This is a genomic window from Gemmata obscuriglobus, assembly GCF_008065095.1.
Lineage (GTDB): Bacteria > Planctomycetota > Planctomycetia > Gemmatales > Gemmataceae > Gemmata > Gemmata obscuriglobus.
The window spans coordinates 57,102-111,611 of sequence record NZ_CP042911.1 but is presented as its reverse complement, the minus strand read 5'-3'; the positions used below and the strand labels follow the sequence as shown (position 1 = coordinate 111,611).

The window sequence follows — 54,510 nt, the reverse complement described above, 5'->3', positions numbered from 1 at the left end:
TCCTGAAGTTCGACGGGAAGTACGTCGTCGGCAGCACCGAGGCGCTGAACTTCAACCCGGTGCCCAAGCACCTCATCATCGTCGGCGGCGGGTACATCGGGCTGGAACTCGGCTCGGTCTGGAAAAGACTCGGGGCGAAGGTCACGGTCATCGAGTTCCTGCCGCGCATCCTCGCGATCAGCGACGGCGAGATCGCGAACGAGGTCCACAAACTGCTCGTGAAGCAGGGGTTCGAGTTCCACCTCGAAACGAAGGTGACCGGCGCGAAGGTCGAGGGCGACTCGGTCACCGTGACCGCGCAGGGCAAGGACGGCAAGGAGATCAAGGTCACCGGCGACCGGGTGCTGGTGTCCGTCGGGCGGCGGCCGTACACCGCGGGGCTCGGCCTGGACGAAGCCGGCGTGAAGTACGACCCCAAGAGCGGCCGCGTCGAGATCGACGCGCACTACCGCACCAACGTCCCCGGGGTGTACGCGATCGGCGACCTCGTCACCGGCCCGATGCTCGCCCACAAGGCGAGCGAGGAGGGCGTGGTGTTCGCCGAGACGCTCGCCGGGATGAAGCCGCACGTCAACTACGACGCGATCCCGAGCGTCATCTACACCTGGCCGGAAGTGGCCAGCGTGGGCCTCACCGAAGAGCAGTTGAAGGAAAAGGGCGTCGAGTACCGGGTGGGCAAGTTCAAGTTCGCCGCGACCGGGCGGGCGCAGGCGATGGACGAGCGCGACGGCTTCGTGAAGGTGCTCGCCGACGCGAAGACCGACCGCGTGCTCGGCGTTCACATCCTCGGCCCGCGGGCGTCCGACCTGATCGCCGAGTGCGTGACGATTATGGAGTACAAGGGCAGCGCGGAGGACATCGCCCGCTGCACGCACGCGCACCCGACCCTGAGCGAGGCCGTTGGAGAGGCCGCGCGGATGGCGTGGGCCGGCAAGCCGCTGAACTCGTGAGGCCGCGGCGATGACGGAAGAGGAGTGGTTGTCGGCACAAAACCCACTTAACCTCCTCATGTACGCACGTCGGAACGGTCCGACGCTGCAAACCAAAATGGGCCAGCGGAAATTCCGGCTGTTCGCGGTCGGTTGTGTGCGCAGGATTTGGCCGTCAATCGGTCAAATCGCCCAACAGCGAGCAGTCGAAGTTGCAGAGCAGTTTGCCGACGGTATTGGAACGACAGATGATTTTTTGTGGAACGCCTGGGTGATGGCCGGACAGTCACTCGCCAAATCGGACCCAAAGCCGCTGCACGACATCCTGTTCGGTGTTTGCAGCGGCAAGGTGTGGGAAGCAGTAAAAGTCTGGCGGTTAACGTCCACGGCACCGTTCAACTCCGCGCGGGGCAACAAGCCAACAGAAGAGAAACGGCAACTCGCGGCGCTCACACGTTGTGTTTTCGGCAACCCGTTCCGCCCGGTTGCATTCGCCCCCGCCTGGCGCACGTCAACCGCCGTTACGCTCGCACAGGGCATTTACGACGACCGCGCGTTCGACCGAATGCCGATCCTCGCCGACGCGCTTCAGGACGCGGGTTGCGACAACGACGACATCCTGAACCACTGCCGCGCCGACACGGTTCACGCTCGCGGGTGCTGGGTTGTGGATTTGGTGTTGGGGAAACGTTGAGGCGAACGGCGCGTGTGGCGAAGAACCCACCCCCAACCCCTCCCTGCAGGGAGGGGAGTTCTGCAAAACACGCCCAACGTGTCTGATCCGCAAATCATTTCTCAAGGGGTTTGCTCCCCTCCCTGCAGGGAGGGGTTGGGGGTGGGTTCTCCGCGATTCGATTCCCTCTCCCTATTCGAGAAAGGAACAGGGGAGGGATACGAATGCGCCCGGCCGAGATCTTTCGCTTCTGTCCGCGGTGCGGCCACCCGCGCCCGGACGCCAACGTCGGGCACACCCCGCTCCAGTGCCCGGGGTGCGGGTTCACGTTCTTCTTCAACCCCACCGTCGCGGGCGCGGCGTTCATCTTCCGGTCAGATGGCCAGATTTTGCTCATCCGCCGCGAGAAAGATCCCGCCGCCGGGAAGTTCGGCGTGCCCGGCGGGTTCCTCGATTTCGGCGAGTCGGCCGAAGAGGGCACCCGGCGCGAGGTCCGCGAGGAAGTCGGGCTCGAACTGCACAACCTGCGGTTCGTCACCTCGTTCCCCAACCTCTACCCCTACCGCGAGGTGCTCTACCCGGTCGTGGACCTATACTTTTCGGCGGAAGCGGTCGATCCCGAACGCGCCGCCGCCCTGGACGCGGTCCGCAGCATCGAATGGCGCCGCCTGGGTGACGTACCGGACGAGGAAATGGCCTTCGATTCCCTTCGCGTCGCGCTCCGCGCGCTGCGGGCCGCAAATCCCGATCTCCGGTAGCCGCTGGTTTCTACCGCCGCGATGAGTTAGGATGATCCTGCGCTGCCATTTCTCGCTCATGTATTGTTGTCGACGTCGTGCTGGTTCGCCGCGGGAGTGCCGAATGTCCGTGTCGTACACGTGTACCAACCCCGCGTGCGGGGTCGTGCTGAAAACCTCCAGCCGGATCGCGGTCGGCAAGTCCGTGAACTGCCCCAAGTGCGGCCAAGCGTTCGTCCCGGAACCCGGCGGCGCGGCCGCCGGCACGCTCAAGCTCGTGGACGAGCCGAAGAAGCCCGAGCCGCCGAAGCCCAAACCGTTCGTCGACGACGACGAGGACGCCGAATCGGTCAAAAAGGGGTACGGCGTCATCGCCGAGACCGAGGCGGAAAAGGAACAGGCAGAGCGGAACAAGCCGTCGTTCAACGAGATCCAGGACAAGCACAAGAAGAGCGCCCGCGGCCCGGCCATGTCGCTGCTGGTCATGCCCAGCAACCTGCTCACGCTCGCGGGGTTGGCCACCGGCATCATCGGGCTGTTCATCCTTGTTGCGGGCGCCTTCCCGCTCATTTTCAACGACGCCCCGCCGGGCGAAGAGGAAACCGAAGAGGCCATCATCCAGATGACCATCGGGGTCACCGCCTTCTTCTGGGGGGCGATGCTGTGCTTCTGCGCCAGTCAGATGCAAGAGCTGGCGTCGTACCCGTGGGCCATGGTCGGGGCGGTCATGGGCATCGTCCCGTTCCTGGTCGGCATCTACGCGATCGTGATGCTCCAGAACCCCGAAGTGAAAGCCGGCTTCGAAGAAGTCGAAGGGTCCACCGACGAGGAAGAGGCGGACGGCAAGAAAGACGATGATGACGACGAAGACGAGGACGAGGACGACGAGGACGACCGGAAAAAGAAGCGGGGCGGGCAAAAGTTCGCGAAGGGTGACAAGAGGATGCGTTCGTGAGCGGGACCGGGAACAGCGATCCGCAGGGGCACGAACGAATGGTCGCAGCAAGTGACACCGACACGGACCTCCTCCGCCGGTTTCAGGCGGGCGACTCCGGGGCGCTGGAAGCCCTGTTCGCCCGTTACGAGGAGCCGGTGTTCCGCTTCCTGATCGGCGTACTCAAGGACCACCACGCGGCCGAGGACGCGCTCCAGGAAACGTTCGTCCAGGCGCTCCGGAACCTCGACGCGGTCGCGGCCGACACGTTCCGCGGGTGGCTGTTCACGATCGCCTACCGGCAGGCCATGCTGCTCAAGCGCAAGGCCAAGCGCGTCCCGACGCAGGCCGACCCGCTGGTCCTGCTCGGGCTGGTCGGCGACGGGCCGGCCGATCAGCGGGCCGACACCGCGGACGACGCCCGTCGGGTCCGCGAATTGCTTACGCTGCTACCCGGACCCCAGCGCGAAGTGATTCTGGCACGGGTCCTGGATGGTAAGACGTTCCGCGAAGTGGCGGCCGCACTGGGCTGCCCGCTCAACACCGCACTGGCCCGGATGCACGACGGGCTGAAAAAGCTCCGTCAGCTTTGGGAGGCCCGATATGCCTGATCCGGCGCTCCAGTCCACCGCCCTGCGGTACGCGGCCGGCGACCTCGGGCCGGCGGAAGTGGCCACGTTCGAAGAGCGGCTCGCGTTCGACCAGGAGGCCCGCGACGCGGTGGCCGAGGCCGTCCGGCTGTCGGCGGCGGCCTTCGGGCAGTCCGCTCCCAAACCCGGTGCGGCGTTCCGCGCCGGCCTCCGCGAGCGGCTGACGTGGACCCCGTCACGAGGGCTGACGTGGGCTACGGGCGGTGCGGCGGTGGCCGCGGTCTGTGCGATGATCGGGCTGGCACTCGCCGACCACGCCGAACCGCCCTCGTTGCCCGCGACCCACACGCCAACAGCGTCCCAGACGGCCGCGCCGGCAGCCGGGGCCGAACCGGACGCGCTCACGGGCACCCAGGAGGCGGCCGTTCTGGTCGCGATCGAGTCGCCGGGCACAGCGTGCGGGGACGACCGGACCGTAGCCGAAATCTGGGCCGAACTGAGCAGCCACGAGCACGTCGAGAAGGCCCGCGACGACGAAGCCCGGTGGCGACAAAAGGTCCAAAACTTGGCGCACCCCTCACCCTTCTCGTCCGCACACAAGGCCGACGCTCCGTAAGGACTACCGGCCCGAAGTCGTCAGGTCAGCAAGTCATAAAGTCACGAGACCTCGCCCCTTCTGAATTTGTGACGTTACGACTTCCGACGAGCGGACTTGTGACCGGAAGTCCTCAGCCCACGCTCCCGTCCGCCCGCTGCCGAACTCGCAAGGGACTCGCTCATGTCCGGAACGGTGTTCGTCCGAGCCGCCGCGCTCGTTCTGGGCGTTTGTGCGTCGTGCGCCGCGCGCGCCGGCGATCCGCTCCCGCGTTTTACCGAGGAGCGCGAGGCCGCCGCGCTGCATTTCGTGCGCAAGCACTGCCCGGACCTGACCCCGCTGCTCGAAGAACTCAAACGAACGGCCCGCCCGAGCTACGAGCTGCAGATCCGGGAGACGTTCCACGTCTCAGAGCTGCTCGCGGAAATTCAGGACGACGACCCGAAGCGGTACGAACTCGAGTTGAAGTTGTGGACCGCGGAGAACAAGGCGCTGGTACTCGTGGCCCGGCACACGACGGCGAAGGAAGACGAGCGCAAGGCGGTTGAGGAACAGCTCCAAGCCCTGGCGAAGGAACTGGTGGCTCTTGAGGTGCGATCGCTCGAACACCGGGCGGAAATCTTGCAGTCCGAACTGACGCACGCGAAAAACGATCTGACCAAGTTCCGCGACAATCTCGATAGCAACGCAAAGCAACGGTACGAAGCGCTTCTGGAGCGAACGAAGAAGAAGAAGCCGTAGCACCGGATCGCGCCCATCGCCCCGCCCACCACGCGGTGGCTGAACAGCTTATCGACCACGGCCAGGTACATCCGTTCCTCGCGGATCGGGCAATGTCCGTCACATCCGCGCCACGACGTGTTCGGCTCGTCCGGGCCGACATCCCAATCAGAAACCGTTCGCCCCGCTCGCGCGGGCGCGGAAGGTTCGCGCCGTGCTCGCCGTAGCAGGTGACCGGCTCTTTTGTTCGGTCCGTTCGGGTGTGCCCTCTTTGGCGCACCCAAACGGGTCTGCGTGAGCGGCCGAACGGGCCGTCGTTGGCAGCGCGCTCGGAACCCGTCTTGCCCCACTTTCTCCCCTTCTAACCGACAGCTCACGCCCCCGCTTCCGTGCGTTGCCGCATCACATTCAGCTTCGCGCCGGCGGCCTCCTCACGTCGGGAATTCTCGTGAAATGGTACGGTTTTCGGGCCAACAGCCGTTGACCGGGGCGGGCGGCACGTTATCGTCCCGCGACTTTCCGCCACACAAGGGCGAGAGGGACCGCACACAGGGGATCGGCCCGCCGGTTTGCCAGCGGGTCAGGTCGGAGCGGGTTGGGGAGCCTGCACCGGCTGGTCGTTCACGCAGTCCGTCGAAGGGGGGAGCTGGGTTATGCGCATTCGGTACATCGGGGGAGCCGTACTGGCGGCCGTGGTCGCGGTCGCATGTCCGGAACGGGCCGTCGCCCAAGAATCGTTCCCGACACCAATTAATAACGGGGACTTTGCCGGCGGAGGGGCGTTCCCGATCCCGACCGGGCGTGCCGGGGACTCCGGGTTCTACACGTCCGCCGAGTTCACCATGCTCCGGCAGTCGAAAGCAATCGGCCCCCAGGACATCGGGTTCCGAGGCCTTTACGACACGATGGGAACCATCACCGGCATTCCCGGAACGTTCCTGGGCAGCGGCACGCCGGCCCTGAACACCAAGTCCGGTGGGGCCGGCACTTACCAGCCCGGGTTCGTCGCCGAGATCGGGTACAAGTTCGACACCGGCACCCGCGTTTACTTGAAGTACTTGCAGTTGTTCGACGCCCAGTACTCGTCCGGGGCGACCCAGTACCCGCTCGGGTTCCGGTCCAACGGGGACCTGACCGACACGTTCCTGTCGTCCCCGGTGTACAACTTCACCACGTTCTTCAACGGGCCGACCCAGGACACGAACTTCGACGTCGGCAACGCCGGGAACAACACCGCCGGCCTGTGGAACGCGGCCGACGTGATGGACAGCAAGTTCACCCAGCGGTACCAGCAGGCCGAACTGGGGATGCGGATGCCGATGTTCGCGACCGAGTACAGCAGCGTCTACGGCCTCGGCGGGGCGCGGTTCGCCTGGTTCTTCGAGCGGTTCACCTGGCGCACCGTGGACCTCGACCAGACCGGCAACTCGACCCCGCAGAGCGCCGCCGAGTATTCCAACACGCTCTCGCAGCGGATGTACGGTTTGTTCGTCGGGTGCGGGCACGAGATCTACCTGGGGAACATGTTCTCGCTCAGCTCCGACCTGACCGCCGCCGCGTACCTCGACGTGGTCAAGGGCCGGGCCAAGTACAAGCTGGGCGACGACACCACGCAGTCCAAGTACGGGCGCAACACGTGGTCGCTGGTGCCCAGCCTGACCGCCGACGTGAACCTGTGGATGTACCCGGTCGAAGGGGTGCAACTGCGGGTCGGGTACAGCGCGATGACGTTCTTCAACACGCGGTACATGAAGGACCCGGTCGGGTTCAACTTCGGGAACATCGACCCGAACTACGCGACCAAGTACTTCCGGTTGCTGCACGGGTTCAACATCGGCGTCGGGTTCTTCTTCTAACCTGTGCCGGGACGACCTCCCCATCCCCAGATGCGGTCGCCGCGTGCCCTCGCCAGGGCACGCGGCGCCCCGCGTTGTGGCGGTGACCGCGGTCGGGAGCAAAGACAACGGATCACAGGCGCGGCGGAGAGGCGAGCGCACGGGAGCGGGCTCGATGGCACCAGCTTCCTTCGCCCCAAGAATCCCGGCTCCGGCCTCTCGATTCCGGCTCTAACTCAGGGCAGATTGCCGCGTTCGCCGGGGCGGGTATAATCCCCCCCTGTCCCGCGGACGCCCGCCGGCGCCGCAACACGACTCGTATCTTTGCCCCGAGGAGCCTGTATGGCCGACGGACACGAACAATCCGCCGGGTTCAATTATCGCGCGGCTCTGCCGTGGACCAACATCTTCCGCTGCTTCCAGGTCGCCCTGGACCCGCGCAAGTTGCTCGTCGCCGCACTCGGCATCTTCGTGATGTCGCTCTCCTGGTGGCTGCTGTCGAACATTTTTTACTACAAGGCCCCGCTCCCGAACGACCCGGATTACAGCAACAACGCGATGGCCCAGGACCTCGCCGGCCAGACCAAGGCGAACGGGGAAAACTACAGTCAGGACGACTACAGCCGGATCGGCAAAGAGCGGTTCGAGCGCGACTACAAGCAGTGGCAGCAACTCGACGCGCTGGCCGGCCCCGGCGGGCGGCTCCGCACGCTCCCGTGGTACGAGTACCGCGGCCCGAACCCGTTCCTGCTCTTCACCGACCTGCTCGGCGGCAGCGCCGCGGACCGCGAGCACACGTCCCGCGAGTTCGTCAGCGGGTCCGTGCCGGTGCTCGTGGAGCCGCTGGTCAAGCTCCTGCTGCCGGTGGCGAAGCTGCTGTCGCCGGGGGTCAGCCTGCAAACCCGGTTCTACCTGTTCCTGGTGCTGCTGAGCAACGTGGCGGTGTGGGCGTTCTGCGGCGGCGTCATCACCCGGCTCGCGGCGGTGCAGCTCGCGAACAAGGGGCCGATCACGCTGAAGCAGGCCGTGCTGTTCGTGGCGAACCGGTACGTGAGCTACCTGGGCGCGCCGCTGGTGCCGCTGCTCATCATCGCCGTCGTGGTGCTCGGGCTGATCGGGTACGGGCTGCTGGCCCTGATCCCGTTCATCGGCGACATCGTGCTGCTCGGGTTCGGGCTGCCCGCGGTCATCATCGGCGGGGCCATCATGACGGTGTTCCTCATCGGGCTGGTCGGCTACCCGATGATGTACTGCACGCTGTCCGTCGAGGGCGACCAGAGCGACACGTTCGACGCGCTGAGCCGCTCGCTGAACTACGTCTACCAGGCGCCGTGGCACTACCTGTGGAACTGGCTGGTCGCGGTCGCCTACGGCGCGGCCGTGACGCTGTTCGTGCTGTTCTTCGCGTCCGTGGCGGTGTACGTCGGGAAGTGGGCCGTGGGCCTGACGGCCAGCGCCGTGTGGCAGGACCGCAAACCCGAGTACCTGTTCGTCTACGCGCCCGAGTCGTTCGGGTGGAAGGAGCTGCTCACCAAGGACAGCCCCTACGCCGTGCAGGGGCGGTGGGTACCCCTCGACCAAGACGGCAAGGAAACGGCCGACCCGGCCAAGCGGGTGCGCGAGGTGTACCAGTACGCCCCGGCGAACCCGGAAACGTACAAGGCCGCGAAGGAGGAGTTCTGGGCGTACAACCGCTGGGGCGCCGGGATCGTGTGCTTCTGGCTCACGCTCGCGTTCCTGATGATGCTCGGGTTCAGCTACAGCTTCTTCTGGTCGTCCGCCACGATGATCTACTTCCTGATGCGGAAGAAGGTGGACGAGGCGGAACTGGAAGAGGTGTACGAAGACGAGGAGCCGGCCCCCTTCGTTGAGGCGCCGAAATCGGCGCCCGCTCCCGGCCCGGCCCCCGCGGACGTTCCGGTTACGCTGGGCGGCCCGCTGAACAAGCCCGCTGCACCGGCACCTGCACCGGCGAACCCGGTTGCTCCCGAAACGTTGCCGTACAACCCGCCAGCGGTCGTCAGCCCGCCCCCGGCCCCAAAGATCGAGGAGCCGAAACCGGCGCCCAAGATCGAGGAGCCGAAACCGGCGCCCAAGATCGAAGAGGCGAAGCCGGCACCTACGATCGAAGAGCCGAAGAAGCCCGCGACCGACGACAATACCCCACTGGGGTAAGCGGACTTCCGAGAGCCGTGCCGATCGCTCAGAGCGGGAGGCCGGTGCGGCGCCCGCCGGACACTTGATGTCTGGCGGGCGCCGCACCGGCCTTCCGCTCCGTTATTGAGTGCCCTACCCGCCTTCAAAATTTGCTCTTACTCGCGTAAGCTGCGAGCACATCCCTCGCTCTTGGTCCCTTGTGAGCACGTCCATGGGACGACCGATCCTGCTGTTCAGCGGCCCGTGGGCCGACCTCCCGCTCGATTCGCTGGCGACCAAAGCGGCGGGGTGGGGTTACTCGGGGTTCGAGCTGTGCTGCTGGGGCGATCACCTCGAGGTGCAGCGCGGCTTGTCCGACGACGGCTACTCGCCGGCCCGCCTGGACCTCCTCGCGCGGCAGGACCTCCAAGTTCCGGTTATCGCAAACCACAAGATCGGTCAGGCCGTTTGCGATGTCATCGACAAGCGGCACCAGTCCCTGCTCCCGGACTACGTTTGGGGGGACGGTTCGCCCGAAGGGGTGCAGCAGCGCGCCGCCGAGGAGATGAAGGCCACGTTCCGCCTGGCCGAGCGGCTCGGGGCCGGCGTGGTCAGCGGGTTCACGGGGTCCCCCATTTGGGGATACGTCGCGGGTTACCCGGCCCCGCGCCCGGATGTCATTTCCGACGCGCTCAGGCAGTTCGCGCGCCAGTGGCACCCGATCCTCGACGCCGCGCGCGAGGCCGGGGTGCGGTTCGCGTGCGAGGTCCACCCCGGTCAACTCGCGTTCGACTTGTACTCGGCAGAACTGGTGCTCGACGCCCTCGACGGGCGCGAGGAGTTCGGGTTCACGTTCGACCCGAGCCACATGCACTGGCAGGGGTTCGACCCGGTCGAGTTCTTGCGTCGGTTCCCCGACCGCATTTATCATGTCCACATCAAAGACGCGCAGCTTACGCTGAACGGGCGGGCCGGCGTGCTGGCGGGCTACTGGCCCAGCGGCGACCCCCGCGCCGGGTGGCAGTTCCGCTCGCCGGGGCACGGCGGAATCGACTGGGTGAGCATCGTTCGCACGCTGAACGCGATCGGCTACGACGGGCCGCTGTCGGTGGACTGGCACGACCCGGGAATGGACCGCGAGTACGGCGCCGCGGACGCCTTGCGGTTCCTGAAATCCATCGACTTCGATCCGCCGAGCCACGGCCCGAAAGCGTTTCGCGGGTGAACGGAAAGGGAGCCGTAACGATGAACGGCAACCGAGACGCGGTAACCGCCCTGGGTCTAAGCACACGGCCGAGGCTGCTTGTAATGTTTGAAAACGAGCCGCGACCGCCAGGGAGCTGGATTCGTCACCCGCTCCCTGGCGGTCGCGGCTCGTCAAAAGCGCAGTGCAACCACGACCGCCTGCTTAGCGAGCGGGTCGCTCGGTGAGGACAGACGATGCGCTTCCCAACACCCGACGAAACCGAGGCCCTCCGGCAAATCTGGACGGACCGGTTCGTGCGCGTCAAACAGGGCCACGCGGAGTACACCCGGTTCGTCGGGAAGGTCGGGCGAGTCGTTACGGTTAACTTCGGTGGCCGCGCGCTCGTCGATTTTGCCGACGGCGCGTGGTACGACCTGCCCGCGAGCGATAGCTACCTGGAACTGGTACCGGCCGAAGAGGCGAAGGACAAATACGACGCCACGGCGAACAGCGCTCAGAAACTTCCGACTCGTCAGGGCTGACAAAACGTCATTTTAGTTTAGTTACCAATAACTTCATCCTTTGAGATCGCTTAAAATGTAGGCGGCATGTAATTTCCGTTGCCACCGAACGTAAAATTACCGATAACTACCTCTGCGGGATTATCCCGGTTGTCTTCTTCGCAAGAGTGGCGGTCCTCGCAACCGCTGCACGACAATCGCCTCCCATCCTCCCGCAAACCGCCCATTTGTATTTGTGACATCTTATTTCTTGTGGGTGAACACACCCAACAACAACTGGTGGCGCTGCGCGTTGATGACAGGATCTGTATTTCCCCTGCTTCACGCTGCTCCCCGGGTGGACTCGGAGGCTCGCCGATGTTCCGTACTCGCACTCCCCGCGCACTGCGCGGGGCCTTCACACTGATTGAATTGCTGGTGGTAATCGCGATCATCGCGATCTTGATCGGTCTCTTGCTCCCTGCGGTCCAGAAGGTCCGCGAAGCCGCGGCTCGGATGTCGTGCAGCAACAACCTTAAGCAGATCAGCCTCGCGGCGCACAACTACGCCAGCGCGAACGAGTGCCTGCCGCCCGGCTTCAACTCCGCCAGCTACGTCGGGTCGCTCGCGTACCTGTCGCCGTTCATTGAACAGGACAACATTTTCAAGCTGATCGAGCAAACGAAATTGACGATCCCGGCGACGGGTGGGTCGTGGTGGGGCGGGGCGAGCTGGACCGCAGCCAACAACCACGTCAAAACATTCCTATGCCCGTCAGATAACGCCCGCGACACACCGACAGCGGGAATCTTCGCGTACTACTACACCACCGGCACGACGCTCACCGGCGGGGTGTTCGGTCCAGGCTACCCGAACCTCGGACGGACCAACTATGTGGCCAGTGCGGGCGCACTGGGTGACACGAGCAACAATGGAACGGTGGCGCCCAACGCCTTCTATCAGCAGTACAAAGGGCCGTACTTCGTTAACTCCAAGACGAAGTTGACGGACATTACGGACGGTACGAGCAACACGATCGGGTTCGGTGAAACCTTGGGCGGCAACGGGCAAAGCGACTACCGGGCGAGTTGGATGGGGGCCGGGGCCCTGCCGACCGCGTGGGGCACCATCGACCCGCCGTCGTGGGTTTCGTTCGGAAGCAAGCACAGCGGTATCGTTCTGTTCAGCAACTGCGACGGATCGGTCGTCTCAATGAAGAAGATCAGCGGCGGCACCGATTGGTTCACCACCCGCTGGTATGACCAGCAGCGCCGGGCCGGCATGAGCGACGGACAAGTCATTGGTAACGATGTGTAAACCGATGTCTGATCTCTAACCACAAAGAAATACGACAGAACAATGAAAAGAATTTTTGGCATCTTGATTCTTACGGCGCAGCTTGTCGGTTGCGGCAGCTCAAGCAGCGGCCCCACGGCCCCTGTGTCGGCACCGCCCGATGGTAAACCGGGGGTCGTACAACCTCCTTCTCCGCCACCGCCGCCGCCAAAGAACTGATCCGTGTGACTCGCTCCCCGACCCCGTTTGGGTCGGGGAGCGAGCCCGATCCGCTGCGAGTTCGGCACCGTAACTAACGACCGGCCCTGACCGCCGGCGCGCCCATACAATGTCCCAATGATTCTTCTGATCGACAACTACGACTCGTTCACCTACAACCTCGTCCAGCGGTTCGGTGAAATCGACGCGCACCTCCCCATGAAGGTCGTGCGCAACGACCAGATCACGCTGGACGCGATCGCCGCCCTTGCGCCGACGCACATCGTCATTTCGCCGGGGCCGTGTACCCCCAAGGAAGCGGGCATCTCCAACGACGTGCTCACGCGGTTCGCGCCCACGACTCCGGTCTTCGGCGTGTGCCTCGGGCACCAGTGCATCGGGCACACGTTCGGCGGCGAGGTGATCCGCAACTCGCGCATCATGCACGGCAAGGTGTCGCCGATCCATCACGACGGGAAGGGCTTGTTCGCGGGCATGAGCAACCCGTTCGACGCCACCCGGTATCACTCGCTGGTCATCAAGAAAGAAACGTGGACCAATCCGGACTTCGAGGTGTCGGCCTGGACCGCGGAAGGCGAGATTATGGGCGTGCGGCACAAGGTGTGGCCGCTGCACGGGGTCCAGTTTCACCCCGAAAGCTTCCTCACCGTGGAAGGCCCTACCATTTTGCGCAACTTCCTGGCGCTCCGGGGCGTCAAGTCGGAACGAGCGGTTTAGCCGCCTAGTTCCTGGTACACTCGGATGTGTTGCTCGATGAACCGGGCGGAGCTGAACCGCTCCGCAACCCGCGCCCGCCCCGCTTCTCCGATGCGCACCGTCTCCTCGGGATCGGCAAGCAACTCCTGGGCTTTCGTTGCGAGAGCGGCACGATCGCCCGGCGCCACCAGTACGCCCGTTTCGCCGTCTTCGATGATCTCTTCCAGCTCCGGAGTGCGGAACGCCAGTACCGGGCGCCCCGCCGCCATCGCCCGCAGCGCGAGCCATTCACCCCCGCGGGCACACAGCACCCACACCTGTGCTGCCAACCGCGTGACGGCCGCCAGGTCCGAGCGGTCCCCGGTGAACCGTAACCGAAAGTCATCGAACGCCAGCGCCCGCCCGAGGTCCTCCGCGACAGCCCGGTCCGGGCCGTCCCCGGTGAACACCAGATTTAACGCGGGCGACACGTACCGCATCATGTCAAACGCGACCGTTGCGTCCTTCAGCCCGTAGGCAGCTTCGAGCCGCCCGCCGGTGAAGATCATGTGCGCGTCGGCGGGCGCACCGATCTCTCGACAGAACGCGGCCCGGTCCGGTGGTTCGACCGGCTGTCCCGCCGCAGGCGAAATGCGGGTGAGCCGCTCACCGAGTACGCCGGCCGCACGGTAGCGCTCGGCCTCGCCCCACCCGGTCGCGATGACACGGTCCGCACCGCGCACCTGGCGGGCCGTCAGCCAGCCGCCGAGCCCGCCCTCCAAGGCGGTCCCCACTGACGCAACGAACCGCGGGCGGTTGCCGTCCTCGGAGCGGGACAGGCACAGCCGGGCCGCGCGCACCGCGTCCGCTCCGACCGCGTGCAGCACCGCCGGGTTGAAGTCGCGGACCGCGTGCCGGAGCCGGCGCATTCCGCTGAAATCGATGGCGTTCCGCAGCGGCAACGCGAGCACCGGTACACGGGCGGCACGAAGGGCGTCGGGAGCGGCACCGGTCGCCGGACCGAGTACACCGACTGTTATCTCGAACCGATCGCGCGGTAAGCCACCCGCGAGGAGCGTCAGCCGTTCCGTCGCAGCGACATCCGAGACGTTTGAAAGCAAAAAGAAAAGCTTCACGTGTGGTGCGCGTCCTGGCAGTTTCTCGGTCCGAGCGAAAGCCCGACGCGCCCGCGAACCCGGGCGCCGGGCCGGCACCGGCCGACCTGTTAACGCTTCCTTGTGAAGTGGTGTAGCGACTGCCCCTCCAGGTGTCCCCGTGCGGCTCAACCGGTGACCAGTCCGGCTGGATCACGGGGCGGCAGTTTCCGACACCGGCCGCGGTCGCGGTCACTTGTCGAACTTGATCGTTTTCGTTCCCTTATCCGCACCGTACACTTTGATGCCTTTGATGTCGGCGGGCGGGTTCTCCCAGATGTGCGTCGCTTTCACCTTCGAAATGACCTGAGTAACAATCCCGTCCGGACGGACGGCGGTCAGGTCGAACTCGTAGATCCCGTCCTTTGGCGCCTCTTTGGTTGGGCGCGGGGTGAGCTTGGCGCCGCTCCAACCACCCGTCGGTACCTGTCCGACCGCGGTAACAGTGAGCTTCTTTTTGTCCTTATCGAACTCGTGAGTCACATCGATTACTGTCTTCAGCGTCTCACCCTTCTTCTCGTCGGCCGCAACTGCTTGCCCGAGAACGAAAGCGGCAAGCGTCAGCGCAGCGAGGTGTGCCCAGCGCAGCATTGGAATACCCCCAAGGGTTTCCCGGCAAACGCGCCGGGTCCAGGGCATCATAGGCACGAAGCCGCGTATGGCCCCGCGGGTGCATGCGAACGGGGAGCAGTCGTTCACTCGCTCACATCGTCCGTCGGTTCGTCCGAATCGGCTGCGGGCGGGAGACCGCGTTCTTGCATTTGCTTCTTGAACTTGATCGCGTCCTTTGCGGACGCCCCGCGGCGGTGCCGTCGATCGCCATCGGCGTGTCGGAACTCGCCGGTTTTGGGGTCCGCGTACTTGTTTTTGCGGGCTTTGGGCTTCTTGTCGTCGGCCATTTGTCCGCTCGCAAAACGTGGAAGCGACAGTCCCCGGACACGTAACAGGTGTGTGAGGTTCACACCTTCACCCGCCGAAATGTAAGGCTGATTCGCCCGTCGGTCACTCCCGTGTCAGCGAGAATCGCGTGGCGCCAGTCGGCCTGCATCTCGGGACACATCCATAGCAGCGTTCCGGGTGAAAGTGGATAGCTCTCGCGTACGGCCTTGTTGTCGATCCGATGAAACGTGATGACGCGCTCCGTGCCGAGTGAGAGAACCGCGATTCCGGTGTTCGGCTCAAGATCAACAATCGAGTCAGAGTGAAACCCCATTGAAGAGTTGCCGTTGGGGTAAAAGTTGGCGAGGCAGTTGTTGGGCTCGAACCCGATTACCGCTGCGATGGGAGCGAGCAGGGCTGCGACAGCTTGCGGAAACGGAGCAACGGGCCATTCGATGCCCGAGTAGTTGTAAGGCCGGCCGAAGCTTGCCGATTTGCGGGCCTTGATGCGAGTGTCCCAGGCGATTGAACCCGCGAGGTGTTCGTAAAGGGCGGCGTGGGCCGGAAAGAAATCGGCGCACAAACGAATGGCGCCGGAATCGATCAAGGTGCGGTGCATTTGGCGTCGCTCGTGGGAACACGAGCAGGACACCGATGTCGCGCCGGGAGTTCGCCCTCAACTCGCTTGAAGTTGGGCGGCGAACTCAGGAGGTTCAGCGATGCCGAACGCATCGAGCGCCATTCGAGTCGCGACGAGGTGGTGCGGGATAACGCGCTCTTGGCCGACCGGCAGCACAAGCAGAGCCCCCCCGGCGTGCTTATAAGCCCGCGTATTCTTATCAACGTTACGAACAGAAAAGCCAAGACCGCGAAGTATCGTGTCAAGCTGTGAGTAAGTCAGATCAGTCATCGAATGCGCCCTCTACAAGCTGGAAGAAAAAGGTGTTTTTGAGGGTTCGCATCCGGGCAACCGCACGACGGCTGACCGTTTGCTGCCGCGAAACGAGAACGCGTACCGTCTTTGCGCCCTTCCGTGGGCGCCGGGAAGCGGTTGCGAAATACTCCTGTACGTGTAACCAGTAGGCACGGCGCACGCTCGCATCGTACAGAACGAGAACGACTGGTTGTGTCTCGATCTTCCACAAATTATAATCGCGGATGTCGAGGTCGTATGCGAAGTTTTGGCCACTCGTGACCAGTGAATCCGACGCTTTCAATTGCAAAAACACGGCTCCAAGTTCCGCGTAACCGCTTTCGTCAAACGTCATCATTACCAAGTCGTATCCGTAATCGGTCGATACTCGGTGCAGGACATGTCCCTTCGCTCGACGTGGTTCGCGCTCAAGTCGGCAATCACGTGCTGTCGGGTGCGCCGCTTGCGCTCGCCGGCCGAAAACTTCGCCATGTGACCCTCACCAGTGCATGACGTACCCGCCGTCCACGTTGATCGTCTGTCCGGTGACGTTCGCCGCGCGATTGCTGGCGAGGAACATGGCCATCGCGGCCATGTCTTCTGGAGTCTGCCACCGGTTCAGCGGAACGAGTTTGCCGATCTTCTCCGTGGCCCATGTCTCGTAATCGACTTGCGCCTCGGGTGGCTGACGGTCGTGCCACGCCTGCCACACGGACCGGTTCAGCGGCGTCTTAATCATCCCGGGACACAACGTGTTCACGCGCACCCCGAACGGAGCGAGGTCTTTGGCGGCGCACTGCGCGAAGTTGATCAACCCGGCTTTCGAGGCGCTGTACGGCGGATCTGTCTGCGAACCGATCTGCCCCGCAACCGATGCCAGGAACAGCACCGTCCCCGCGCGCTGTTCGGCGAGTCTGGGCGCGAACGCGTGTGCCACGACCGCCGCCCCGACGAGGTTCACGCGCAACACCCGGTCCCAGTCCGCCGGGTCCAACTGCCAGAACGGGAACCCGAACTTCCCCGACCCGATTCCGACCGCAAACACGAGGTGACGAACCGCTCCGAAACGTGCCCAGGTTTCAGCCGCTGCAGTGCGAACCGCGTTCGCGTCGGTCACGTCGACCTGCCAACTGCTCGCACCAAATCCCGCGACTGACGCCGCGACATCCGGCGCCACGTCCCATACGCTGACACGGCACCCCTCATCAGCGAACGCCTTCGCGATGGCTAGTCCCAGCCCACGCGCCCCGCCGACCACCAGTGCGGCTTCGCCCGCTAAATCCAGGTTCACGTCGGATCCTCATTGCACTTCATCGGTGTAGCGTCTGGCGAACTCGGGGCGTTCGGCGCGCGGTCAATCTTGCGCGGAGATCCGTCACAGTACCAGCATCGCGTCGCCGTAGCTAAAGAACCGGTACTCGCACGTAACCGCTTCGGCGTACGCACGGGCCAGTAGTTCGTCGCCCGCCAGCGCGCCAACGAGGAGCAACAGAGTGGTACGTGGGAGGTGAAAATTCGTCACCAGAGCATCGACGGCGCGAAACTCGAACGGCTCGTGGATGAACAGCCCCGTTTCGCCGCAGAACGACCGCAACCCGTCGGGACGGGCGGCGCTTTCGAGTGTTCGCGTTGTGGTCGTGCCGATCGCAACCACGCGGCCCCCTCGTGCCTTCGTGTCGCGTATCGTGTCAACGGTCCCCTGTGGTACCGCGCACCACTCGTGGTGGATCGCGTGCTTCGTCGGATCGTCTTCTTTCACCGGGGCAAAGGTCCCCAACCCGACGTGCAAAGTAACGCGTGCGGTGCCAATTCCTCGCGCGGTCAGGCGGTCGAACACTGCCGGCGTGAAGTGTAAACCCGCGGTGGGGGCCGCCACCGACCCGGCCGCCGCCCCCGCGTACACGGTCTGGTAGCGTTCGCGGTCCCCGGCGTCCTCGCGCCCCTTCCGGATGTACGGCGGCAGCGGGATGTGCCCGTATGTTGACAGTATCTCCGGCGGGGTACCTTCGGCCTCGGGTTGCATCAGCCAGTGGCGGTCCGCGGTTCGTCCCCGCAGTACAAGTCTCAACCCCGTATCCGTGACGAACACGGTGCCAACTTCGGGGTAACCGCGGGTCTGTGCGAGCATCTCCCACAGCCCGGTTTCGGTGGCCCGAAGGAACAGCCCCTCCCATTTGCCGCCGGTCGCCTCGCGCCGCCCCACGACGCGGGCCGGAAGCACCCGCGTGTCGTTCAGAACGACCAAGTCGCCGGGGCTGAGCAGTTCGGGGAGGTCGCGAAAAATGTGGTGCTGAATACGCTGCGTGTCGCGCCGCACAACCAGCAGTCGCGCGGCGTCGCGCTCCGCCGCCGGGTGCTGTGCGATCAGGTGTTCGGGCAGGTGGTAATCGAAAAAGTGCATGAGTTGCGGACGGCGTAACGGTGTGCGGTGGGAAAGCACAACCCGTTGAGGTTGATGTCTCTACCCACCGCACGCGGGCACTTATTTGACGCGGGCACTTATTTGACGCGGGCACTTATTTGACGCGGGCACTTACTTGAAGTTCTTCACCCATTCGTCGAACTCTTTCTTGTGCTTCTCGACGGTCTTGGCCGGCCCTAGAAGGGTGAGCGAGTAGACCGCGTCCTTGCCTTCAAAGATGACATAGATCTGGCGGTAGTTCTCGACCTTCGTGACCTTGGCGTTCGGATCGAACGGCGGGAACTTTTTGAGCAGCGTGCCGGTGATGTCCTGGTACGTTGCTTCACTCGTGCCGACCTTGATCTTCGACACGGCCGGCTTGGCGTCCTTCGCCAGCTCGAACTTCTTCACCTGCCGCTCGAGATTCGCGTCCACGGTGCCGCCGCCGGGGGATTTGAACAGGGCTAGTTCGGCGTCCTCGGCGTCCCCCTTCTCCTTCGCCAGTTTGAACTGCGCCAGCCGCATCGCGTTCGACGGGGTCTCTTCCTTCCACCCGGCCGGGGTGGTGGACTTTAACCCGCCCCACTCGACCGCGACGCCCTTGTCCTCGGCGAGAGCGCTAACCGCAAACAGCGCGACCAGCGCGGAAGCGAACATCATACGCATGAGGGTGGCCCCTGTGCATGAAGGTGAACCGGTTCCGACACCGGGCCATTCTAGGGGCTACGGTTAGAAGAGGTATCCGGTCTCAACGACGGACGGGATCGGGTCAGGGCCTTTCCTAGGGCTCACGCACTATGAAGTGGTGGCCGTGTAAGGGTTTGTGCGTATCACGGGGTCAGGAGGACACCGATGGCTTTGCCCCTGACCAGCGTCTTTGCGGACCTGCCGGACCCGCGAACCGAGACGGCGAACAAGATCCACACGCTGACGGACATCCTGACCATCGCCACCTGTGCGGTGATCGCCGGGGCCGAGGGATGGGAGGACATCGCCGAGTACGGCCGTTCTAAGGAAGCCTTCTTCCGCCGGTTCCTCGAGCTCAAGAACGGCGTCCCGAGCCACGACACCTTCTACCGGGTGTTCACCAAGCTCGACCCCGACGCCTTCGCCGACCGGTTCGCCCGATGGACGGCCGAGGTGTGCGAGGCGACCGGGCTGACCCGACCCGACATCGACGGTCCGACCCACGTCGCGGTGGACGGGAAGAGCGCCCGCCGGTCCGCCAAGCCGACGTTCTCCGGGTGCCTGCACCTGGTCGAGGTGTGGGACATCGGGAGCAACCTGATCCTCGGCCAGCGGTCGGTGCCCGAGGGCGGGCACGAGATCACCACGTTCCGGGACGTGCTCGCCACCCTGGACCTGACGGGGGCGGTGGTGACGCTGGACGCCGCCGGGTGCCAGACCGAGACGCTGGAGGTGATCCGGGCGCGGGGCGGGGAGTACGTGGTGTGCGTGAAGGGGAACCAACCGACCCTGCGGGACGCCATCGCCGGGGTGTTCGACCGGGCCGGCGAAGCAGAATTCGCCGGGTGCGACGGGCACACGTCGGTGACCGACGCGCACGGCCGGCACGAGGAGCGGAATGTGACGGTGGTGCACGACCCAGACGGGCTGCCGGCCGGTTGGGCGGGTGTCGGCTCGGTCGCGTTGGTGTGCCGGGACCGGCAGGTGAAGGGGAAGGCGAACGAGAGCACCGCCCACTACTACCTGAGCAGCCTGCGGGTCGGCGCGGCCGAGCTGGCCGGGTACATCCGCGGGCACTGGCACATCGAGTCGATGCACTGGGTTCTGGACGTGGCGTTCCGGGAGGACGAGAGCCGGACGCGAGTCGGGCACGCGGGTGCCAACCTGGGGATGATCCGGCGGGTGGCCGTGTCCCTGCTCAAGCGCGCCGGGAAGAAGGGGAGTATCCACACCCGACGGCTCCGGGCCGGATGGGACGACCAGTACATGGCTCAAGTGCTCCAAGGACTCTCCACGCATAGTGCGTAAGCCCTAGGGTCTTTCCTGGGTGCCCCTCTGGATTTTGGCCCGTTATTGGTTTTCCCAAAACCCCTTCCACTCCGGCCCCGCTGCTAATGCCCCCAGTTCGACAAACGGTGCCACATGCCCCAGATTCCATCTCGCCCCAGTTTGTTTCATTCTGATGTTGAGCAATTGCTTAACCGTTCCCTCCACCAACCCGCTTCCAATCGACTGCCCCCGCCGCAAACGCACCGCATAATTCAACCGCCCCTGTTGGCCACAAAAGTAATTCAATACGCCGCCCAAGGCGGCTCCGTCGCCTCCGGCGGGCATCTGCCCGGTCAGTTCTCCGATCCAGTCCACCAACCCGGGATATCCGTCTTCCAGCAGCTTCGACTTGCCCCGGACAAACGCCGTCGCGGCTTGGACCCCGGGACCGAACACCGCCTTCGCCCCGCTGGCGAGGTACTCCGCCCCATGCCAGAAGTCGAGGACCTGGGTCGCGTCACGGAAGTGCTGCTCGGACACGTTCCACAACCACTCGGCCCCATCCCCCAGTACCGTCATTTGGCTCGAATCGGTCCACTCCAGTCGCGTGGCCTCGTCGTGACACCGCTTCCCGAACAGGCTCGCCTCCTCCACGGCCGCGATCACCGACCGCGCCAACGGGGTTGGCAGGTCGCGTCCCTCCCAGTCCATCGCCGTGGTCGGCGCACTTCGCTCGCGCCGGGCAAAAACGGCCATCTTGAGATCCCGCCAACCGTCCTCCACAGTGTTGACCTTGCCCGCGTCGATGTGCAACTCGCTGTCCACCGGCCGCTCGGTCCTGGCCGCGGCTTGGGCTCGGGTGAAGACTTCAGCGGTCGAGCGGTGTTGCCGGGTGGCGGTGGCCTGGGCCGCCGTGGCGTGGCAGAGTTGCCGGATGGTGTTGTCGTCCAATTCCCAGCCGACCACCTCGGCCAGAGTCACTTCGGCTTTGGCGAAGGACTGTTGGACGCCCAGCAAGACGGCCATCCGACAGGCGCCCGGGGTGACGTAGCCGCTGAGGCCCAGCCCGCGATCGGCTCCGAACTCGCCTTGCCCGCAAGTGGGGCAGTGGAAATACCTCCGCTCCAGCTCAATCGGACCAACGGCGGTCACAACCGTTCGGGTGTGCGGTCCTTTGGAGCGCCCGGGGTGCGTCTTCGCGCAGGTGCGGGCGCGCCCCCTTTTTGCTCGTCCTTCTCGATCCGTGAACCCAAGGCGGCACCGAGTGTGGTCCGCAACAGTTTGCGCCCTTGATCGAGTGCATGCTTCTCGCAGGCGGCCAGGACCGTGCCGTCGGGAGCTTCTTGGGCCAGACGATTCAGGTCCGTGAAATAGCCCAGCAGTTGTTCCAAGGCCAACCGTTCGGATTCGGTACTGTATTCTATAGTCAGCGTCGGCATCAGTATCCCTCCCAGATTGCCACGGCTTCCCCAGCCGGCTCCCATACCGTTCACAAATGCCAAAATCCAGAGGGGCACCCGCCTTTCCTTATTTCACCTTGCTTACACGAGGGAACGTGGCTATATGGGGCGCCTTCTCGCAGCCAGGAAGGTACCCATGTCTCCTTGCACCCTGGTCGATGCCCTGGCGGCGGTTCCCGATCCCCGCAGCAAGCACGGCCTTATCCACCCACTCGCCCCCTTCCTCGGACTCGTCGCCCTCGCCATGCTCATGGGGCGCACCAGCCTCAATGGCATCGCTCGCTTCGGGCGACAGCACGGACCCGCCCTCGCCCATGCCCTCGGCTTCCGACGCGGCAAGACCCCGGCCGTTTCCACGCTCTCCCGCACCCTGCGACGCTTCGACGCCGACCAACTGGAGCACGTCCTCTCGTACTGGATCGCCAGCCGCGTCGACCCGGCCGCCTTCACACACATCTCCATCGACGGCAAGACCCTTCGAGGCTCTCGCAACGGCGCGATCCCCGGTCAGCACCTGCTGGCCGCATACGCCCCCACCGTCGGTGCCGTACTCGCCCAGGTCAAGGTCGATGCGAGCACCAACGAGCACAAGGCCGCCTTGACGCTCCTCGGCATTCTGCCGCTGCGAGGGAAGGTCGTGGTCGGCGACGCCATGTTCTGCCAGCGAGACCTGGCCGAGGAGGTGGTCGGGGCCGGCGGCGACTACGTGCTCACGGTGAAGGACAACCAACCCGGATTGGGGATCGACATCCGAGCCGGGTTCGCCTTCGAGACCGCCGCCCGATCGATCGCGGCGGCCACTTCCCCCTGGGGATCGGCCTCCGCCCGCCCCGAGCCGCATCGCCACGACCGTCGATAAGGGTCACGGCCGCATCGAGAAGCGGACGCTGCAAACGACCTCGATTCTGACGTGCTCGCCGACGTGGGCGGGGGTGAAGCAGGGCTTCCAGTTGACGCGTGAGCGGACGGTCCGAGGCCAAACGACGGTCGAAGTGCATTTCGGCATCACGAGCCTGTCGGCCGAGAAGGCGGATGCGGCCACACTCCTGAACCATGTGCGGACGCACTGGCGCATCGAGAACGAACTGCATTACGTGCGTGACGTGACACTGGGCGAGGACGCGTGTCGTGTGCGCATGGGGCACGCACCACAGGTGCTGGCGGCGCTGCGGAACGCCGTGGTGCACCTGTGGCGTGAGGTCAAGGCGGTGAGTTGCCCGGAGGCGATCGAGCGGCTCCAGATGGACCCGGCAATGGCCAAGGGACTTATCGGAGTTACGTAGAGTGAATCAAGGAAAGGCCCTGGGGATCGGGTCACGAACGAACCCGGCCCGCGTGCGGCAGCGGTGCCACTTCGACCTCGACCGAGGCCCGCCTAGGTTCTTCGGTTTCATCGGCCGGCGGGATCGGCGGAACCTCTTTCGCAGGTGCCCCGAACGAGGCCGGTACGACTTGCGGATCGAAAGGCGTGCCCTCGGCCTCTGTCGCCCGAGCTTCGAGCAGTACGTCGGTATCCGTTACCTCGACGACATCAGCCAGGAGCACCGGTTCTGCGGCTGTTTCGGCAGCCGGCACCTCGGGAGCGACCGTCGGCTCGGGGGTGGCGAAAAAGGCGAAATGAACCGCCGCGTACCCGATCACGGCACTCGCCGCCGCGCTGATCAGTGCTGCTTTCCGCATGGTCCCGCTCCTCCGTGCGTTGAAAGTGGGCCGGATAGCGAGGGCCGCGAGGGGGAGCAAGGTCAACCGAGAACGGGCCGTCGCTCCGCAACGGCAAGCCGCACGAGCCACCCACGCAGGAACTCTGCCCGCTCCCTGGCCGCGTTCTCCGCCTCGGCGGACGAAACGCAAACGAATCGCACCCGGTCTCCGGGTCGGAGTTGCGCGAGGCGGTCGAGATCGGCACGGATCACGTGCGCCACCTTCGGGTACCCACCGATCGTCTGACCGTCCGCACCGAGCACAATGGGCAAACCGTCGTTGGTCACCTGCACGGCCCCGGGCGCGACCGCTTCCGAAACCAGTTCCCCCGACCTCCGCACAATTGGCGCCCCGTGGAACCGCACTCCCATGCGATTACTCGCGGGCAACACGTCGTAGGTTTGCGTAAAGAACCGGTCGTCAACAAACCAGTCGCGCTGCGGCCCATCGAGAGTACGAAGAGACTGGAAGCCCTCCCCGGCACTGAAGGGAGGTGAGAGATACGCTTCCTCTAACCACGCGAACGGCAGACCCCGCGGCTCACAGCGGCTCGCTGCGCACGTCAGGATGGTCCCGGCGCGAATAGGTTCCAGCGCGGAGCGGCTGCCGAGCACCTCGTTCGCTTCAAAACCGCCAGCCACGCATAAGTACGCCCGCGCGCCCGCCGCCGTTCCGCCGACCCGCAATACTTCTCCCGGATCGAGCTGGAAGGTCATCCCCGAGTTGAGTGGCCGACCGTTCACAGTGCTTTGAAACGGCGCCCCGAAGATTACGCACGCGGTCGGGTGAAGGGCTTCAAGGACCGGCCCCGCGAGCGCGACTTCCAGTGCCGCGACGTGCGAGGCGTTCCCGACGAGTGCGTTCCCGAGGGCAAGTGCGGCACGGTCGGCGGCGCCGCCGACGGGCACCCCCAGCGCGCGGCTCCGCTCGCGCCCGAAATCAACCAAAAGCGACTGCAGCCCGGGTTCACGAACCGACAAACTCATGCGAAGGCCTTCAGCGTGAACCCGCGCGCCAGAAGCGAGGCCCGCACCGCTCGTGTGAACGTCACCGCTTCCGGGTTGTCACCGTGAACACAGATCGTGCGCACGCCCTTCGCGCGAACCAGCCATTCGACCTGGGAAACGGCCTCGGCGGGGTCGTGAACGAACGCGTCGGGCTCCGTGCGTGGCACGAGCGAGCCGTCCGGCCGGTAGCGGCGGTCCGCAAAGCCCTCGGGTACGAACCGGCTGTTGAGTGTCTTCGTTGCGGCTTCGAGTTGCGATCCCGGCAGGCCCACCACGGCGAGGTCGTAACTCGCCGCGACCTCAACAACCGTGTGCGCCAGGGTTCGATCACGGCAGGCTTGGTTGTAAAGGGCGCCGTGCGGTTTCACATAGCGCACCTTGGGAGTCAGTGCGAGCAGCGCCCCGAGCTGGTAAAGACACAGTGCGGCCACGTCGTCCGGCAGAAGTGACTGCTCGATCCGTCCGAAATTGGCACGATCCGCGTACCCGGGGTGCGCCCCGACCGTCACGCCGTGCTGGCCCGCGAGTGCGAGCGTCGCGGCGATCTCGCTCGGCCCGCCCGCGTGCAGGCCACAGCACACGTTGGCGGACGTGATGAGCGGCATCAGTTCGGCATCACGGCCGCCCCCTTCGCCAAGGTCCGCGTTCAAGTCAATTTCCATGCCGGCCTCATTTCAGTACACCCACGGCAATGAGTCCGAGAATCCCGACCCCGAGTAAAAGCCGGTACACTACGAACGCACTCGTACTGTAACGTTTCAGAAAGCTGAGTAGAAACGCAATCGCGAAATAGCCCACCAAAGCCGACACCAGCAGCCCGACGACCAGGGCCCGGAGCTGTTCGCTGGCGAGTAGCGTTGCCCGCTCGTCGTACATTTCCTTTAGGCCGGCCCCGAGAATCGCTGGCAGCGACAACAGGAACGAGAACCGCGCCGCCGCGGAACGGCTCAGCCCCGCGAACAGCCCGGCGGTGATGGTCGTCCCGGATCGCGACCCGCCCGGCATCAGCGCGAGAGCTTGAAACGCTCCGATCCAAAGCGCATCAAACCAAGTGATTTCCGTCTCGGCGCGAGGCGGTTGCCCGCGTCCCGCCCGCCGCGCCGCCCACCACTCGGACAAGGCCATCAGGAGCGCGAACGCGATTGCCACGATCGCGATCGATGTCGGGTTGAAAAACGTCACTTTAAGCCACTTCTTCAGCGTGAATCCAGCTCCCACAACCGGCACGCTGCCGAGCACGATGAACCACCCGAGGCGCGACTCTGGTGTGCTGGCGAGCCGCCGCGCCCGAACGTCCGCAACAAGTCCCCGCAACATCTTTGCGATGTCCGAGCGGAAGTACACGAACACCGCGACCAGGGTTCCGAGCTGAATCACGACCGTAAATGCGTCTTCGGGCTTCTCGTGCCCCAACAGGTTCCGCGCGACGAGGAGGTGTGCGGTGCTGCTGATCGGCAGGAACTCTGTCAGTCCCTGAATGATGCCCAACAATACGGCTTCCCAAATGGGCATTCCCACTCCCGCTCTGGTAAAATGACCGAACCACCGTTCGGAGCCGCCGATGCGACTTTCTGGTTCGCGTTTCCACCCGATCGCCCTCGGCCTCTTAGGGGCGCTGCTCTGCCCGGGGACGGCCCACGCGCACGCGATGCGCGCGGACGTCGAGGTCCGGTCCGAGGTTGTTCGTGTAGTAGTGTATTTTGAAGACGACCTGCCGGCCGATCGTGCGACCGTAACCGTCACGAACGCGGCCGGCGCCGAGATCGTCTCCGGCACCGCCGACGAACACGGCGTGTACTCGTTCCCCCCGCCACCGCCGGGTGAGTACAAGCTCGTTGCCAATTCCACTGGGCATACCGCCAGATTAACGTTTGTAGTCGCCCAGACCGCCGAAGCGGGGGCGTCTGCGGAGTTCACCACTCCGTCCGTTAACAGGCCACTGGGGCTGGCCCTCGGGGTCGGCGGTTTGCTTAGCGCGTCCGCGCTGTTTTGGTTCTTCCGTCGCCGTTCGTGATTCCGCTCTCTCGTATAACGGAGCGCACCGTGCCGGCCGAAGCCCCTCAAAACCAGCCACAAGTGTCGGACGGACCACTTCCTTCGCACGGTGCCGAGTCAACGCCGCACGGCGGCAAGACGGAGCCCGAGGCCGAGTCACTGTTCCGCGCCCTTCATGGCGCGGTGCGTGCGGTCCCGGCTCTGCCCGCAAACGGCTTTCCGCACATCCCCGGGTACGAAATCGAGCGCGAACTCGGGCACGGCGGGATGGGCGTGGTGTACAAGGCGCGCGACACGAAGTTGAACCGCACTGTTGCGCTCAAAATGATCCGCACGGCCGACATCCCGTCCCCGGGGCAGGTCGCGCGGTTCCGGGCCGAGGCCGAGGCGGTCGCCGCGGTGCAGCACCCGAACGTGATCCAGGTTCATGAGCTGTGCCCGCCCGGTTCCCCGCTCCCGTACTTCACGATGGAGTACATCGCGGGCGGCAGCTTGGCACAACATCTTAACGAGCGGAAGACGATCGCCCCGGCCGAGGCTGCGCTACTGATTGCTGCTCTCGCTGACGGGCTCAAAGCGGCGCACGACGCGGACATCGTTCACCGCGACATCAAACCGGCCAACATTCTGCTGGCGCAAGTGACCAGTTCGAAGGGCGCCACCGGAGCGGGCGCGTCAGGTACGGCGGCGCCACCACTTTCTGACTTTTGCCCCAAGGTGACTGATTTCGGGCTGGCAAAGCGCCTCGCGTTCGACCTGACGCGGACCCAGGACCTCCGGGGAACGCCCGCGTACATGGCCCCGGAGCAGGCCGGCGGGGGTGCGTACGTCGGTCCGGCTGCCGACATCTACTCCCTCGGAGCGGTGCTGTTCGAGTGCCTGACCGGGCGCCTGTTGTTCCGCGGCGATGACGCGTTCGCGGTCGTTCAGCAGGTGGTCAGCACGCCCGTGCCGGCGCTTCGTGACTTGGCTCCCACGGTCCCCCGCGACCTCGAGTTGATCTGCCTCAAGTGCCTGGAAAAGGAACCGCAGCACCGCTACCCGACGGCGGCGGCGCTCGCGGCCGACCTGCGCCGCTTTGTCGCGGGGCTTCCGGTAAGCGTGCGCCCCATTGGTATCCCCGCACGCGCGTACCGGTGGGCGCGGCGCCGCCCGGCCGCAGCGGCGCTCGCCGCAATGCTGTTCGTGGTGCCATCGGCTGCGGCGTGGGCCATCGAACGAATTAACACGAGCGCGGCGCGCGAGGCCGAAGCCCGGGCGCGCGAGGCCGAAGCCCGGGCGCTCGCGGAAACCTCCAAGGCGCGTGAGGACGAGGCAACCGCACGCGAGGACCTTGCCCGAATCGCCCAGCAAAACAAGGAGGCCGAGGGCCGCGAGATGCAACGCGCGCGAGACATCGCCGCGGTGCGCGAGCTGGTCGCGCTGCAAACGGTCCGGGCCGCCAACCGGCCGCTGTCCTGGGCGCGTCAGAACCGCGCGGAGTTACTGAAGGGTGTCGCTCTTGCCGGCGGCGACACGCAAGTGCTCGGCGAGCTGCGCACCGTCGCGGCGGTCGCGCTGCTCGCTCCTGATCTTAAACCACTCGACGCCGTGCAGAAGGGCTTCGACGCATCGGCTGTCGCCACGGATCCCAAAAGCGGATTGGTCGCGGTCGGCGAGTACCTCACCCGGGCGCCCCTCAAAGCGCACGTCCGGCTCATTACTCCGGCGACCGGCACCTTGGTTCGTGAGCTGTCGTTCACGGCCGGAGCGGCGGTCGATTCCAACAACACTCCCGTACCCGATAGCATCCGCGCGCTGGTGTTCAGCCCGGACGGAACAAAATTGTTTGTGGGCACTCGCAACTCCGAGGTCATCCGGTTCGATCTCGATCGCCCCGGGAGCGAACCGCTGCGGTGGAAGGCGTCCGCGCGCACGGTTGAGCAACTCGAGGTGTCGCCGGACGGCAAAATTGTGTACGGGCTGTGCCGGCCCGAGAAGCCGGTGTTCGCGTGGGATGCGGTCACCGGTAAGTTGATCACCAAGCTGGAGCCGTCCGGAAACACTCCGATCAACTCGTTCGCGGTGATGAGCGGGGGAGGGCTGATCACCGGCGACGGGAACGAGTTGCGCCGCTGGAGCGCGGACCACAAATTGGTCCACACGGCCCCGAACGACGAGGTTTGGCGGCTCGCAGCCGCTAACTCCGGCGTGCTGCTTGTGGGCACCCGTCACAATCTGGACATGCACACGTCAGCCGATTTGACGGCGCTCGACCGGTTCGTCACCCCTGAGCTGCGCCGGGGCATCCACCAGGACTACGTCCGCACGATCGCGGTGCACCCGTCGGGCGCATTCGTCGCGACCTGTTCGGGCGACACGGATCGCACGCTGCGGGTGTGGGAGCTGGCGTCGGGCCGTTTGATCGGGACCGTGCTGGTGAAAGGTGCAGGGCCGATCGCAGTCACGTGGTCGGCCGACGGTAGCACGCTGCTTGCTACGGGCAACGAACACATCGCGCGGTGGGCGTTCCAGACCGGGGCGGCGCAGCAGTTCGCGTGCGTCAATTCGTCCCCGGTTGCGGCGGCGACGTTCGGCACGGGAGGGCAAATCGTCGCCCTGACGGAACCGGTCGGCGCACGCCGCGAACTGCTGCTCGGAGCGGCAGGCGCCCCGAGCAAAGCGTTCTGGTTCGCCTCGCGCGGTGGCAACGGCCGCGCCGGGGTGGCACTTGCGCCGGCAGGATGGGTGGCGGTGACCACGCAAACACCTGGAATAATCCGCTGGAAGCCTTCCGCAGCCGTCCCCGTACCGGGGTTCACCACCGACATTACGTGGTGCCCGCGGTTCGCCCCCAACAGTGGCGACACCTCGGCCCCGATGTGGGCGATCGTCGGGGGCAGTAGCGTTCATTCGTTCGATGCAAAGGGGCAGACGCGTACCACTTGGAGCAACTGGGTCGAGCGTCACACGAGTGGTCTGGCGAGTTTGGACGCGCTTGCTGTTGGCCGCCGGGTGGTGGCGGCGGGCGGGCGCAGCGGAACGGTTCACGTGCTCGACCCGGAAAAGGGTTCGTGGCTGTTCGGCGTGCCGAACCCGGGTGATCCGGTTCGCGCGCTGGCGGTTGCCCCGGACGACGGGCTGATCGTCGGGGGAACACAGAGCGGTAAGGTGCGGATGATTCGTCCGTCGGATCGCCAGGAACTGCCGGCCCTGTCGGCCCACGCGGATGAGGTGACGGCGGTGTGTTTGAACCACAGCAACGAGTTGCTCGCGACCAGCGGGCGCGACCGCACGGTGAAGTTGTGGAAGCGGACAGGCGAGCGGTTCGAGCTGCTGTTCGCGGTCCCCGATTTGGCCGGCCCGGTGAGCGGGCTTCAATTTCACCCCGTGGACAACCGATTGCTCGTCCAGATTACCCAGGAGCGAGCCGTGCGCGTGTGGGACATCGACAAGCTGCGAGGGCAACTCGGGCGCTACCGGCTCGCCTGGTGAGCTCAGCGGAGTGCCGCCGTGCGCCGGACGGCGGCCCGATCACTCCCCCGCGCCCGGGCGCGTAAGTCGGGCGGGCACCGTCGGCGGAGCAGCGCGTGGCACATCATCGCCGTACCCAAGTTTGTGTCGGGGTCCGCTTCACCGAGCGCGTACACTGCTTGACACTGCTCGGCGGTCAGTTCCTCGCGTTCCTCAGACCAGTCGCGAAAGGCGGCCCAGCGCCAAAACCGCACCGGCCGCTCGGGCGCGTGTCCCGCGCACCGGGCGAAGTATTCCGCGCTTTCGGCGCATGCCACGCCGGCCGCGAACCAGCTCTCCGGGAACAGCGGCACCATGTCTCAGCTCACGTGCGAGTCGCGCCCCGGTAGCGGGTAGACTTCCATCAGCCCGTAAGCAGTGTCGGCCATTCCGATGGCGCGGTACGTGGCCTGTGCGCGTGTGTTGTCGCGCTCGAAATACAGCCGCAGTCCGATCACCGTTGGGTCGGCCGCGGCTTGCCGCTCGATCGCGCGGTACAGCGCTCGAAACACGCCGCCGCGCCGCGCCGGTTCGCTCACGTAGACGCTCTGAATCCACCAGAACCAGCCGTTGCGCCAGTCGCTCCACTCGAACGTGATCATCATCTGGCCGACGACCTCGCCGTTCAGTTCGGCGACCGTGTAGAACCCGCGCGCCGGGTCCGCGAGCACCGCCCGCACCCCGGACGCAAGCACCGCCGAGTCGAGCCGCTTGTGCTCCGTTTCCCATGCGATCAGTGTGTTAAAGGCGACCAGCACCGCTTCGTCGTGAGCCGTCGCACGGCGGATCGTTACGCTCATGTCTCTGCCCCTGTGCCGGCAAGCGGTTCTTCCCGTTTCGGTGCGGTACACTAAGACAAGACGGAGTTCCCCCGCCCGCTCCGGGTGCCCGCACGAAGCCCGGACCGTGGAACGCACCGGAGTCCGCGATGGACCTGACCGCCTACATCCGCGACGTCCCGGACTTCCCGAAGCCCGGCATCTTGTTCAAGGATATCATGCCGCTGCTCGGCACCCCCGCGGCGTTCGCGCTCGCGATCGAGCGGCTGGCCGGGCACTACCCCGCCGACCGGATCGACGTGCTGGCTGCGGCCGAGGCCCGCGGGTTCCTGTTCGCGGCGCCGATGGCGCTGGCGCTGAAGAAACCGCTCGTGCCGCTTCGCAAGCCCGGTAAACTGCCCGGAGCCACCCACAGTTTCAGATACGACCTCGAGTACGGTTCGGCCGAGTTGCACGTCCACACGGATGCCATCTCCCCCGGCGCGCGCGTGCTGATCGTGGACGATGTGCTCGCGACCGGTGGCACGATGGCCGCGGCGTGCAAACTCGTGGAGCAGGCCGGCGGGGTTGTGGCCGGCTGTGCGTTCTTGATCGAGTTGTCGTTTCTGAACGGTCGCGCCCCGCTCACGGGGTACGAGGTGTTCAGCCTCATCTCTTACTGACCTTACAGCTTCAACACATGCCCACCGTAAGCTGTCCGTCGTGCAACCGCGCGTTAGAGGTAGACCCGAGCTATCGCGATTGGACCGTGCGGTGCCCACATTGCGCGACCGAGTTCGTGCCCGGTGAGGCCTCCCCGGCCGCATTTGAGGTGGACGAGCGGCGCCGGTACGACGACCGGAATGACCGCGATGAGGACCGCCCACGGCGGCGCCGGCGGCGCCGGGATGACCGGCAGGAAGCGAGGGAGGTGGTGTACTTCCCGGGTCTCTGGCTAGAACTGTGCGGGTGGATCGGCGCGCTGGTACTGATGGGCGGGGCAATGTTCTGGCTGCTGGTGAGTGCCGGCGCCAAAAACAATCCGAACGCTAACAATGACGACGAAATAACGGGAATCGTCCTCGCACTCATTTCTGGGCTGAGTGCGATCCCTTACGCGGTGGTGATGGTCGTTGGCGGGCGCAAGATGCGCGCGCTGTCCGGCTACGGCTGGGCCATGATCGCATCGATCGGTGGCATCTCGTCGGTGGTTTTGTTCCCCTTCGCGTGCGTGTTCGCGTTTGTTCCGGTCGTGTTCGGTGTTTGGGGCCTTGTGGCACTCGCCAACCCAGTGGTGTCGTTGGCGTTCGAAGAAAACGCACGCGGCTCGAACGGCCGAGAAGATTGAGTGCAAGCGGCTACGAGAACCCAAGTTGAAACGGCGCACTGGTACGAAGACGCCGCATTCGTTTTGGCCATCCGCTGTGGATCACTCCGGCGCAAAACGGAGGCGGCGGATCTGATACAACAGCTTCATGAATACCACACTGGACTTTGATAAGGCCGGCGGTCTGGTGCCCGCTGTGGCCCAGGACGCAGACACGGGCGAAGTGCTGATGCTCGCGTGGATGAACCGCGAAGCCTTCGAGGAGACCGTCCGCACAGGTCGGGCGGTCTATTTCAGCCGCAGCCGTAACAAATTGTGGCGCAAGGGTGAGGAGAGCGGGCACGTCCAAGAGGTGAAGGGGATCTTCGTCGATTGTGACGCCGACACCGTGCTGCTTAAAGTGACCCAGCTCGGCGGCGCGGCCTGTCATGAGGGCTACAAAAGCTGCTTTTTCCGCCAACTCGACGGTACAGAGTTGAAGGTGGTTGCGGAGCGGATCTTCGATCCGAAGGCTGTGTACAAGAAGTAAGCAGCGGGAAGGCTGGCGCCCGACGGGTCCGGGGTAAAATACCACAAGTGGGGAAAATCAGCGAAGCAGCTCTGACGGGTCAAGCTCGCAAACGAAATCAAACTGTGGCGTTTGCGGCCAAATTCTCCGGTGTTTCACTCTCTTCGGGCTCGTTCCGATCCGCTGTCACGGGTGTCGCTCGCCCTCACCTTGTCTCGTGACACTCGACCGCGGTATGGTGCCGGGTGAAGGTTGCTTGGCCCGCAGGATGCACCCATGATTCGCACGTTCGCGTTCTGTACGCTTGTGGCCCTGTTGGCGGGTTGCACGAAATATCACTCTCGTGCGCAAGGGCCGTTCGCACGCGAGAGCGACCGGCAACGACCGTTCTCGTCTAAACCACTCGCGAACCAGTCTGATCTTGTACTCGGGGCGCCGGCCCCGGTTACGACCTCCGGTGCCGATGACAGCCCTGTTGTGCCGCCGCGTGGCACGCTGTCAGAATCGGCGGCCAAAACCGATCCGCCGAGCGAACTTGACGACCCAAACGGCTTCCCGCCGCTGCGTAAGCGTCCGGAACCGAAGCCGGGAACGATGCCATCGCCGTTCGCGCCCAAACACGCCAACGCACCGAAATCACCTGATTCTAAAAAAGCGCCCTCGTCCGCGAAGGGGCTCTCGGAAGTGAAAGCCGTTCTCGCCACAGCAAACGCCGCGTGGAAAGCGGTGGACACGTTTGAGGGTATGCTGACCAAGCGGGAAGTGAGCCCGCAAGGCGCGCTGATCAACGAGGTGGTGCTGTTTCAGTACCGGCGTGAGCCGATGGCGGTTTTCACTCGCGTGCTCAGCGAAAAAGGCAAAGGTCGTGAGATCGTGTACAACCCGAGCAAACACGAGGACAAGATTTACGTCAAGGTTGGGAAAGATGACCACCCACTGTTAAAGGCGGGTCGGCTCGCCCCACCGGTCTCGCCCGACAGCCCCATGGTTAAGGATAAGTCGCGGTACAGTATTCGCGATGCCGGGTTCGGGCGCCACCTCGCGCGGTTGGGTGACACGGTTGCGAAAATTGACGACGGAAAATTGCCCGCAGACGCCCTCACATTCCACGGGCCAGTCAAACGCAACGAGTACGCACACCCGTTAACGGCGATCGCTCATAACGTGCAATCGGGCGACGATCCAATCTTAGGCAACGGCGGCACGCGAACGTACTTCTTCGACCTCCAGGAGAATTCGCCGTCTCGCGGGTTGCCCGTCCTCATTGTGGCGGCTGATGCAAGCGGGAAGGAAAACGAGTACTACCTGTTCGAGAAAATCAAGTCGCCGGCGAACCTGACAGACGCCGATTTCAGTCCTGAGCGGTTGAAGAAGTAGAGGAATCAGGGGGCTCGGTGGGGTTCACGGGCGTATCGTCGCGCAACGCACCGGTCCGAGGCTCCCACGAATAAGTGACGGCATTGGGGTCACGATGGGCGTCGGGTTCTGATCGAATGGTCGGGCCTTCTGGATGGTGAATTGACTGGAAGGCGGCGTCTGCGGGTGCTGCGGGATCGGGTTCTTTGGTCGTGACGGTGCCCGCCGTTTCGAGTGTGCGAAACGGCACCTCAATGAAATACCGCCGTGTAAACACTTTCTCGACGAGTGCGGGTAGAGTCACGGACGGGTCCTGGAACCCGAGCCAAACGGAATTGATGTTCTCGTAGAGCAAGGGGATGACTTCGCGCGAGATTGACGTCCACCCTCCCTCGACAGCCGTCATAATGTCGAGGTGCGGAAGAGCGAACACGACGTTTTCTGCTTCAGGAGCGCGAGCCGCCCAGCGCATTTGAGCGACGGCCGCCAGCATCACTCCACTTTCTGCTCCCGCCGCCTCTTTGTCTTTGACTCGTCCGTCGAGATATCCGATCCGAGTGTTGACGGCCTGTAAGCGCTGTTTGAGTCCGACGTACAGCGGTAATGTCCACCCCTTGTCACCCACCACCAAGCAACATGTCCCACGGCGGAGGTCGCTGGCCAAGTCGGCCAGGATTGTTGCGAACGGGGCAACGTCGGGCGAAGTGGACATCAATTCACTCGCTGAGGAGCGTTCGTGACTGTCGCCACAGTCGATTATGACGCGGTGGAGCGGCAAAGTACTGTGACGGTGATCAGGCTTGTCAGGTTCGCTCGGGCATTAATTAAACCGCGGACATAGTAACTGGTGCCCCCGGCCCGTGCAATGGGTGAACGACCGCGCTCGCGCGGATTCGATACCTTCACTTTGCGTCGCCTGTCGCGCCCTGTCATCGTGTCAGCAGGAGCGGAAGTCCTGGCAGTTTCTCGGACTTCATTTGCCCTCGTCTGGCTTGACTTCTCGTGCGCATCTGACGTATCTTTCAGCGGTTACTGCTGAGGCTGCTCTCTCCTGTATGCTTCGGCACCTCGTTTGCAGCTTTAGATCCCACTATTCCTTCCATGCGTCGTTGCCGTCAGCCCCGGTTGGTGCGCGTGCAGGGAGGTGCAAGCCATGCTGCCCGTACCCCGCCCCACTGAGGGCGAACCGACGAAAACCGAACCGCCGAAGGCTGAGTGCGCGCCGTGTGAAACCCGGTTTTCTATTCTGATCGCCGACGACGACCGCGGGACGCGCGAAGCACTCGCCGAGATGCTCGACCGTCGCGGGTTCCGCACGATGCTCGCGGCGGACGGCAGCCAGGCCGTCGAGTTGGTGCAGGTAGACCTCGTCCACCTTGTGCTGATCGACATGCACATGCCCCGGCTGACCGGCCTGGAGGCGTTCGCGGTGATCCGTCAGACGCTGGACCGGTTGCTGCCCGCGGTGCTGATGACGGCGGACGCGACCAACGACCTGATTCGTCAGGCGTTCGCGGCGCAAGTGTACAGCGTGATCCCGAAGCCGGTGAACGGCAACGTGGTGCTTCACACTCTGGAGCGAGCGCTGGTAAAGGTGTACGGCCCTCGGCCCGAACCGAAAGAGAAGCCCGAGGACAAGGCCAGCGCGCCCCCACCGGGCACCGTCCCCTGACTGTTTCTGTCTGTTGCCACGAGGAGAGCCGAACGATGGCCCTGAAGATTGTGCCCCTGAACGACAAGATCGTGGTCGAGCGCCTGGAAGCCGACGACAAGACGGCTGGCGGGATCATCCTGCCGGACAGCGCCAAAGAGAAGCCCAAGCAGGGTAAGGTGCTGGCGGTCGGCGAGGGGAAGCCGCTTGAAGGCGGGAGCCGCGCGCCGTTCCAGGTCAAAGTTGGCGACCGCGTCCTCTTCACCAGCTACGCGGGTAGCGAAGTCACCATCGACGGCAAAGAGTACCTCATCTGCACCGAAGACGACCTACTTGCGGTCGTTGATTAGTATCGCTCGGCTTTAGATTTCAGTCGGCCTGTCCTGAGTTTCCCGGGTGTTGTTGGGTTGGGCGTGCGGTCCACTGGCCACACGCAGCCTTCACTCTGATAGGGTGACGGTTCTCAGCCCGAACAATGCGCCGGGAAATCTGCTTCAACAACTGCCCGCGGTTCTTCGCTAGTCCCTCTCGTGTTAGCCGGCACTTTCACCTTTTCCTTCTTCTCTCAAAAAAATCCTTGCGGCGCCGTCCGCGCGGATTATAGTGTGACGATTATTCCGGCTTTCGTCGGGAGAATGCGTGCTTGGCACCTCGCGGTTTGTGCCTGCTCCGTGTTTGAGCAGGGCCGCATGGCGCAGCGTAAGCACGGGCGCATGGTGGCTTCGGTTTCGCATGGCTACGAACATCTACGTCGGTAACTTGCCTTGGGCAACGACGGACAGCGAACTGTCCGAAATGTTCCAGCAGTACGGCGCGGTGATCCGCGCACAGATCGTGATGGATCGCGAAACGGGCCGCAGTCGCGGGTTCGGATTCGTGGAAATGGCCAACGAGCAAGAAGCCCAGGCTGCCATCGACGCGCTCAATAATCAACTCATGAACGGTCGCCCGCTGACCGTCAACATCGCGAAGCCGCGCGAGGGCGGTGGTGGCGGTCGTGGTGGCGGCGGGGGTGGCGGCTACGGCGGGGGTGGCGGAGGCCGTCGCGGCGGTGGTGGTGGGGGCGGCTACGGCGGGGGTGGTGGCGGTTACGGCGGGGGTTACGGTGGTGGCGGCGATCGCGGTGATCGCTACTAGACCGAGCGGCCTGCGAACAACCGCAGGCCCGTGGTAGTTCGGACACAGCGTGTCCGCCTGTTGCGTTAGTAACCTTGAGACTAATTCAGTCTCAAGGATTCCATCATTTTCGCTTGCTCGTATCCTTGCCGTCTTGAATAATGTTGCGCTCGGGCTACGTGGTAAAGCCACGCCCCGGGCGTGTCTGCATTTCGCGAGGCGGTTTTTGATCCTCAAAGCCCGAGATGTACGGCCAAGCACAGAAGCGACGGGTAGATGCGCGGAGTGGGGTAAAGAACCCGTTGCAAATACCCAACTCCGCTTCAAGTGTCTCGTCGACGAATACATTATCACGCACGTCATATCGATCGCGCAAGAATTTTATTCGCCTTATTCCAGACGATGGCGTGAGGGTCGATGTGCCAGCGCGTTACCGCACCCGAGTGGGAATTGCCCCTCGCGAGCGCCCTCTAAAAGCAGTTACTTTTCTGGACCTCACAACGATTGTGCCCGCCGTCAGTTACGAGACGCGACTTGAGGTAATTTTTACCGATTGCCTGGTTTTTTCTTGACGCGAGGCCCCCGATCCGGCAATCTATTCCTCACGCCGCTGACGGATCAGCGACGCCCATCACACTCAGCCAGGGAGGGTTACACCATGCTCGTTACTACTGAATCCAAGGCTCAGGGCTGGCGCGCGGTTGCGGTGTTCGACGACCGCGGCGACGCTCTTCTCGTCGTCGGGCGATCGTCCACCCAGGTTCGACAGATGTACGCCGAGGCGTTCACGGAAGTTCTCGACGAAGAAGAGCGCGAACACGTGACCGCAATTCAGCTCCAACAATGGAGCGGTGCTCCCGACGCCGGGCGCTGGACGTTGAAGACGACCCTGAAAGTGCCGGCCCCGGTTTCGAAGGTCCGCGTTGCTGCGTAATCGAGTTCGAAGATTGAACCGCAAGCGTATGGGAGTGAGTGCTAAGCCCTCGAATGCTTCGAGCCTCACTCCCAGCGGTGAACTCCTACCGCCTGCGAACCCATCTCGTTTTCTGCCTCTCTAGTCTGATCTCGACTTCTTAGCCGCGAGCTGGTTGTCCGGCGTCTGTAATCCGGGCCGCTTACCGGCCTTGCATCCGGACAGCCTGCGCCGAACAATACTCCAGACCCGTTACGCCGGCCGCGCCTGTACCGTAAGCCTGGACGCCTCTCCGCGCGCCGGTCCGAGAGAAAGGACCTTCTGATGAACTCCTACGCCTCGTTGTGCGACGACTTCGGCGTTTCGACCTACGTTCACGGTAAGCTCGAAATGCCCAGCGCGCGCGAAACGGTGCTCCACTTCTTCGAGGCGCTCCAAAAGGTGTCGCCCAAGATGACGGAGTTCGAGAAGCGCAGTGATACCGAATACATGCTCGAAGAGGAACGGGACTCCGGCAGTTACCGGTGGGCCTCGCTCGACCACCGACGACTGAGTACCGGGTTCGTAAACCCGCCCGCTCTGGAAGATGCCGACGCGCACAACGAGCGCGTGTTGGAAATGGCGGCCGGCCACCTCGACCTCGGGCCGCTGCAAACCGAGTCGGTGGACGTTCTCTATTACTTTGACTTCCTGTACCAAGGGAACCACGACGAGGTCGTCGCCGAGGCGCTAACGACCGGTACGCCGCTTGAGTCGCTCGTCCAGGTGCCTGCGGCGCGGGTGCTGCACTACCAGCCCACCATGATGCTCGCGCTGGACGAGGGGTGTCAGTTGCAGGCCCGGCTCAGCATCGAGACCCGGACGAACGCGTACCAAGTGCGGACCAACAGTTTCCCAGAGTCGCCGGTAACTGTTTACTTCACCGTGCGGCAGTTCTGGGGAAAGCAACCGTTTAAGACGTTTGCCGAAAGTTACCACAACCAGCGCCGCGTTCTCGACGAGCTGGTGAGTACCTACGTGGTGCCCCAGGTCATCAACCCGCTGGCGAAGGCGATTAGCGCGAAGCAGTAACCTGACTTGGCAGCTCAGGACTCTGGCCATGAACAGGAGTCCTGGGCGTTTTTTGTGCGCTGCGAATGACGACGTTACTCGCTGCCCGATGCGTCTTTCACGAAGGCCACCAGGCCGATGACAAACAAGATCGGCGGGTAGATGAAAACGGTGTCGTTCACTATCCCGGCCATGAACCAAATCGCTGCAATCGTCATCGCAAGCATTCCGCCCCATTTCCCGCTGTTGAGCACCTTCCCTTCAAGACTGCTTGCCGGTTCCGACGGTTGCCCCTTCTTGCTTCGGTGTTCGCGACGCGACTCTGGTTCAACAGACTGCTGGGGCATGTATTTTGCGGTAGTCAGCACCATTTGACCGCCCGACGAGTTGCTCAGTTCCGTCTGCTCCGCGCGCGTGTCGTGTTGATCTCGGCCGGGCTTGGAGCGGTGTGGTGAGCGGCCGTCGAACGGAACGACTCGGGCTCGGATCTTCTTCTTAACTGGCGACGAAGCCACCTCGTCCTCGATCGGTTCACCGACTTCGAGTTCGTCTTCCCGCTCGCCGCCCTTCTCGCTCACCGCGTCGTTCATTGCGCACCTGATTTTCGGCGTCGGCTGGATCGGCGTCGTCCGGAATCTAGTTCACGGATTCGGCACTGCGCGAGTTTGCTGGCCGGAGGGAAGCAGCATCCGTTTGATGACAACACCCTCTCCCGACCATAATTCACGAGACCCCCAGATGGACCGCACCGTTCCCAGCTTGTCGTCGTTTGCTCGCGGGCTGACCACCGAGACCGCGTTCGACGTGCTTGCCGTCGCCCGGAAGCTGATGACCAGCGGGAAGGACGTGATTGCTCTGCAGATCGGTGATTCGCCGTTCCCGACGACCGCGAGCGCACTGAAAGCCGCGCACGCGGCTATCGACGCGGGTCTCACGCGCTACTGCCCTTCGGCGGGCCTGCCCGAGTTTCGCGAGACCATCGCGGCGACCGTGAAAAAGGAATTCGGGGTGCCGGCGACCGCGGATAACGTGGTGGTCGGTCCGGGCGCGAAAGTGTTTGAGACATACTTCTGCGAAGCGTTCCTCGAACCCGGCGACGCGGTCCTTGTGTTCCAGCCGGCGTTCCCGACGTTCGAGCCTAACATTATCCGTCGTGGTGCGAAGCCGGTCTACGTTCCCCTCAAGCAAGAGAATCAGTTTCGCCCGGACCTCGGCGCGATTGAGAAGTTCGTCAAGAGTGAGCCCCGCGCCCGTGCCCTCTTCCTCAACTTCCCACACAACCCGACCGGGGGCGTGGCGACCGCGGACGACCTGAAGGCCATCGCGAACATTGTTCGCGGTACCAACATCGCAGTCTTCTCCGACGAGCCGTACTGCCACATGGTGTGGAACGCGGCGGGTCCGTCGGTGCTGGGTAAGCACCACAGCATCCTTGCGGAACCCGGAATGCTGGAGCAGTGCGTGGGGGCGTACACATTTTCGAAGAGCTACAGCATGAGCGGGTGGCGGTGCGGGTACATGGTCACCTCGGCCGCCACGGCCCAAGTGGTCAGCAAGATGATCAACACGTCGCTCTCGTGTGTGCCGCCGATAGTGCAGATGGCCGGAAAGGCCGCGCTGGAACACGACGCCGCCGAGCGCGATGATGTGATGGTCAAGTTCCACGCGAAGGTGGTGCTACTGGTCAACGAGCTTCGCAAACTGCCCGACGTGACGGTGCTGATGCCCGAGGGGACGTTCTACGTGTTCCCGAACGTGAAGCCGATCTGCGACCGGCTCGGGATCACCTCGCACGGGTTGGCGATGTACCTGCTCGAAGGGGCGGACGACAAGCGCGGCGTCGCGTGTCTCGGCGGAGAGTGCTTCGGCGCGGCGGGCCAGGGGTTCTTGCGGTTTTCGTGCGCCGAGCCCGACGAGCGCCTTGTTCAGGCGGTGCAGTTCTTCGCCGACGCGATCACCCGCACCGAGCGCGTGAAGGCGTATCTGGAAGCAAACCCCAAGTACCGCGCCCGGTGAGTGACTCAGCTCTTACCGAGAGCCACATTCGCTTCGTGCTGGGCCGCAGAGGCAGCGGCGGTGTTCTTGGCCGGTTCGCCCGCCGGCACCGACCCCTCTGGCCCTTGAAGAATCGACACCGGTGCTTGCGGACCGTTCCGCAGTTCGCGCCGGCGCAGGAGCCGGTAGTACATGTAAAGCCCGTAACACATCACCGCAATGGCCCCGATCGTCAGCGCGGTGCTTTGATAGCGGTGGATCAGCGTGAGTAACCACGCGCCGAAGAAGAAGAACGCACCAACACCGACGACGGCGTACACCAAGTCCGCGATCAAGAACTTCACGAACGAGTACCGCGTCGCCCCTGCAATCAGGAACACGCCCGTGCGGACCGGGGGCAAGAAGCGCGCGAGGATGAGTAACTTCATCCCGTGCTGGGCGAAGTGCCCCTCGATTCGCTGCCGTCGCTCGCCACTCAGCACCTTTTGAACCCACCGGTACTCGAAGAGTCGCGGTCCCCATTTCCAGCCGACGCCGTACAGCACACAATCCGCCGCGAGAATGCCCAAGCCGCACGCGGCCCATGCGAACGGCCACCACACTTCCGAGTGAAGCGCGTTCACGCTGGCTGCGTATAGAATGCCGGCCTCTTCCGGTGCCGGCGGCAGTCCCACGCCGGTTAAAAACAGCCAAAGGAAAATCGAAGCGTACCAGTACAGCGCATCGCTCATCTGCCGGCTCCGCTGGAGGGGTCGGTTCGCACCCGTGAGGAATGCACTTACTGTTCCAACGGCTCCCGCAATCGCTCTGGACTTAGTTCGGGGAAGTTCGGTAATGTCCGCCGTCCGCACAACCCGCGAGGTGATTCATGAGACCCGACCGGACGCCGACACCCGACGCCATGCTCCGGGCCGAGTGGCGCATGAAACTCGTCGGGGAGCTGCGCGAACTGTTCGCCGGTCAACGGGTGTTCGTCGCCAGCGAACTGTTCTGGTACCCGACCGAAGACGATTTGGCCACGCACCGGGCGCCGGACGTGCTCATTGCGTTCGACCGTGCGCCGGTGTTCCGCGATGCGTACCGGCAGTGGGAAGAAGACGGGCTCGCGCCGCACGTCGTATTTGAGCTGCGCTCACCGAACGACACCCGCGCGGACATGGCAGCGAAGCAGCGCTTCTACGACCGGTACGGTGTGGAAGAATACTACCTGCTCGATCCGCACGGCGGTTCGGGTATCGGCTGGGTCCGGAACGAGGGCCGGTTCGAGTTGGTGTATCCGCTCGGCGGTTATTCCAGCCCGCGCCTGGGCGTGCGGTTCGAAGAGGACCACGGCGAGTTGAAGCTGTTCACACCGGACGGGCGCGAGTTCCGCACGCGCGAACAGCGGGTCGGCGAAATGCAGGAAGAGTTGCGTCAAACCACGCTCGCCTTCGAGAGCGAGCGGGAACGTGCGCTCAACGCCCTCCGCTGGCTGTCGGAAGAGCGCGGCCGCGCCGAAGAGGCCCGCGCGGCCCGTGACGCGCTCGCGGCGAAGTTGCGCGAGCTCGGGATCGATCCGGACGACTTGCTCCGACCAGCGGCCTAGCGATCCGTTCTCGCCCTTTCGGTCGTGATCATTCGGCGCAAATCAGCGAGAACTTCGCCCAACACTTCCATTGCAATTGCAAGTGTCGAGTACGCATAGCCGGTGCCCACGAATTTCAAATCTGCCCGCGTCTGAACCTGTCCCAGCACCGCGAAAAGCACCACCGGCAAGAGCGCCCGGGCTACATCTCGCTTCTTACCGGGGTGCTTCTCCGACGGGTCGGTGTACCACATAATCAGCGACTTGGTCACCCGCGGCCAGCGGTCGTGGGCGACGCACCAGCGCAAGGCGTACCCCGTATTCGGGTCACCGTTCTCCTCCAGGTAGTCGGCCAGCGCGAGTTTCAGCGTGTCGTCCGGGTTCGTGCGCAACTCGGCCCAGAGCGGATGCGATTCGGGCTTCGGTGTCACTTTCGACTCCCAGTGAGATCACTTCACGCCCTTCCGGCGGGCCAGCTCCTTCATCACGTCGTCCAGCCCGCGAGTGTTGAACACATCGTCTTTCGTAAGCCATCCGCGCCGAGCGACCTGAACCCCGAAGGTGTACAGTCCCAATTCCCACGGGCTGTGAGCGTCCGGGTTGATGACGATCGGGACGCCCATCGCTCGGGCCTGCTTCACGTACTTCCAGTCGAGGTCGAGGCGCGACGGCTGCGCGTTGATCTCGATCATCTTTCCGAACGTGGCCGCGGTCTTGATGACCTCGTCCAGGTTGATCTTGTACCCCTCGCGTTTCAGGAGCAGGCGCCCGGTCGCGTGCCCCAGCATCGTCACCGCCGGGTGCGAAAGGGCCTTGCACACGCGGGCGGTCATGTCAGCTTCGGGCATGTTGAACAGCGAGTGAACGCTGGCGACCACGTAATCGAACCCCGCGAGCAGTTCGTCGCTGTAGTCGAGCGACCCGTCTTCGAGGATGTCGACCTCGCTCCCTTTAATGATGCGCACGCCGCTGAGCTGTGCGTTAAGCCGGTCGATCTCGGCCCACTGCTTTCGCACCGCGCCCGGCGGTAGCCCGCGTGCAATCGTGAGCGACTGCGAGTGGTCCGCGACTCCGAAATACTCCCAGCCCAGCTTCTTACACGCGAGGGCCATGTCCTCGAGCGAAGCCACGCCGTCACTGTACGTGGTGTGGTTGTGGAACACGCCACGGATGTCGCGATCGGCGACGAGCGCCGGCAGCTTCTTGACCTCGCCGGCTTCGATCTCGCCCGTGTCCTCGCGCAGTTCGGGTTCGATGTAAGGGAGGCCCAGCGCCGCGAAGATGTCCTCTTCAGTTTTGCAGGGGACCGAGCGCGAGTCGTTCGCCAGCGCGTACTCGTTGAGCGTCAGGCCGCGATCGATGGCCCGCTGGCGCATCCGAATGTTGTGTTCCTTGCTCCCGGTGAAGTAGTGGAGCGCAAACGGAAACTGGTCGTCTTCGACCACGCGCAGGTCGGCCTGCATGGTCACCTTCGTGCCGTGAACGTGAAGCGCCGCGAGCACGCTCGATTTCGTCGGCCCCTGTCCGAGCACCTGAAGCACTTCGGGCAGCTTTACGAACCGGTCCATGATGGGCTGTGCGTCGGCGCTGCTCACGAGGATGTCGAGGTCCGCAACGGTTTCCTTCCGGCGCCTGAGGCTGCCGCACAGTTCGGAGCGGATGACGCCCGGGAACCCACGAATCTGCTCAAGGAGCGCGGTGCCGAGCGGCAACGCGTAATCGATGCGGACGCGGTGCCCGACCTGATCGCGGAACCGGATGCCTTCGAGAATCTTGTCCTGCGTCTTCGCGCCGAAGCCCTTCTGCTTCGCCACCTGGCCGCTCTCGCAAGCGGCCTTCAGCTTCTCGATGCTGTCGATTCCCAGGAGGTCGTGGAGCGCCTTCACCTTCTTCGGGCCGAGGCCCGGAAGCCGGAGTAGTTCAACCATCCCGGCGGGAATCGAAGCGCGGAGGTCTTCGAGGTACGGCAGCTTGCCGGTGGTTACCAGCGTGGTGATCTTGAGCGACAGCGCTTCACCGATCCCGCGAACCGCGCCGAGCTTGCCGTCCGCAACCAGTTGTTTGAGGTCGCCGGGGAGTTGCTGAACGACGCGGGCGGCGTTGTGGTAGGCGTTGGTACGGAACGCGTTCTCGCCCTTCAATTCGAGCAGGGTTCCGATCTCGTCGAGCGCGTCGGCGACTTCGTCTTTGGACATGTCTGGCTCCTCACCTCTTGGTGGTGTGAGGATACCAGATGCCCGGGTCCACGTGGATGTGCGGAGGAGCGGAGGAGCGGATCGGTTACAGCGGCGCAGTGCAAACAATGGTCGGAAGGAGCACGTCGTCGAACCTGCAGCCTTACCCGAGCCCTGCGAGAACCCCGGTCACAGTGTCGGCCGCAGCGGAACGATCGAGCTGAGCAATACCCCACAGCAGACCGACTACCACGTGCGACGTTGACGGATGCTCGTATGCCGTGCCGGTCGGTGTGCTCTCTCGTGTGTCACCGGCGTCTTCGGCGAGGGCGTTCCTCCTCCGGCGGTGTGAAATCCAGAGCGGCTTTGACGTCTTCATTGTTCAGAACGATCAAGGCCCAGACACCAACAGGCAGTGCAAGAAGGAAGCCCGGACTGCACGGAAGCATCGAGCAACTCGCGGCAGCGATCCCGAAGACCCGGCCCGAGCCGCGCTGAAGCGCGATGCCCCCGATCAGTACGGGCAGGTAGACGAAGCTGATCGCACCGACGCACAGGAAATCGAGTACCGGCCCGGCACCTCGCCCGCGTTCCAACTGCTTCCGCTGATCCGCATTCACGTTTTGCTCGGGCCGTTGCGGAGCCGCGTTCTGCCGAATCGCGCTCAGCGCTAGCAGGCCGCTGAAGTTGCTCAGTCCGCAAAGAACCGCTGTTGCAATGAGGGCAACGCCGAGAGTGGCAGCGCGGTTCTTGGCCGCAATGAACCAGTCGGCTTCTGTCGGGTCTTCGTTCCGATTGGGATCGAGGTTGTCAAAATCCAGCATCGACTCCTCGTGGTGATTGAGAGTACCAACTGTCTCGCATCTCGTACTCGGTTTTGCATTCCTCGTCTCGGTGCTCAGCGCACCGGTGGCGGTCCGGCACACGCGGCCCAAAACGTCTCGGCGTCAGTGTTCGGTGCGAAAACACGAACGCTGCCGTCACTCATCGCGGTCGGCATTCCGGTACGATGCGGTGTTGCGGGCAAGCGCGGGTCGCACGGCTGACCGTCACGCAGGAGCTGAATCGGTGTCGAGAAATCGGCGGATTGCGGGACAGCGTCGGCGCGACCAATACGGAACTGGCCGCCGGTGGCCGGAGCAATTTGGCCCGTCGATTGAAGCCCAGGCGGGTCAGTTGGAGTGAGCGCAGCGAACGCCGGCAGATTCGGACTGTAGAAGCCCACACCCCACAAGTTGTGAATCACTTCGCCGTTGGCCGTGCGGCACGTTTGCAGGCGCTCGGCGAACAGGACCGCAGGCGCCGGCCATTCTTCGAGTGACTTCGCGCTAGACTTCTTACCCCACGCGAGCAGACCGTTCACGGCATAGTTCCCGGTCGCGTAGTAGCCAATTGATCCGTGGGGCAACGTCACCGGAACGTCGCGCTGTCCCTTCGGCGTCGGGTCGGCGGGATCGAGGAAGAAGCTCCAGATCTGATTCGCATCGCCACCGTCTTGAGACGACTTTTGCCCACTCTGACCAGTGAAGGGAAAAGAGACCGACGAAGCGGCATGATACCGCTCCGCACTCGAGCGCGGAGAAGCGTACATTCGAGACGATGCTTCAAGGTATGGGCAGAGTTGTGCGAACACGGACATCAGTCCGGCATCTGCATCGACGAGAGGTGGAAGTTGGGCGTTGACACCATCGTAGTTGAGCACCCCAAGCGCGAGTTGTCGGAGGTTGCTCTGGCAAGAAGTTCGCGCAGCCGACTCGCGTACTCGCTGGATCAGCGAAAACCCCAGCCCAGCGAGTACCGCGACCATCAGCAGCGCGACCACGAACTCGATCCGCGAGAGGGCGTTCCGGCGCATTTCGAGTCCTCGATGTGTGGCCCCGAAACGAAGCGATCCCGGTTCGCACGCACTGAAGCGTAACGAACCGGGACCGCCTTCACCAGCACTTCAACAGCCAACGGCTTACGCAGCGATCTTCAGCCCGTGTGTCGGGGCGAACGACGCGGCCCGCTTCCGGGACGGGCTGTGCAGCATGATCTCCAAGCCGTTCACGATCCGGTCCGGCCCGCGGCCGTCGAACGTGTTGCGGGCGCACCGCGTCATCCCCTTCCGCTCCATCGGGTCGTCATGGAGCAGGTCCACAGCCTCTTGAAGCTGCTCGAAGGTCACGTTCGTCGCCGCGCCGAGGTAGGTGGCAACGCCGTCCTCGTCGAGCTTCTTGGCCGTACCCGCCTGCTGCTTCGTCTGGCTCAGGATGAGTTGCGGGATGCCGACCACACACAGTTCCGGCGACCAGACGTCGCCGCTCGTCAGCGCGAAGTGAGCCCGCACCAGGCGCGTCATCAGCTCCTTCGTCTCGGTGACGACTTCCATCTTCCCGTTGCTGTCGTCCGCGAGGGCCAGCAGTTCGTCGTAGCGCGGGTGGTGAGTGCGGGCCGTCACCGTGACCTTCGCAACCTTCGGCATCTGAAGGAGTTGCTGTGCCCGGGTCAGTGCCTCGCCCGCCGCGTCGTCATCGCCCATCGCCACGAGTGCGCGGAACGGCATCGGCGGCTCCGTCGCACGGATCGTGCGCTGCCGGCGAAACACCCCGCGGCAGAGGGCGTAGCGGTGGCCCACCAGGAGCTGACATCCGGGCTCCATCCGGAACGCCTTGCGTCCGGGGTGCAGGAGCGGGTTCACGACCAGATCGGCCGGGAACCGCATGTCCGCGGACGAGTCGAACGCCATCACCAGCGCGCCGGTCTTCTTCAGCTCACGAAGGTAGTCGGCGTCATAGCCGTCGCCCGCCACCACCACCGCCGCGGCGTTCATCTTGCGCACCTGGGCGATGGTAGCCGCCAGGTCGCCGTCGGAACCGAGCGGTTGCTCGGCAGGGATCCAGTCGTTGTTCCCACGGTTGACGACGGTCGCGAGCGAGAGCGGATCGAGGTAGCTGAGGAAGTGGGTGCCACGGCGGCGGCGCTGGAGGGCCGCGGCGAGCGACAGGCACTGGTAGAACGGCTCCCACCCGCGGGCCGAGGTGCCGTCGCAGCGAAACAGAATCGGGCCACGAGTCGCATCCATGCGCAACGCTCCTAAACAACCGTCGGTAGTAACGAGCGCGAATCGTTCACGGTCCGCGTGCGGGCGTTCCTGCCCGCGGTCCGCGGCGTGAGTCGTCCACGCGATCCGGTTGGTGTGGAGTGTGCCGACCCCTGCTCGGGCGACGCCTGAGGCGCCACACCGCACGCGCGTCACCCGCGCTCGCAAAGGGCCGATCTCAACACCTCTTCTCCGGCGGGACCAGTTGCTGATCCCGTAACGAGTCCGCCCAGGGTTCCGGTCCTGAGCGGACTCGTGCTCGGCCTTCAGGTTCCGGTCCGTTGGCCCAGCGGGGCGGATGGTAGTCCGGTTTTCTGGCAACCGACAAGGCCACTTTCTTCACCGTCGCGCAGAATCGAATCTCGCTGCGTTTCAGGCTGAAAGCAGTGCGCAGACACGCGCCGTTGCACGCGTCTGCGCGGCCAGTTCGGTTGCGTCGAGGGCACGGACTTTACCGCCTGCAACGATTAACCCGACCAGTCAAGACACTCGGCAAACGATCCTCTCGGCGGTCGCACTTGCCGGACGTTCCGACGCCGGTTGATGTTCCACGTGGAACGTCGGCCGTTGTCAGAATGTAACGACTGTAACGACCGATCCGATCTGGCGCCCTTTGCCGCCTGGGGCGGCCCGAACGAATGTTCCACGTGGAACATCAACCGGCGCCACTCTGCTGACGGCGACGGTTGGATCGGAAAGAAGACGCGGCGACCTGGCTTGTTGTGCCGAACGGAGAAAACACTCTCATGCCAGCCGACGTTCCTCGCGGATCGTTTCCGGCCCACGACTTCGCACTTCAGGCGTATGGTCTGTTGCCCGATGGGTCCGCTTTCGTGGCTGCGCCGCTTGCGACTGCACGCACCTGGCTCCGAAAGCCGCGTCCGAAAGGGACCGCCTCATCCCCCGACTCTGACGCGCCCAAGGAGCGCGATTTCGCGGTCGGTCCAGTTCCACTTCCCACCGCGACGGAGGTTGCTATGAACCCGCCCGATTTAACCCTCTCGGGAGTTCAACGCATGGAAGCGACCGTCAAAGCTCCTCCCCGTCTCGCCCGCGGCCTCAACGCCCTCCTCGGTGACATCTCGGCGCCGAGTTCCGATGCCCCGGTTGCGAAGCTGCCGCTCGGGAAGATCGCGTTCAACCCGTACCAGCCGCGCAAGCAGTTCGACGACGAAGAGCTGGCGTCACTCGCGGCCAGCATCAAAACGCACGGCGTCCTTCAGCCGCTGGTGGTGCGGGCCGCCGGCGAGGAGTACCAGCTCATTGCCGGCGAACGGCGGCTGCGGGCCGCCCGCAGTGCCGGGCTCGCCGAGGTGCCGGTTCACGTCGTCCACTTCGAGGACCAGCAGGTCTTCGAGGCGGCGCTCGTGGAGAACATTCAGCGCACCGACCTGAACCCACTGGAAAAGGCTCAGGGGTTCAAGGAGTACATGGACAAGTTCAAGATGACCCAGGACCAGCTCGCCGGGCGCCTGGGCCTCGATCGCACCACCGTCACGAACCTGCTCGGTCTGCTGAACCTGCACCCGGACGTGCAGGCCGCCGTTCGCAACGGGCAGCTCACGATGGGTCACGCCAAGGTGCTGAAGGGCGTCACGGACCTGGAACAGCAGCTCGCGTTCGCGAAGGACGCGATCATGAAGAACTACTCGGTTCACGCCCTCGAGCTGCTGGTCAAGCAGCACAAGCTCGCCGCCGCGGGCACCGAACTGGCGGCCGCGGCACCGGCCGAGAAAAAGGAACCTGCCGAGAAGACCGCACACGTGAAGGGGCTCGAAGACGACCTCCGGCAGCGGCTCGCGGTGAAGATCGAGATCAAGGTGAAGGCCAAGGACAAGGGCCAAATCGTGATCGGGTTTGACTCCAACGACGACTTCGAGCGGATTATCCAGGCGCTGCAAAAGTAAGTGCCGGGAAACCAAGAGCCATGCTCAGGGGGCAGGGTACCGGGTGCGGTGCCCTGCCCCCTGAGCGTTTAAGGGCACCTCGCTGGGTGGCGGCGACCCGAGACAGCGCGGACCCTCTGTTCCATCCCTGGCGCGCTTCGTCACTGTCCCGAAACGCAAATCGACCCGCGCGAGTTCAAGCCTCTCCTCACAACCATTGCCTCTCACCCCGCACTCCTCCTGCTGCTCTTGCCGCGCGTTCAGCGCATCGTCTAGGCTCTGGCGTCTCACCACTCGGAGGCGGACCTATGCGGGCACGGACGTTCGCGCTCATGGCGTTACTGCTGGCTCTCCCACTCGCCGCACGCGGGCAGGACTTCAAGCCCTTCGCATCCGGTGACGGGCGCTACAAGATCCAGTTCCCCGGCACACCGAAGACGGCGACGACGGACGTGGTGTCCGGCAAGGACACCCTCAAGCTCACCATCGACTCCGTGGAACTCAAAGGCGACATTAGCTTCGCCGTCAGCCACATCGACGCGTCCGAAGAGGTTTCGAAGCGGCCTCCGGGGCCGCGGCTCGAGAAGGTCCGCGACGCGGTTAAGGGTGAGAACGGGAAAGTGATCGAGGACAAAGAGGTCACGCTCTCGCTCGGCGACGCCAAGTTCACGGGCCGGGACGTGGTGCTGGAAACCCCTAACGGGTTCCTCCGCAATAGAATGGTGATCGTCGAGCGGCGCCTGTACCAGGTGATGGTCCAGGGATCGAAGGAAGTGGTGACTTCCGAGACCGCGGACAAGTTCATTAACTCGTTCGAGCTGACCAAGTGATCCACCGCCGAACCAGTCCTCGATGCGCCAGCGCGCTCGCGTCCCTCGCCCTGTCCGCGGTGCTACTCCAGGCCCAGCCCGCGGGGCAGCCGTACATCTCAACCGAAGGGCGGTACGCGGCGAAGTTCCCGGGCGCCCCGAAGGTCACCAACCAAACGGCCCGGAGCGCCCTGGGCGATCTTAAGATCAACGTCGCGACCTACGCGGCGAGCGACGCGAACGTGTACCTCGTGAGCTACACCGATTTCCCGGTCGCCGCTGCCAAAGACGAGAACCGCAAGACCCTGTTCGACGGCGTGCGGGACGCGCTCAAGGCCAAAGGAACCGTGAGCGAAAAGGAAATCGAGTTCGGTCCCGACAAGTTGCCCGGTCGGGAAGTTACCGTAGACAGAGACAAGGATAAGCAGCGGATCAAGGTGCGTGCGGTCCTGCGCGACAACCGCTTGTATCAGGTGGCCGTCATCGGAACCGCCGAGTTCGTCGGCGGAAAAGAGGCCACCGCGTTCCTCGACTCGCTCGACCTGACCAAGTGACCTGGGAGCTCGCTATGAGCCTTAAAACGGTGTTGGCCGTGACCGTGCTGGTACTCGGGGCCGGCGCGCTGACCGGACAGGACAAGAAGTTCGACTCCAAGGACGGGAAGTTTAGCGCCAAGTTCCCGCTCGAGCCGAAGGTAGTGCCGCAAAAGGCCGGCGGGCTCGACCTGTACATCACCATCGCGGAAAAGGACAAAGACAAAGACAAAGTCGGGTTCGCGGTGATCTACACCGACCTGCCGGCGGACGTGGTGAAAAGCAGCCCGGGGAAGAAACTGCTGGAAGGCGGCGCGAAGGGGCTCGAAGACAACTTCAAGGCGAAGATCGTTTCGTCCAGTGAGACGGTCTTCAAGGCGAACGGCAAGGACTACCCCGCTCGCGACCTGGTTGCCGAAAAAGAATCGCTGACGCTCCGCGTCCGAATCATCATGGTCGACGCCCGGCTCTACCAGGTATTCGTGATCGGGTCGAAGGAGCAAGCGACCGGCAAAGAGGCGGACGAGTTCCTGAAGTCGTTCGAGTTGGCGAAGTGACACCTTTGCCCTTTTTCGTATCCCGGCGAACCGATAGCATGTGATTGCGGCGTTCGGGTTCGGAAGCCGCAATCGAACGGGGCGTAGCGCAGTCTGGCTAGCGCGCCTGCCTTGGGAGCAGGAGGTCGTGGGTTCAAATCCCGCCGCCCCGACTACGAAAGCGACTCGCGGCCGTGTTCCCTTCGAGTAAGGGAACACGGCCGCGAGTCGCTTTCTGTTTCACTTTGACCGTCTGCGCTGTGGTACACTTCCCGCGCGATGACTCACACGCCACACTTTCTTCCACTCTTCCTCGCTGCGCTGGCGGTCCGCCTCGCGACGATCCTTCTCGGCTTGGCGCTCGCTGCGAGCCCACCCGACCCTTACGGACACAGCGCAACCCCGACCCGCACTCGCGACCTCTGCGCTCAAAGCTCCGCCCGCCTCATTGAACCGTGGTACCGGTTCGATGCCTGCTGGCTCGCGAACGTCGCCGAAAACGGGTACGCGAACGCGGCCGACTCCGGCGGCCGACTCGGTGTTGCGTTCTTCCCCGCAATGCCCGTTTGCATGGAAGCCGCGCACGCGCTGGGGTTGAACCTCTTTTGGGCCGGTCTCATCGTCGCTAACGCAACGGGTGCGGCAGGGGCCGCGGTGTTCGCACAAGTTGCGGCACGCCAACTCCGCTGCCGATCCGCCGGCTGGCGCGCCTTGGCGTTGCTGCTCGCGTTCCCGACCGCGTTCTTCCTTTCTGCCCCGTACAACGAATCGTTCGGGTTGCTCTTCACCGCACTCGCTCTCGCTGCGTGGCAACAGAACCGTCCCCTCCGTGCGGGTCTCGCCGCGCTCGGCGGCTCGCTCGCTCGCATGACGGGCGGGGCACTTGCGGTCGCCGCCGCAGTCGACTGCGCACTGAGACGAAAGCGCCACGAATGCCCGCGTGCCCTCGCCGTGATGCTCGGCAGTCTCGGCGGGATCGCGTTGTTCTGGGGTACTTTGTGGTGGGTCGTCGGAGATCCATTCGCGGGGCTAAAGGCACAGGCGAAATGGGGCCGCCCGGAACTGTCTTGGAAGAACCCGTTCCGAACGCTGGAGTCGATCTACGATCCGGCGCTCCCGCACTGGGGGGAGGCCGCTGCCGCTCTCGGGGTCGCGGCTCTCGGCGTTCGCGCGTGGCACAAGCGCGGCGCGTTCTGGGGGGTGCTGGCTCTGATCCCGGTCGCGCAACTCTTTGTGTCCGGCTCGCTGCTCAGCGGGCACCGAATCGTTCTCGCGTCGTTACCGGCCTGGATCGAACTGGCCGATCTGCTCCGCAACCGACGACTGCTTCTGCTCGTCACCCTGACAGGATTCGCGTTCGCCCAATTACTGCTGCTGAACAGATACGTCCACTGGCAGTTCGCCGGATAATGCGGGGCCTGCGCCAACTTTACTTAGCGCACGGATTGCAGCGCCAGCGTTTCTAACGATTCGCCTCAACTTTCCTTGCACCTCGCAATTCCCGCTCTAGATTTATGCCCCCTCACCAGCTTATCCTTTTAAGAAGTAATGAACTCGGTTCCCAACAACCCGAGTGTGGGTGTGATGGATCGTCGACTCTTCATCAAAGCCGCCCTTGCGTCGCTCGCGCCCGGCGCGACCGCCGGAGCCGCTTACGGGCTGTTCGAATCCGGCTGGCTCCAGATCACACGCCACACGGTCCCGCTTCGGAACCTGCCAAAGGAGTTCGAGGGCACGACGGTCGCGTTCCTCACCGACATTCACCACGGGCCGTTCACCTCACTCGAATACGTCCACACGATCGTCCGCACCGCCCTCAGCCTCGAACCCGATCTGATCCTGCTCGGCGGCGACTACTCACTCAAGGACGGAAAATACATCGGCCCGTGCTTCGAGGCGCTCGCGGCCCTGAAGGCGCCACTCGGCGTGTACGGCGTCCTGGGCAACCACGACTACTGGCACGGGCTCGCCGAGACGCGCGACGGATTTGCAGCCGCAGACGTCCACGAACTAACCAACCGCCACGTGTGGCTCGAACGCCGGGGCGCGCGCCTGTGCCTCGCCGGGGTGGACGACAAGTGGATGGGCCAAGTCGATGTGCGAGCGGCTCTCGGCGACGTGCGTGAAACCGATGCCGTGTTGCTCCTGAGCCACAACCCCGACGTGGCGGAGAAGATGAAAGACACACGCGTCGGGTTAATGCTGAGCGGGCACACACACGGCGGACAAGTGGTCTTCCCCACCGGCGAAGCGCCGTTCGTCCCGAGCCACTACGGCCAAAAGTACCTCAAGGGATTTGTTCAGGCCCCCACGACGCAGGTGTACGTGTCGCGCGGGCTCGGCACCACGAGTGCGCCGTTCCGCGTCGGCAGCCGTCCCGAACTGACGCTCATCACCCTCGCTGCCGAAGTCCGTCGTGACCGAGCGTGAGAAAATCGACACCGCGGTCGAGTACCTCAAAGGGCAGCGGATCGCAGCTCATACCGCGGCCCCTCTTCTCTGGCGTCTGTGCTGGCGCGCGGGATTTCTCATCCCGCCTCCTCATTTCCTCACGTTCCTGCCTGTCGCGCTTCTCACCGGCGTCCCGCTCGGAATCGGCCTGAACGTCGCGGTCATTGTCCTTCGTCTCTTGGTCGGAAAGCCGCTCGCATGGCCGCTGGCTATGGTCGGTGTGTCGGGTGCGATTCTGTTTGGGAGCCTGTCGGCGGTTTACTACCGCTGGTCCGCTTCGCGTCTCGGGTTGCCCAAGTGGTCGGCCTTCCACCCCGATTTCGATGCGCCTGAAGAGTCCTGGTGACCGCCCCCGGTTCCGCTATACCACCACAAGCCCGCGAGTCGCGCGGGCGTCCCGCTCTATCAAGGAGTGACCATGCGCACGCTGCTCGCGCTCACGTTGGTGGCCGCCGTCGTTGGACTCTCGACCGCCGCGGACGACAAGAAGGACCCAACGACCGGCAAGTGGGTGGTGGAGTTGGTGACCCGAGACGGCAAGGCCGTGGACGCACTCAAAGGGGCGATCCGTGAGCACGCCGACGGCAAGTACACGCTGACGCCAGCAACAGGCTCGAAGGCCGCGCCGACCAGCGGCACCTATGTACTCGATCTGAGCAAGAACCCGGCCACGATTGACATGGTGGTGAAGGGCGGCACCTACGACGGGAAAACGCTCCACGGGATCGCGAAGCTCGAAGGGGACACGCTGACGGTCGCGTTCGGCGAACCGGGCAAGGAGCGCCCCACCAAATTTGAGAGCACTGCGGGCAGCGGAG

At 64.3% G+C, this 54,510-nt stretch carries 61 protein-coding genes and 1 tRNA gene (2 of these 62 running past the window's edge); 38 read left to right on the top strand and 24 right to left on the bottom strand.

Annotation, left to right across the window (positions count from 1 at the left end; genetic code table 11):
- The 13 genes from lpdA to GobsT_RS00520 form a co-directional block, all read left to right on the top strand.
- On the top strand, positions 1–950 hold the 3' portion of the coding sequence (gene lpdA / locus GobsT_RS00580) for a dihydrolipoyl dehydrogenase (protein WP_010040864.1). 466 nt of this gene lie to the left of the window's left edge; only the last 950 of its 1,416 coding nucleotides appear in the window; its start codon lies off the left edge, out of view; it ends in the stop codon at positions 948–950.
- Between the two features lie 10 nt (positions 951–960).
- Positions 961–1,623, top strand: a complete 663-nt coding sequence (locus GobsT_RS39235; RefSeq protein ID WP_232068317.1) for a hypothetical protein — start codon at positions 961–963, stop codon at positions 1,621–1,623.
- 203 nt (positions 1,624–1,826) lie between these two features.
- On the top strand, positions 1,827–2,360 hold the full coding sequence (locus GobsT_RS00570) for an NUDIX hydrolase (protein WP_010040869.1): 534 nt from the start codon (positions 1,827–1,829) through the stop codon (positions 2,358–2,360).
- A gap of 103 nt (positions 2,361–2,463) precedes the next feature.
- Entirely contained in the window at positions 2,464–3,294 is an 831-nt protein-coding gene (locus GobsT_RS37380; RefSeq protein WP_010040871.1) for a hypothetical protein, read from the top strand.
- A gap of 38 nt (positions 3,295–3,332) precedes the next feature.
- Positions 3,333–3,884 carry an RNA polymerase sigma factor gene (locus tag GobsT_RS00560; RefSeq protein ID WP_033198421.1) on the top strand — a complete coding sequence of 184 codons (552 nt, stop codon included), beginning with the start codon at positions 3,333–3,335 and terminating at the stop codon, positions 3,882–3,884.
- Entirely contained in the window at positions 3,877–4,479 is a 603-nt protein-coding gene (locus tag GobsT_RS00555; protein ID WP_010040877.1) for a hypothetical protein, read from the top strand. The genes GobsT_RS00560 and GobsT_RS00555 overlap by 8 nt, the downstream gene beginning before the upstream one ends.
- A gap of 162 nt (positions 4,480–4,641) precedes the next feature.
- Positions 4,642–5,199 (top strand): hypothetical protein, encoded by a 558-nt coding sequence (locus GobsT_RS00550; protein ID WP_010040878.1) that lies wholly within the window; start codon positions 4,642–4,644, stop codon positions 5,197–5,199.
- Between the two features lie 632 nt (positions 5,200–5,831).
- Positions 5,832–7,034, top strand: a complete 1,203-nt coding sequence (locus GobsT_RS00545) for a hypothetical protein (RefSeq protein ID WP_010040879.1) — start codon at positions 5,832–5,834, stop codon at positions 7,032–7,034.
- Positions 7,035–7,355: 321 nt separating this feature from the next.
- Positions 7,356–9,188: a hypothetical protein gene (locus GobsT_RS00540; protein ID WP_010052876.1), complete on the top strand. Its 1,833-nt coding sequence runs from the start codon at positions 7,356–7,358 to the stop codon at positions 9,186–9,188.
- 193 nt (positions 9,189–9,381) lie between these two features.
- On the top strand, positions 9,382–10,374 hold the full coding sequence (locus GobsT_RS00535; RefSeq protein ID WP_010053572.1) for a sugar phosphate isomerase/epimerase family protein: 993 nt from the start codon (positions 9,382–9,384) through the stop codon (positions 10,372–10,374).
- 215 nt (positions 10,375–10,589) lie between these two features.
- Entirely contained in the window at positions 10,590–10,877 is a 288-nt protein-coding gene (locus GobsT_RS00530; RefSeq protein WP_010037653.1) for a hypothetical protein, read from the top strand.
- A gap of 336 nt (positions 10,878–11,213) precedes the next feature.
- Positions 11,214–12,152 (top strand): DUF1559 family PulG-like putative transporter, encoded by a 939-nt coding sequence (locus tag GobsT_RS00525; RefSeq protein WP_010037655.1) that lies wholly within the window; start codon positions 11,214–11,216, stop codon positions 12,150–12,152.
- A 315-nt stretch (positions 12,153–12,467) separates the two neighbouring features.
- Positions 12,468–13,067, top strand: coding sequence for an anthranilate synthase component II (locus GobsT_RS00520; protein ID WP_010037657.1), 600 nt, complete (start codon positions 12,468–12,470; stop codon positions 13,065–13,067).
- On the opposite strand, the gene GobsT_RS00515 is transcribed toward GobsT_RS00520, so the two are convergent.
- From GobsT_RS00515 to GobsT_RS00475, 9 genes are all read right to left on the bottom strand, one after another.
- Positions 13,064–14,161, bottom strand: a complete 1,098-nt coding sequence (locus tag GobsT_RS00515; protein ID WP_071529260.1) for a glycosyltransferase family 4 protein — start codon at positions 14,159–14,161, stop codon at positions 13,064–13,066. The genes GobsT_RS00520 and GobsT_RS00515 overlap by 4 nt on opposite strands.
- Positions 14,162–14,371: 210 nt before the next feature.
- Positions 14,372–14,770 carry a hypothetical protein gene (locus GobsT_RS00510; protein WP_010037662.1) on the bottom strand — a complete coding sequence of 133 codons (399 nt, stop codon included), beginning with the start codon at positions 14,768–14,770 and terminating at the stop codon, positions 14,372–14,374.
- A 104-nt stretch (positions 14,771–14,874) separates the two neighbouring features.
- Positions 14,875–15,078 (bottom strand): hypothetical protein, encoded by a 204-nt coding sequence (locus tag GobsT_RS00505; protein ID WP_010037663.1) that lies wholly within the window; start codon positions 15,076–15,078, stop codon positions 14,875–14,877.
- A 59-nt stretch (positions 15,079–15,137) separates the two neighbouring features.
- Positions 15,138–15,677, bottom strand: a complete 540-nt coding sequence (locus GobsT_RS00500; RefSeq protein ID WP_010037664.1) for an alpha-ketoglutarate-dependent dioxygenase AlkB — start codon at positions 15,675–15,677, stop codon at positions 15,138–15,140.
- 57 nt (positions 15,678–15,734) lie between these two features.
- Positions 15,735–15,968: a hypothetical protein gene (locus GobsT_RS00495; protein ID WP_148087556.1), complete on the bottom strand. Its 234-nt coding sequence runs from the start codon at positions 15,966–15,968 to the stop codon at positions 15,735–15,737.
- Entirely contained in the window at positions 15,961–16,368 is a 408-nt protein-coding gene (locus tag GobsT_RS00490) for a DUF4365 domain-containing protein (protein ID WP_261340043.1), read from the bottom strand. Before GobsT_RS00490 ends, GobsT_RS00495 begins: the two co-directional genes overlap by 8 nt.
- 102 nt (positions 16,369–16,470) lie before the next feature.
- A complete protein-coding gene (locus GobsT_RS00485) occupies positions 16,471–17,262 on the bottom strand; it encodes an SDR family NAD(P)-dependent oxidoreductase (RefSeq protein ID WP_010037669.1) in 792 nt (263 codons plus the stop codon).
- A gap of 84 nt (positions 17,263–17,346) precedes the next feature.
- Entirely contained in the window at positions 17,347–18,372 is a 1,026-nt protein-coding gene (gene queA / locus GobsT_RS00480) for a tRNA preQ1(34) S-adenosylmethionine ribosyltransferase-isomerase QueA (protein ID WP_010037673.1), read from the bottom strand.
- Positions 18,373–18,504: 132 nt separating this feature from the next.
- On the bottom strand, positions 18,505–19,038 hold the full coding sequence (locus GobsT_RS00475; protein ID WP_109571366.1) for a hypothetical protein: 534 nt from the start codon (positions 19,036–19,038) through the stop codon (positions 18,505–18,507).
- A 186-nt stretch (positions 19,039–19,224) separates the two neighbouring features.
- Between GobsT_RS00475 and GobsT_RS00470 the strand changes: the two genes are divergently transcribed.
- A complete protein-coding gene (locus GobsT_RS00470; RefSeq protein ID WP_010037677.1) occupies positions 19,225–20,367 on the top strand; it encodes an ISAs1 family transposase in 1,143 nt (380 codons plus the stop codon).
- Between the two features lie 42 nt (positions 20,368–20,409).
- Here GobsT_RS00470 and GobsT_RS00465 read toward each other — a convergent pair whose 3' ends face one another.
- On the bottom strand, positions 20,410–21,642 hold the full coding sequence (locus tag GobsT_RS00465) for an ISKra4-like element ISGob7 family transposase (protein WP_232068452.1): 1,233 nt from the start codon (positions 21,640–21,642) through the stop codon (positions 20,410–20,412).
- A 282-nt stretch (positions 21,643–21,924) separates the two neighbouring features.
- On the opposite strand from GobsT_RS00465, the gene GobsT_RS40345 reads away from it, so the two are divergent.
- Positions 21,925–22,647: an ISAs1 family transposase gene (locus GobsT_RS40345; RefSeq protein WP_010035860.1), complete on the top strand. Its 723-nt coding sequence runs from the start codon at positions 21,925–21,927 to the stop codon at positions 22,645–22,647.
- Positions 22,628–23,071 (top strand): ISAs1 family transposase, encoded by a 444-nt coding sequence (locus tag GobsT_RS40340; RefSeq protein WP_109570720.1) that lies wholly within the window; start codon positions 22,628–22,630, stop codon positions 23,069–23,071. The genes GobsT_RS40345 and GobsT_RS40340 overlap by 20 nt, the downstream gene beginning before the upstream one ends.
- Before the next feature lie 31 nt (positions 23,072–23,102).
- Here the strand turns inward: GobsT_RS40340 and GobsT_RS00445 are convergent, their stop codons facing one another.
- The 4 genes from GobsT_RS00445 to uppP form a co-directional block, all read right to left on the bottom strand.
- Positions 23,103–23,468 (bottom strand): hypothetical protein, encoded by a 366-nt coding sequence (locus GobsT_RS00445; protein ID WP_010037680.1) that lies wholly within the window; start codon positions 23,466–23,468, stop codon positions 23,103–23,105.
- Positions 23,469–23,530: 62 nt separating this feature from the next.
- Positions 23,531–24,475: a 5-oxoprolinase subunit C family protein gene (locus GobsT_RS00440; RefSeq protein ID WP_010037681.1), complete on the bottom strand. Its 945-nt coding sequence runs from the start codon at positions 24,473–24,475 to the stop codon at positions 23,531–23,533.
- Positions 24,472–25,158 (bottom strand): 5-oxoprolinase subunit PxpA, encoded by a 687-nt coding sequence (locus GobsT_RS00435; RefSeq protein ID WP_010037682.1) that lies wholly within the window; start codon positions 25,156–25,158, stop codon positions 24,472–24,474. Before GobsT_RS00435 ends, GobsT_RS00440 begins: the two co-directional genes overlap by 4 nt.
- Positions 25,159–25,165: 7 nt before the next feature.
- Complete coding sequence (gene uppP / locus GobsT_RS00430) at positions 25,166–26,008, bottom strand: undecaprenyl-diphosphatase UppP (RefSeq protein ID WP_029600782.1); 843 nt, start codon at positions 26,006–26,008, stop codon at positions 25,166–25,168.
- A gap of 49 nt (positions 26,009–26,057) precedes the next feature.
- Between uppP and GobsT_RS00425 the strand changes: the two genes are divergently transcribed.
- Positions 26,058–26,510: a carboxypeptidase-like regulatory domain-containing protein gene (locus GobsT_RS00425; RefSeq protein ID WP_010037689.1), complete on the top strand. Its 453-nt coding sequence runs from the start codon at positions 26,058–26,060 to the stop codon at positions 26,508–26,510.
- A 29-nt stretch (positions 26,511–26,539) separates the two neighbouring features.
- Complete coding sequence (locus GobsT_RS00420) at positions 26,540–29,965, top strand: protein kinase domain-containing protein (protein ID WP_010037691.1); 3,426 nt, start codon at positions 26,540–26,542, stop codon at positions 29,963–29,965.
- A gap of 2 nt (positions 29,966–29,967) precedes the next feature.
- On the opposite strand, the gene GobsT_RS00415 is transcribed toward GobsT_RS00420, so the two are convergent.
- Complete coding sequence (locus GobsT_RS00415) at positions 29,968–30,300, bottom strand: hypothetical protein (RefSeq protein ID WP_010037692.1); 333 nt, start codon at positions 30,298–30,300, stop codon at positions 29,968–29,970.
- Positions 30,301–30,303: 3 nt separating this feature from the next.
- Positions 30,304–30,783: a GNAT family N-acetyltransferase gene (locus GobsT_RS00410; protein ID WP_010037695.1), complete on the bottom strand. Its 480-nt coding sequence runs from the start codon at positions 30,781–30,783 to the stop codon at positions 30,304–30,306.
- Between the two features lie 128 nt (positions 30,784–30,911).
- On the opposite strand from GobsT_RS00410, the gene GobsT_RS00405 reads away from it, so the two are divergent.
- The 4 genes from GobsT_RS00405 to GobsT_RS00390 all read left to right on the top strand — a co-directional run bounded on the left by GobsT_RS00405 (position 30,912) and on the right by GobsT_RS00390 (position 33,953).
- Positions 30,912–31,424, top strand: a complete 513-nt coding sequence (locus GobsT_RS00405) for an adenine phosphoribosyltransferase (protein ID WP_010037697.1) — start codon at positions 30,912–30,914, stop codon at positions 31,422–31,424.
- A gap of 248 nt (positions 31,425–31,672) precedes the next feature.
- Positions 31,673–32,089, top strand: coding sequence for a hypothetical protein (locus tag GobsT_RS00400; protein ID WP_148087555.1), 417 nt, complete (start codon positions 31,673–31,675; stop codon positions 32,087–32,089).
- A 127-nt stretch (positions 32,090–32,216) separates the two neighbouring features.
- Complete coding sequence (hisI, locus tag GobsT_RS00395; RefSeq protein WP_010037700.1) at positions 32,217–32,597, top strand: phosphoribosyl-AMP cyclohydrolase; 381 nt, start codon at positions 32,217–32,219, stop codon at positions 32,595–32,597.
- Positions 32,598–32,852: 255 nt separating this feature from the next.
- The gene (locus GobsT_RS00390; RefSeq protein ID WP_081471555.1) at positions 32,853–33,953 is read left to right on the top strand and encodes a DUF1571 domain-containing protein; all 1,101 of its coding nucleotides are present in this window, start codon (positions 32,853–32,855) and stop codon (positions 33,951–33,953) included.
- Here GobsT_RS00390 and GobsT_RS00385 read toward each other — a convergent pair.
- Complete coding sequence (locus GobsT_RS00385) at positions 33,928–34,644, bottom strand: hypothetical protein (protein ID WP_148087554.1); 717 nt, start codon at positions 34,642–34,644, stop codon at positions 33,928–33,930. The two genes, GobsT_RS00390 and GobsT_RS00385, sit on opposite strands and share 26 nt — an antisense overlap.
- A 441-nt stretch (positions 34,645–35,085) precedes the next feature.
- Here GobsT_RS00385 and GobsT_RS00380 point away from each other — a divergent pair, with 441 nt between their 5' ends.
- The 5 genes from GobsT_RS00380 to GobsT_RS00360 all read left to right on the top strand — a co-directional run bounded on the left by GobsT_RS00380 (position 35,086) and on the right by GobsT_RS00360 (position 38,683).
- Positions 35,086–35,604 (top strand): response regulator, encoded by a 519-nt coding sequence (locus GobsT_RS00380; RefSeq protein WP_010037705.1) that lies wholly within the window; start codon positions 35,086–35,088, stop codon positions 35,602–35,604.
- A gap of 35 nt (positions 35,605–35,639) precedes the next feature.
- Positions 35,640–35,933, top strand: coding sequence for a co-chaperone GroES (gene groES, locus GobsT_RS00375; protein WP_010037711.1), 294 nt, complete (start codon positions 35,640–35,642; stop codon positions 35,931–35,933).
- Positions 35,934–36,315: 382 nt separating this feature from the next.
- Positions 36,316–36,720: an RNA recognition motif domain-containing protein gene (locus GobsT_RS40335; RefSeq protein WP_029600785.1), complete on the top strand. Its 405-nt coding sequence runs from the start codon at positions 36,316–36,318 to the stop codon at positions 36,718–36,720.
- Between the two features lie 637 nt (positions 36,721–37,357).
- On the top strand, positions 37,358–37,633 hold the full coding sequence (locus tag GobsT_RS00365; protein WP_010037713.1) for a hypothetical protein: 276 nt from the start codon (positions 37,358–37,360) through the stop codon (positions 37,631–37,633).
- A 303-nt stretch (positions 37,634–37,936) separates the two neighbouring features.
- Complete coding sequence (locus GobsT_RS00360) at positions 37,937–38,683, top strand: hypothetical protein (protein WP_010037714.1); 747 nt, start codon at positions 37,937–37,939, stop codon at positions 38,681–38,683.
- Between the two features lie 74 nt (positions 38,684–38,757).
- Here the strand turns inward: GobsT_RS00360 and GobsT_RS00355 are convergent, their stop codons facing one another.
- Positions 38,758–39,252 carry a hypothetical protein gene (locus tag GobsT_RS00355; protein ID WP_010037716.1) on the bottom strand — a complete coding sequence of 165 codons (495 nt, stop codon included), beginning with the start codon at positions 39,250–39,252 and terminating at the stop codon, positions 38,758–38,760.
- A gap of 148 nt (positions 39,253–39,400) precedes the next feature.
- On the opposite strand from GobsT_RS00355, the gene GobsT_RS00350 reads away from it, so the two are divergent.
- Positions 39,401–40,678, top strand: a complete 1,278-nt coding sequence (locus GobsT_RS00350) for a pyridoxal phosphate-dependent aminotransferase (RefSeq protein WP_010037718.1) — start codon at positions 39,401–39,403, stop codon at positions 40,676–40,678.
- Between the two features lie 5 nt (positions 40,679–40,683).
- Here the strand turns inward: GobsT_RS00350 and GobsT_RS00345 are convergent, their stop codons facing one another.
- Positions 40,684–41,388, bottom strand: coding sequence for a DedA family protein (locus tag GobsT_RS00345; protein ID WP_010037721.1), 705 nt, complete (start codon positions 41,386–41,388; stop codon positions 40,684–40,686).
- Between the two features lie 137 nt (positions 41,389–41,525).
- Between GobsT_RS00345 and GobsT_RS00340 the strand changes: the two genes are divergently transcribed.
- Positions 41,526–42,242, top strand: coding sequence for a Uma2 family endonuclease (locus tag GobsT_RS00340; RefSeq protein WP_081471556.1), 717 nt, complete (start codon positions 41,526–41,528; stop codon positions 42,240–42,242).
- On the opposite strand, the gene GobsT_RS00335 is transcribed toward GobsT_RS00340, so the two are convergent.
- The 5 genes from GobsT_RS00335 to GobsT_RS00315 all read right to left on the bottom strand — a co-directional run bounded on the left by GobsT_RS00335 (position 42,239) and on the right by GobsT_RS00315 (position 47,459).
- A complete protein-coding gene (locus tag GobsT_RS00335; RefSeq protein WP_010037726.1) occupies positions 42,239–42,652 on the bottom strand; it encodes a hypothetical protein in 414 nt (137 codons plus the stop codon). The genes GobsT_RS00340 and GobsT_RS00335 overlap by 4 nt on opposite strands.
- A gap of 18 nt (positions 42,653–42,670) precedes the next feature.
- Positions 42,671–44,416: a DNA polymerase/3'-5' exonuclease PolX gene (gene polX, locus GobsT_RS00330; protein WP_010037727.1), complete on the bottom strand. Its 1,746-nt coding sequence runs from the start codon at positions 44,414–44,416 to the stop codon at positions 42,671–42,673.
- Positions 44,417–44,703: 287 nt separating this feature from the next.
- Positions 44,704–45,219, bottom strand: a complete 516-nt coding sequence (locus tag GobsT_RS00325; protein WP_010037728.1) for a hypothetical protein — start codon at positions 45,217–45,219, stop codon at positions 44,704–44,706.
- Positions 45,220–45,293: 74 nt separating this feature from the next.
- Positions 45,294–46,250, bottom strand: a complete 957-nt coding sequence (locus GobsT_RS00320) for a DUF1559 family PulG-like putative transporter (protein WP_029600786.1) — start codon at positions 46,248–46,250, stop codon at positions 45,294–45,296.
- Between the two features lie 105 nt (positions 46,251–46,355).
- Positions 46,356–47,459, bottom strand: a complete 1,104-nt coding sequence (locus tag GobsT_RS00315; RefSeq protein WP_010037729.1) for a PseG/SpsG family protein — start codon at positions 47,457–47,459, stop codon at positions 46,356–46,358.
- A gap of 1,034 nt (positions 47,460–48,493) precedes the next feature.
- On the opposite strand from GobsT_RS00315, the gene GobsT_RS00310 reads away from it, so the two are divergent.
- The 9 genes from GobsT_RS00310 to GobsT_RS00270 all read left to right on the top strand — a co-directional run.
- On the top strand, positions 48,494–49,384 hold the full coding sequence (locus GobsT_RS00310) for a ParB/RepB/Spo0J family partition protein (RefSeq protein ID WP_010037731.1): 891 nt from the start codon (positions 48,494–48,496) through the stop codon (positions 49,382–49,384).
- Positions 49,385–49,671: 287 nt separating this feature from the next.
- Positions 49,672–50,193, top strand: coding sequence for a hypothetical protein (locus GobsT_RS00305; RefSeq protein WP_010037732.1), 522 nt, complete (start codon positions 49,672–49,674; stop codon positions 50,191–50,193).
- Positions 50,190–50,726 carry a hypothetical protein gene (locus tag GobsT_RS00300; RefSeq protein ID WP_010037734.1) on the top strand — a complete coding sequence of 179 codons (537 nt, stop codon included), beginning with the start codon at positions 50,190–50,192 and terminating at the stop codon, positions 50,724–50,726. Before GobsT_RS00305 ends, GobsT_RS00300 begins: the two co-directional genes overlap by 4 nt.
- A gap of 14 nt (positions 50,727–50,740) precedes the next feature.
- A complete protein-coding gene (locus GobsT_RS00295) occupies positions 50,741–51,262 on the top strand; it encodes a hypothetical protein (RefSeq protein ID WP_010037736.1) in 522 nt (173 codons plus the stop codon).
- A 77-nt stretch (positions 51,263–51,339) separates the two neighbouring features.
- Positions 51,340–51,414 (top strand) — tRNA-Pro (locus GobsT_RS00290).
- A gap of 397 nt (positions 51,415–51,811) precedes the next feature.
- The gene (locus GobsT_RS00285) at positions 51,812–52,651 is read left to right on the top strand and encodes a hypothetical protein (protein WP_148087553.1); all 840 of its coding nucleotides are present in this window, start codon (positions 51,812–51,814) and stop codon (positions 52,649–52,651) included.
- Between the two features lie 174 nt (positions 52,652–52,825).
- Positions 52,826–53,671: a metallophosphoesterase gene (locus tag GobsT_RS00280; RefSeq protein ID WP_050790390.1), complete on the top strand. Its 846-nt coding sequence runs from the start codon at positions 52,826–52,828 to the stop codon at positions 53,669–53,671.
- Positions 53,658–54,038: a DUF6404 family protein gene (locus GobsT_RS00275; RefSeq protein WP_010051354.1), complete on the top strand. Its 381-nt coding sequence runs from the start codon at positions 53,658–53,660 to the stop codon at positions 54,036–54,038. The genes GobsT_RS00280 and GobsT_RS00275 overlap by 14 nt, the downstream gene beginning before the upstream one ends.
- A 72-nt stretch (positions 54,039–54,110) precedes the next feature.
- Positions 54,111–54,510 carry the 5' portion of a TIGR03067 domain-containing protein gene (locus tag GobsT_RS00270; RefSeq protein WP_010051356.1) on the top strand. It continues 32 nt past the right edge of the window, so 400 of the gene's 432 nt are visible here — the first part of the coding sequence; the start codon lies at positions 54,111–54,113; the stop codon falls past the right edge of the window.

What these genes read in the sequence shown, in the direction of transcription:
- GobsT_RS00425 (WP_010037689.1), top strand. Translation starts at nt 26,058, where the DNA reads ATGCGACTTTCTGGTTCGCGTTTCCACCCGATCGCCCTCGGCCTCTTA.
- GobsT_RS00495 (WP_148087556.1), bottom strand. Translation starts at nt 15,968, where the DNA reads ATGACTGATCTGACTTACTCACAGCTTGACACGATACTTCGCGGTCTT.
- GobsT_RS00535 (WP_010053572.1), top strand. Translation starts at nt 9,382, where the DNA reads ATGGGACGACCGATCCTGCTGTTCAGCGGCCCGTGGGCCGACCTCCCG.
- GobsT_RS00540 (WP_010052876.1), top strand. Translation starts at nt 7,356, where the DNA reads ATGGCCGACGGACACGAACAATCCGCCGGGTTCAATTATCGCGCGGCT.
- GobsT_RS00340 (WP_081471556.1), top strand. Translation starts at nt 41,526, where the DNA reads ATGAGACCCGACCGGACGCCGACACCCGACGCCATGCTCCGGGCCGAG.
- GobsT_RS00315 (WP_010037729.1), bottom strand. Translation starts at nt 47,459, where the DNA reads ATGGATGCGACTCGTGGCCCGATTCTGTTTCGCTGCGACGGCACCTCG.
- GobsT_RS00530 (WP_010037653.1), top strand. Translation starts at nt 10,590, where the DNA reads ATGCGCTTCCCAACACCCGACGAAACCGAGGCCCTCCGGCAAATCTGG.
- uppP (WP_029600782.1), bottom strand. Translation starts at nt 26,008, where the DNA reads ATGCCCATTTGGGAAGCCGTATTGTTGGGCATCATTCAGGGACTGACA.
- hisI (WP_010037700.1), top strand. Translation starts at nt 32,217, where the DNA reads ATGAATACCACACTGGACTTTGATAAGGCCGGCGGTCTGGTGCCCGCT.
- GobsT_RS00285 (WP_148087553.1), top strand. Translation starts at nt 51,812, where the DNA reads ATGGAAGCCGCGCACGCGCTGGGGTTGAACCTCTTTTGGGCCGGTCTC.
- GobsT_RS00570 (WP_010040869.1), top strand. Translation starts at nt 1,827, where the DNA reads ATGCGCCCGGCCGAGATCTTTCGCTTCTGTCCGCGGTGCGGCCACCCG.
- polX (WP_010037727.1), bottom strand. Translation starts at nt 44,416, where the DNA reads ATGTCCAAAGACGAAGTCGCCGACGCGCTCGACGAGATCGGAACCCTG.
- GobsT_RS00355 (WP_010037716.1), bottom strand. Translation starts at nt 39,252, where the DNA reads ATGAACGACGCGGTGAGCGAGAAGGGCGGCGAGCGGGAAGACGAACTC.
- GobsT_RS00435 (WP_010037682.1), bottom strand. Translation starts at nt 25,158, where the DNA reads ATGGAAATTGACTTGAACGCGGACCTTGGCGAAGGGGGCGGCCGTGAT.
- GobsT_RS00350 (WP_010037718.1), top strand. Translation starts at nt 39,401, where the DNA reads ATGGACCGCACCGTTCCCAGCTTGTCGTCGTTTGCTCGCGGGCTGACC.
- GobsT_RS00505 (WP_010037663.1), bottom strand. Translation starts at nt 15,078, where the DNA reads ATGGCCGACGACAAGAAGCCCAAAGCCCGCAAAAACAAGTACGCGGAC.
- GobsT_RS00305 (WP_010037732.1), top strand. Translation starts at nt 49,672, where the DNA reads ATGCGGGCACGGACGTTCGCGCTCATGGCGTTACTGCTGGCTCTCCCA.
- GobsT_RS00475 (WP_109571366.1), bottom strand. Translation starts at nt 19,038, where the DNA reads ATGCGTATGATGTTCGCTTCCGCGCTGGTCGCGCTGTTTGCGGTTAGC.
- GobsT_RS00555 (WP_010040877.1), top strand. Translation starts at nt 3,877, where the DNA reads ATGCCTGATCCGGCGCTCCAGTCCACCGCCCTGCGGTACGCGGCCGGC.
- GobsT_RS00550 (WP_010040878.1), top strand. Translation starts at nt 4,642, where the DNA reads ATGTCCGGAACGGTGTTCGTCCGAGCCGCCGCGCTCGTTCTGGGCGTT.
- GobsT_RS00520 (WP_010037657.1), top strand. Translation starts at nt 12,468, where the DNA reads ATGATTCTTCTGATCGACAACTACGACTCGTTCACCTACAACCTCGTC.
- GobsT_RS40345 (WP_010035860.1), top strand. Translation starts at nt 21,925, where the DNA reads ATGTCTCCTTGCACCCTGGTCGATGCCCTGGCGGCGGTTCCCGATCCC.
- GobsT_RS00405 (WP_010037697.1), top strand. Translation starts at nt 30,912, where the DNA reads ATGGACCTGACCGCCTACATCCGCGACGTCCCGGACTTCCCGAAGCCC.
- GobsT_RS40335 (WP_029600785.1), top strand. Translation starts at nt 36,316, where the DNA reads ATGGCTACGAACATCTACGTCGGTAACTTGCCTTGGGCAACGACGGAC.
- GobsT_RS00390 (WP_081471555.1), top strand. Translation starts at nt 32,853, where the DNA reads ATGATTCGCACGTTCGCGTTCTGTACGCTTGTGGCCCTGTTGGCGGGT.
- GobsT_RS00525 (WP_010037655.1), top strand. Translation starts at nt 11,214, where the DNA reads ATGTTCCGTACTCGCACTCCCCGCGCACTGCGCGGGGCCTTCACACTG.
- GobsT_RS00440 (WP_010037681.1), bottom strand. Translation starts at nt 24,475, where the DNA reads ATGAGTTTGTCGGTTCGTGAACCCGGGCTGCAGTCGCTTTTGGTTGAT.
- groES (WP_010037711.1), top strand. Translation starts at nt 35,640, where the DNA reads ATGGCCCTGAAGATTGTGCCCCTGAACGACAAGATCGTGGTCGAGCGC.
- GobsT_RS00310 (WP_010037731.1), top strand. Translation starts at nt 48,494, where the DNA reads ATGGAAGCGACCGTCAAAGCTCCTCCCCGTCTCGCCCGCGGCCTCAAC.
- GobsT_RS00295 (WP_010037736.1), top strand. Translation starts at nt 50,741, where the DNA reads ATGAGCCTTAAAACGGTGTTGGCCGTGACCGTGCTGGTACTCGGGGCC.
- GobsT_RS00385 (WP_148087554.1), bottom strand. Translation starts at nt 34,644, where the DNA reads ATGTCCACTTCGCCCGACGTTGCCCCGTTCGCAACAATCCTGGCCGAC.
- GobsT_RS00345 (WP_010037721.1), bottom strand. Translation starts at nt 41,388, where the DNA reads ATGAGCGATGCGCTGTACTGGTACGCTTCGATTTTCCTTTGGCTGTTT.
- GobsT_RS00500 (WP_010037664.1), bottom strand. Translation starts at nt 15,677, where the DNA reads ATGCACCGCACCTTGATCGATTCCGGCGCCATTCGTTTGTGCGCCGAT.
- GobsT_RS00365 (WP_010037713.1), top strand. Translation starts at nt 37,358, where the DNA reads ATGCTCGTTACTACTGAATCCAAGGCTCAGGGCTGGCGCGCGGTTGCG.
- GobsT_RS00510 (WP_010037662.1), bottom strand. Translation starts at nt 14,770, where the DNA reads ATGCTGCGCTGGGCACACCTCGCTGCGCTGACGCTTGCCGCTTTCGTT.
- GobsT_RS00560 (WP_033198421.1), top strand. Translation starts at nt 3,333, where the DNA reads ATGGTCGCAGCAAGTGACACCGACACGGACCTCCTCCGCCGGTTTCAG.
- GobsT_RS39235 (WP_232068317.1), top strand. Translation starts at nt 961, where the DNA reads ATGACGGAAGAGGAGTGGTTGTCGGCACAAAACCCACTTAACCTCCTC.
- GobsT_RS00320 (WP_029600786.1), bottom strand. Translation starts at nt 46,250, where the DNA reads ATGCGCCGGAACGCCCTCTCGCGGATCGAGTTCGTGGTCGCGCTGCTG.
- GobsT_RS00325 (WP_010037728.1), bottom strand. Translation starts at nt 45,219, where the DNA reads ATGCTGGATTTTGACAACCTCGATCCCAATCGGAACGAAGACCCGACA.
- GobsT_RS00470 (WP_010037677.1), top strand. Translation starts at nt 19,225, where the DNA reads ATGGCTTTGCCCCTGACCAGCGTCTTTGCGGACCTGCCGGACCCGCGA.
- GobsT_RS00410 (WP_010037695.1), bottom strand. Translation starts at nt 30,783, where the DNA reads ATGAGCGTAACGATCCGCCGTGCGACGGCTCACGACGAAGCGGTGCTG.
- GobsT_RS37380 (WP_010040871.1), top strand. Translation starts at nt 2,464, where the DNA reads ATGTCCGTGTCGTACACGTGTACCAACCCCGCGTGCGGGGTCGTGCTG.
- queA (WP_010037673.1), bottom strand. Translation starts at nt 18,372, where the DNA reads ATGCACTTTTTCGATTACCACCTGCCCGAACACCTGATCGCACAGCAC.
- GobsT_RS00415 (WP_010037692.1), bottom strand. Translation starts at nt 30,300, where the DNA reads ATGGTGCCGCTGTTCCCGGAGAGCTGGTTCGCGGCCGGCGTGGCATGC.
- GobsT_RS00360 (WP_010037714.1), top strand. Translation starts at nt 37,937, where the DNA reads ATGAACTCCTACGCCTCGTTGTGCGACGACTTCGGCGTTTCGACCTAC.
- GobsT_RS00545 (WP_010040879.1), top strand. Translation starts at nt 5,832, where the DNA reads ATGCGCATTCGGTACATCGGGGGAGCCGTACTGGCGGCCGTGGTCGCG.
- GobsT_RS00380 (WP_010037705.1), top strand. Translation starts at nt 35,086, where the DNA reads ATGCTGCCCGTACCCCGCCCCACTGAGGGCGAACCGACGAAAACCGAA.
- GobsT_RS00280 (WP_050790390.1), top strand. Translation starts at nt 52,826, where the DNA reads ATGGATCGTCGACTCTTCATCAAAGCCGCCCTTGCGTCGCTCGCGCCC.
- GobsT_RS00445 (WP_010037680.1), bottom strand. Translation starts at nt 23,468, where the DNA reads ATGCGGAAAGCAGCACTGATCAGCGCGGCGGCGAGTGCCGTGATCGGG.